This window comes from Kitasatospora sp. NPDC001540, from assembly GCF_042894345.1.
In the GTDB taxonomy this organism is placed as follows: Bacteria; Actinomycetota; Actinomycetes; order Streptomycetales; family Streptomycetaceae; genus Kitasatospora; species Kitasatospora phosalacinea_C.
The window spans coordinates 27836-72045 of sequence record NZ_JBIAVO010000039.1 but is presented as its reverse complement, the minus strand read 5'-3'; the positions used below and the strand labels follow the sequence as shown (position 1 = coordinate 72045).

General features: G+C 73.5%; 33 protein-coding genes. 9 read left to right on the top strand and 24 right to left on the bottom strand.

What is annotated here, in order from left to right; all coding sequences use genetic code 11:
* Positions 1-301: 301 nt before the first annotated feature.
* From ACFY00_RS32205 to eccD, 9 genes are all read right to left on the bottom strand, one after another.
* Positions 302-1987: a ribonuclease J gene (locus ACFY00_RS32205; RefSeq protein WP_388036149.1), complete on the bottom strand. Its 1686-nt coding sequence runs from the start codon at positions 1985-1987 to the stop codon at positions 302-304.
* A 172-nt stretch (positions 1988-2159) separates the two neighbouring features.
* Positions 2160-3059: a 4-hydroxy-tetrahydrodipicolinate synthase gene (dapA, locus tag ACFY00_RS32200; RefSeq protein WP_388036146.1), complete on the bottom strand. Its 900-nt coding sequence runs from the start codon at positions 3057-3059 to the stop codon at positions 2160-2162.
* Between the two features lie 309 nt (positions 3060-3368).
* The gene (gene thyX, locus ACFY00_RS32195) at positions 3369-4154 is read right to left on the bottom strand and encodes an FAD-dependent thymidylate synthase (protein ID WP_388036143.1); all 786 of its coding nucleotides are present in this window, start codon (positions 4152-4154) and stop codon (positions 3369-3371) included.
* Between the two features lie 38 nt (positions 4155-4192).
* The gene (locus ACFY00_RS32190) at positions 4193-4651 is read right to left on the bottom strand and encodes a hypothetical protein (protein WP_388036140.1); all 459 of its coding nucleotides are present in this window, start codon (positions 4649-4651) and stop codon (positions 4193-4195) included.
* Between the two features lies 1 nt (position 4652).
* Entirely contained in the window at positions 4653-5399 is a 747-nt protein-coding gene (gene dapB, locus ACFY00_RS32185; RefSeq protein ID WP_388036137.1) for a 4-hydroxy-tetrahydrodipicolinate reductase, read from the bottom strand.
* Positions 5400-5425: 26 nt separating this feature from the next.
* Positions 5426-6778 carry a M16 family metallopeptidase gene (locus tag ACFY00_RS32180; protein ID WP_388036134.1) on the bottom strand — a complete coding sequence of 451 codons (1353 nt, stop codon included), beginning with the start codon at positions 6776-6778 and terminating at the stop codon, positions 5426-5428.
* A 102-nt stretch (positions 6779-6880) separates the two neighbouring features.
* Entirely contained in the window at positions 6881-9091 is a 2211-nt protein-coding gene (locus ACFY00_RS32175; RefSeq protein ID WP_388036131.1) for a polyribonucleotide nucleotidyltransferase, read from the bottom strand.
* Positions 9092-9472: 381 nt separating this feature from the next.
* The gene (rpsO, locus tag ACFY00_RS32170) at positions 9473-9763 is read right to left on the bottom strand and encodes a 30S ribosomal protein S15 (protein ID WP_030462697.1); all 291 of its coding nucleotides are present in this window, start codon (positions 9761-9763) and stop codon (positions 9473-9475) included.
* A 90-nt stretch (positions 9764-9853) separates the two neighbouring features.
* On the bottom strand, positions 9854-11317 hold the full coding sequence (eccD, locus tag ACFY00_RS32165; protein WP_388036128.1) for a type VII secretion integral membrane protein EccD: 1464 nt from the start codon (positions 11315-11317) through the stop codon (positions 9854-9856).
* 475 nt (positions 11318-11792) lie between these two features.
* On the opposite strand from eccD, the gene eccCa reads away from it, so the two are divergent.
* The gene (gene eccCa / locus ACFY00_RS32160; protein WP_388036125.1) at positions 11793-15746 is read left to right on the top strand and encodes a type VII secretion protein EccCa; all 3954 of its coding nucleotides are present in this window, start codon (positions 11793-11795) and stop codon (positions 15744-15746) included.
* A 481-nt stretch (positions 15747-16227) separates the two neighbouring features.
* Positions 16228-17634, top strand: coding sequence for an APC family permease (locus ACFY00_RS32155; protein WP_388036122.1), 1407 nt, complete (start codon positions 16228-16230; stop codon positions 17632-17634).
* A 181-nt stretch (positions 17635-17815) separates the two neighbouring features.
* Here the strand turns inward: ACFY00_RS32155 and mycP are convergent, their stop codons facing one another.
* The 4 genes from mycP to eccB all read right to left on the bottom strand — a co-directional run bounded on the left by mycP (position 17816) and on the right by eccB (position 21767).
* Positions 17816-19180 carry a type VII secretion-associated serine protease mycosin gene (gene mycP / locus ACFY00_RS32150; protein WP_388036119.1) on the bottom strand — a complete coding sequence of 455 codons (1365 nt, stop codon included), beginning with the start codon at positions 19178-19180 and terminating at the stop codon, positions 17816-17818.
* 151 nt (positions 19181-19331) lie between these two features.
* Entirely contained in the window at positions 19332-19619 is a 288-nt protein-coding gene (locus ACFY00_RS32145; RefSeq protein WP_388036117.1) for a WXG100 family type VII secretion target, read from the bottom strand.
* Positions 19620-19694: 75 nt separating this feature from the next.
* Positions 19695-19994 (bottom strand): WXG100 family type VII secretion target, encoded by a 300-nt coding sequence (locus tag ACFY00_RS32140; protein WP_380472962.1) that lies wholly within the window; start codon positions 19992-19994, stop codon positions 19695-19697.
* 180 nt (positions 19995-20174) lie between these two features.
* Positions 20175-21767 carry a type VII secretion protein EccB gene (eccB, locus tag ACFY00_RS32135; protein ID WP_388036114.1) on the bottom strand — a complete coding sequence of 531 codons (1593 nt, stop codon included), beginning with the start codon at positions 21765-21767 and terminating at the stop codon, positions 20175-20177.
* Between the two features lie 261 nt (positions 21768-22028).
* Here eccB and eccE point away from each other — a divergent pair, with 261 nt between their 5' ends.
* The 3 genes from eccE to ACFY00_RS32120 all read left to right on the top strand — a co-directional run bounded on the left by eccE (position 22029) and on the right by ACFY00_RS32120 (position 26367).
* Positions 22029-23411: a type VII secretion protein EccE gene (eccE, locus tag ACFY00_RS32130; protein WP_388036112.1), complete on the top strand. Its 1383-nt coding sequence runs from the start codon at positions 22029-22031 to the stop codon at positions 23409-23411.
* Positions 23411-24169 carry a hypothetical protein gene (locus ACFY00_RS32125; RefSeq protein ID WP_388036110.1) on the top strand — a complete coding sequence of 253 codons (759 nt, stop codon included), beginning with the start codon at positions 23411-23413 and terminating at the stop codon, positions 24167-24169. The genes eccE and ACFY00_RS32125 overlap by 1 nt, the downstream gene beginning before the upstream one ends.
* Before the next feature lie 188 nt (positions 24170-24357).
* A complete protein-coding gene (locus ACFY00_RS32120; RefSeq protein ID WP_388036107.1) occupies positions 24358-26367 on the top strand; it encodes a MinD/ParA family protein in 2010 nt (669 codons plus the stop codon).
* 56 nt (positions 26368-26423) lie between these two features.
* Here the strand turns inward: ACFY00_RS32120 and ACFY00_RS32115 are convergent, their stop codons facing one another.
* Both ACFY00_RS32115 and ACFY00_RS32110 read right to left on the bottom strand, forming a co-directional pair.
* Positions 26424-27368, bottom strand: coding sequence for a bifunctional riboflavin kinase/FAD synthetase (locus ACFY00_RS32115; protein WP_388036104.1), 945 nt, complete (start codon positions 27366-27368; stop codon positions 26424-26426).
* Between the two features lie 63 nt (positions 27369-27431).
* Positions 27432-30980 (bottom strand): serine protease, encoded by a 3549-nt coding sequence (locus ACFY00_RS32110; RefSeq protein ID WP_388036101.1) that lies wholly within the window; start codon positions 30978-30980, stop codon positions 27432-27434.
* Between the two features lie 288 nt (positions 30981-31268).
* On the opposite strand from ACFY00_RS32110, the gene ACFY00_RS32105 reads away from it, so the two are divergent.
* Complete coding sequence (locus ACFY00_RS32105; protein ID WP_388036098.1) at positions 31269-31778, top strand: GNAT family N-acetyltransferase; 510 nt, start codon at positions 31269-31271, stop codon at positions 31776-31778.
* A 24-nt stretch (positions 31779-31802) separates the two neighbouring features.
* On the opposite strand, the gene truB is transcribed toward ACFY00_RS32105, so the two are convergent.
* The 8 genes from truB to rimP form a co-directional block, all read right to left on the bottom strand.
* On the bottom strand, positions 31803-32708 hold the full coding sequence (gene truB / locus ACFY00_RS32100; protein ID WP_388036095.1) for a tRNA pseudouridine(55) synthase TruB: 906 nt from the start codon (positions 32706-32708) through the stop codon (positions 31803-31805).
* 78 nt (positions 32709-32786) lie between these two features.
* Positions 32787-33959, bottom strand: a complete 1173-nt coding sequence (locus ACFY00_RS32095) for a bifunctional oligoribonuclease/PAP phosphatase NrnA (RefSeq protein ID WP_388036092.1) — start codon at positions 33957-33959, stop codon at positions 32787-32789.
* 2 nt (positions 33960-33961) lie between these two features.
* Positions 33962-34399 carry a 30S ribosome-binding factor RbfA gene (gene rbfA, locus ACFY00_RS32090; protein WP_388036089.1) on the bottom strand — a complete coding sequence of 146 codons (438 nt, stop codon included), beginning with the start codon at positions 34397-34399 and terminating at the stop codon, positions 33962-33964.
* A gap of 139 nt (positions 34400-34538) precedes the next feature.
* Entirely contained in the window at positions 34539-34835 is a 297-nt protein-coding gene (locus ACFY00_RS32085; protein ID WP_388036086.1) for a DUF503 domain-containing protein, read from the bottom strand.
* A 127-nt stretch (positions 34836-34962) separates the two neighbouring features.
* Positions 34963-38058: a translation initiation factor IF-2 gene (gene infB / locus ACFY00_RS32080; RefSeq protein ID WP_388036083.1), complete on the bottom strand. Its 3096-nt coding sequence runs from the start codon at positions 38056-38058 to the stop codon at positions 34963-34965.
* A 190-nt stretch (positions 38059-38248) separates the two neighbouring features.
* A complete protein-coding gene (locus ACFY00_RS32075) occupies positions 38249-38551 on the bottom strand; it encodes a YlxR family protein (RefSeq protein WP_388036160.1) in 303 nt (100 codons plus the stop codon).
* A gap of 70 nt (positions 38552-38621) precedes the next feature.
* Positions 38622-39623 (bottom strand): transcription termination factor NusA, encoded by a 1002-nt coding sequence (nusA, locus tag ACFY00_RS32070; RefSeq protein ID WP_388036080.1) that lies wholly within the window; start codon positions 39621-39623, stop codon positions 38622-38624.
* A gap of 2 nt (positions 39624-39625) precedes the next feature.
* The gene (gene rimP, locus ACFY00_RS32065; RefSeq protein WP_388036077.1) at positions 39626-40168 is read right to left on the bottom strand and encodes a ribosome maturation factor RimP; all 543 of its coding nucleotides are present in this window, start codon (positions 40166-40168) and stop codon (positions 39626-39628) included.
* A gap of 228 nt (positions 40169-40396) precedes the next feature.
* Between rimP and ACFY00_RS32060 the strand changes: the two genes are divergently transcribed.
* The 3 genes from ACFY00_RS32060 to ACFY00_RS32050 all read left to right on the top strand — a co-directional run bounded on the left by ACFY00_RS32060 (position 40397) and on the right by ACFY00_RS32050 (position 43161).
* Positions 40397-41356 (top strand): ferritin-like domain-containing protein, encoded by a 960-nt coding sequence (locus tag ACFY00_RS32060; RefSeq protein ID WP_388036074.1) that lies wholly within the window; start codon positions 40397-40399, stop codon positions 41354-41356.
* Between the two features lie 299 nt (positions 41357-41655).
* On the top strand, positions 41656-42561 hold the full coding sequence (locus tag ACFY00_RS32055) for an aminoglycoside phosphotransferase family protein (protein WP_388036071.1): 906 nt from the start codon (positions 41656-41658) through the stop codon (positions 42559-42561).
* Between the two features lie 48 nt (positions 42562-42609).
* Positions 42610-43161, top strand: coding sequence for a GNAT family N-acetyltransferase (locus ACFY00_RS32050; RefSeq protein WP_388036070.1), 552 nt, complete (start codon positions 42610-42612; stop codon positions 43159-43161).
* A 7-nt stretch (positions 43162-43168) separates the two neighbouring features.
* On the opposite strand, the gene ACFY00_RS32045 is transcribed toward ACFY00_RS32050, so the two are convergent.
* Positions 43169-44044 (bottom strand): GNAT family N-acetyltransferase, encoded by an 876-nt coding sequence (locus ACFY00_RS32045; RefSeq protein WP_388036157.1) that lies wholly within the window; start codon positions 44042-44044, stop codon positions 43169-43171.
* Positions 44045-44210 lie beyond the last annotated feature (166 nt).

Here is a 44210-nt window from a genome sequence, read left to right as displayed (position 1 = left end):
CGCTGTTGAGTTCTCAAGGAACGGACGCTTCCTTCGAGCCGCATCCCTGCGGACCCTCCGGGCGCTTCGTTCTTTCGTGTTCCCAGCTTATCAGACGTTTTCCGCTCCGTTTTCCGGAGTTTCATTCGATCCGATTCGCTTTCGCCTTTCGGCGCTCCCGAACTCTACCAGAGTTTCTCGGCCTGTTTTCCCCGCCCCATTCGATTCGAACGAATTCGAATCCGGAGCGAAGCCGCACGACCGTGGGGCAACCCGGAGAACATTACGCACCGGGCTGCCCCAGGTCAAATCAGGTCGTGCCTCAGACCTCGACGACGACCGGGAGGATCATCGGGCGGCGGCGGTAGTTGTCCGCGACCCACTTGCCGATGGTCCGGCGGACCAGCTGCTGGACCTGGCGGACCTCCAGGACGCCCTCGTTCGCGGAGCGGGTCAGGGCCTCCTCCAGCTTGCCGGCGATCGGGGTGAACGCACTGTCCTCGATGCCGGAACCGCGGGCCTGGATGGTGGGGCTGCCGACGATCTTGCCGTTGGTGGAGTCGACCACCACGAAGACCGAGATGAAGCCTTCTTCACCAAGGATCCGGCGGTCCTTGAGCGAGGCCTCGGTGATGTCGCCGACGGAGGAGCCGTCGACGTAGACGTAGCCCGCCCGGACCTTGCCGACGACCCGGGCGACGCCCTTCTCCAGGTCCACGCAGACGCCGTCCTCGGCGATGACGACGCGGTTGCGCGGGATGCCGGTGGCGATGCCGAGGTCGGCGGCGGCGCGCAGGTGGCGCCATTCGCCGTGGACCGGCATCAGGTTCTTGGGCTTGCAGATGTTGAAGAAGTACAGGAGCTCGCCGGCCGAGGCGTGGCCGGAGACGTGCACCTTGGCGTTGCCCTTGTGGACGACCTTGGCGCCCCAGCGGGTGAGGCCGTTGATGACGCGGTAGACGGCGTTCTCGTTGCCGGGGATCAGCGAGGAGGCGAGGACGACGGTGTCGCCCTCGACGATGCGGATCTGGTGGTCGCGGTTGGCCATCCGGGAGAGGGCCGCCATCGGCTCGCCCTGGGAGCCGGTGCAGATGAGCACCACCTCCTTGTCGGGCAGGTCGTCGAGGGTCTTGACGTCGACGAGCAGGTTGCCGGGCACCTTCAGGTAGCCGAGCTCGCGGGCGATGCCCATGTTGCGGACCATGGAGCGGCCGACGAAGGCGACCTTGCGCTTGTACTCGTGCGCGGCGTCCAGGACCTGCTGGATGCGGTGCACGTGGCTGGCGAAGGAGGCGACGATGATGCGCTTGTCCGCGTTGGCGAAGACGTTGCGCAGGGCCGCGGAGATGTCGCGCTCGTGCGGGATGAAGCCGGGGACCTCGGCGTTGGTGGAGTCCACCAGGAGGAGGTCCATGCCCTCCTCCGCCAGCTTGGCGAAGGTCGGGAGGTCGGTGAGGCGGCCGTCCAGCGGGAGCTGGTCCATCTTGAAGTCACCGGTGGCGACGACCATGCCCGCGGGGGTGCGGACGGCGACGGCGAGGGCGTCCGGGATGGAGTGGTTGACCGCGATGAACTCGCAGTCGAAGGGACCGATCCGCTCGCGGTCGCCCTCCACGACCTCCAGGACGTAGGGGTGGATACGGTGCTCGGCGAGCTTGGCCTCGATCAGGGCGAGGGTGAGCTTCGAGCCGATCAGCGGGATGTCCGGGTTCTCCCGGAGCAGGTAGGGCACGGCACCGATGTGGTCCTCGTGGCCGTGGGTCAGGACGATGCCGTCGATCTTGTCGAGGCGGTCCCGGATGTAGCTGAAGTCGGGGAGGATCAGGTCGACGCCGGGCTGCTCGTCCTCGGGGAAGAGCACGCCGCAGTCGATGATCAGGATCCGGTCGCCGTACTCGAGGACCGTCATGTTGCGGCCGATCTCGCCGAGGCCGCCGAGCGGGGTGATGCGGAGGGCGCCTTCCTTGAGTGCGGGGGGCGCGCCGAGTTCGGGGTGCGGGTGGCTCAAAAGACTCTCCTCACGACGCACGCCATATGCCCGGGGGGTTCCTCCCCCGGCGACATATGGCGTGCGTCCATCGTGGTTACCTGACTGCCGATGTGCCGCGCGCCTTCGGTCCCGGTCCAGCGGCGGACCCGGGTGGGTCCGGCGAGCCGGGGACGCGCACGTCTGTTGTTGGTTACAGGTGTACCCCGCCGGCGGCGAGATCCTCCTTCAGCCGGGCGGTCTCCGCGTCCGTGGCGGAGACCAGCGGCAGTCGGAGCGGTCCGGCCGGGTGTCCCTGCAGGTTCAACGCCGCCTTGGAGAGGATCACTCCCTGGGTGCGGAACATTCCGGTGTAGACCGGCAGCAGGGTCTGGTGCACGGCGAGCGCCTTGGCGGTGTCGCCGGCCGCGAAGGCCTCGATCATGGTGCGGATCTCGCGGGCGACGACGTGGCCGACCACGCTGACCACGCCGACGGCTCCGACCGAGAGCAGCGGCAGGGTCAGGACGTCGTCGCCGGAGTACCAGGCGAGGTCGGTGCGGGCGATGACCTGGGCGGCCGCGGCGACGTCGCCCTTGGCGTCCTTGTTGGCGACGATCCGGGGGTGCTCGGCGAGGCGGACCAGGGTCTCGGTCTCCAGGGCGACGCCGGAGCGGCCGGGGATGTCGTACAGCATGACCGGCAGCTCGGTGGCGTCGGCCACGGCGACGGTGTGCCGGTACAGGCCCTCCTGCGGGGGCTTGCTGTAGTACGGGGTGACGACGAGCAGGCCGTGCGCACCGGCGGCCTCGGCCTGGCGGGCGAGTTCGGCGCTGTGGCGGGTGTCGTTGGTGCCGACGCCGCTGATCACGTGGGCGCGGTCCCCGACCGCCTCGACCACGGCCCGTACCAGTCGGGCCTTCTCCGCGTCGGTGGTGGTGGGCGACTCGCCGGTGGTGCCGTTGAGCACCAGGCCGTCGTTGCCGGAGTCCACCAGGTGGGCGGCGAGGCGCTGGGCGCCGTCGAGGTCGAGTTCGCCCTCGGGGGTGAACGGGGTGACCATCGCGGTCAGGACCCGGCCGAAGGGCGTCTGCGGGGTGGAGGTCGGAGCCATGGGTCCAAAGCTACTCGTAGGGCGGTGGTCGGTAGCCACGCAGGTCCAGGGTTTGGACAGTGCGGGGCGGTGGGGAGGGCGCCGGAACCCGGGCCGGACATGGGATTCCGGTGCTGCGCGCTCGGGGGTTCACGCAGCACCGGAATCCGTGTCCTGAGCGTATGGAGCGGCCGAGAAAGCCGCAATCCAGACATGCCGGACAGTCCGCCCGTCTGCCCGTCGCCGCAGGTCAGCGGCCGGGCGGCGGCCCGGGGCGGCGGGCCGCACGGGTGAGCGCCCCCGGCCCGGCCCGGACGCCCCGTCAGGCCGTCAGACCTTGCGCCAGCCCGGCACCCAGGCGCCGTCCTCGACGGTGTAGTCGCCGAACAGCGACGGGGCCTCCTTGACCATCAGCTCGCCGATCTTGCCGAACAGCAGCCGGATCTCCTCCTCGGCGCCCGGCGCGGTGCGGTTCTCGATGACGTGCCGCAGGGTGCGGACGTTGGCCGTCCAGACCAGGCCGGTGGCCAGGCCCTCGGGGGCGAAGCGGCGCATGAAGGAGGTCTTCTCCTTCTTCTCGTGGAAGGGCACGCCCTCCTCGTCCAGCCCGAAGTGGTCGGCCATCCAGTGCTGGAACTCCTCGATCTCCTTCATTAGGCCGGTGGCCCGGGTCATCAGCTCCTCGTCCCGCTGGGCCCACTCGGGGAACCAGAACGGGATGTCGTCGAGGCGGACGAAGCGCAGCGACTCCTGGGAGACCGCGACGCCGGCCCGGTGCCGGACCAGCTCGTGGGTGACCACCCGGCTGACGTTGTGCAGGACGAAGGTGAAGGAGACGTGCTCCAGCACCGAGCCGTGCGCGCTGGCCAGGATGTTCCTGAGGTAGGCGTCCTGGTCGGTGCGGACCTTGGTGACGTTCGGGTTGAGGCCCGGCTTCCAGGAGCGGTAGCAGATCCGGCCCGCGAACTCGGCCAGGTTCTGGGCGTCGTCCAGGTCACCGCGGTCGACCCGCTCCAGCCAGCTCTCGCCGCCGACGTCCTGGAGGTAGGCGGCGACCTCGTCGTAGTCGAGTTCGGGGCGGGCGATGAGGTGGACCTGGGGCTCTACTGCGCGCATGGGAGAACGTCCTGAGGGGGTCTGGAGGAGAGTACGGGTCAGTCTACGGCGGTGGGCGAGCCCGTTCCGTGCAGCTTGATGGCGTGCTGCATGGCCTTGCGCGCCCGCGGCACGTCGCCCGCGTCCGCGTACGCCACCGCCAGGCGGAAGAAGTTCCGCCAGTCGGTGGGGTCGGCCTCGGCCTCGGCCTTGCGGCGGGTGAACACCGCGTCGGCCGAGGCGCGGTCGATCCGGCCGCCGGCGGTGCGCTTCAGCTCGTCGACGGGCAGGCCGCCCTCGGCCTCCAGCTCGCGGGCCAGCCGCTCGCTGGCCCGGCCGAAGCGGACGGTCTGGGCGAGGAACCAGACGCCGATCACCGGGATGACGAAGGCGCACAGGCCGATGCCGATGCCCAACGGCTTTCCGGTGGCGACCAGTTGGACGCCCTCGCCGACGCAGACCAGGCTGACCAGCAGCAGCAGGCCGGAGAGGACGAAGAAGCCGGTGCGGGAGGTCATGTCACAGGTCCAGGAAGTGTTCCAGGCCGAAGGTGAGGCCCGGGTGGTCGGCGATCTTCCGCGCGCCGAGCAGGATGCCGGGCATGAAGCTGCTGTGGTGCATGGAGTCGTGCCGGATCGTGAGGGTCTCGCCGGTGTCGCCGAACATCACCTGCTGGTGGGCCAGCAGGCCGCGCAGCCGCACCGCGTGCACCGGGACGCCGTCCACGTCGGCGCCGCGGGCGCCGGGCAGGCCGTGGGTGGTCGGGTCGTGCTGCGGGGGCAGCCCGGCCTCGGCGCGGGCGGCGGCGATCAGCTGGGCGGTGCGGGTGGCGGTGCCGGAGGGGGCGTCGGCCTTGTTGTCGTGGTGGAGTTCGATCACCTCGACGGACTCGAAGTACCGGGCGGCGAGCTGGGAGAACTTCATCCCGAGGATCGCGCCGATGGAGAAGTTGGGGGCGATCAGCAGGCCCAACTCGGGCGCCTTGGCCAGCAGTTCGCGGACGGTGGCGAGGCGTTCCTCGGTCCAGCCGGTGGTGCCGGTGACCACGTGGATGCCGTTGCTCAGGCAGTAGTCGAGGTTGCCCATCACCGAGTCGGGGTGGGTGAGTTCGACGGCGACGTCGACCCGGGCCTCGGTGAGTTCGGTCAGGTCGGAGCCGCGGCCCAGGGCGGCCACCAGCTCCATGTCCTCGGCGGCCTCGACGGCCTTGACGGCCTCCGAGCCGATCCGGCCCCTGGCGCCGATCACGGCGACGCGCAGCGTCATGTCAGTCATCCTCTCAGGCCGGCCGGTCAGACCAGCAGGTCGGCGAGCTTGGCGGCCCGCCGGTCGTTGATCGGGCCGATCAGGGCGAGCGAGGGGCGGTGCGCCCCCAGCACATCACGGGCGACGGCGTGCACGTCGTCCAGGGTCACCGCGGCGATCCTGCCGAGCATCTCGTCCACCGACAGGTGGTGGCCGTAGGAGAGCTCGGCCTTGCCGATCCGGTTCATCAGCGAGCCGGTGTCCTCCATGCCGAGCACGGTGGAGCCGGAGATCTGGCCGATGGCGCGGCGCAGCTCCTCCTCGGTGATGCCCTCCTCGACGACCCGGGCGAGCTCGGCGCGGCAGATCTTCAGCACCTCCTCGACCCGCTTGGGCTGGCAGCCCGCGTAGATGCCGAACAGGCCGGTGTCGGCGTACGAGGAGGAGTACGAGTAGACGGAGTACGCCAGGCCGCGCTTCTCCCGGACCTCCTGGAACAGCCGGGAGCTCATCCCGCCGCCGAGGGCCGCGTTGAGCACGCCGAGCGCCCAGCGGCGCTCGTCGTGGCGCGGCACGCCGGGGACGCCGAGGACCAGGTGGGCCTGCTCGGTGGGGCGGTTGAGGACGGCGGCCTTCCCGGCGGTGCGGACCGCCTTGACGCCGCGGCGGACCTCGGCGGGGTGGCCCTTGGACTTGGCCAGGACGGGCGCGAAGGCCTGCTCGACCAGCTTGACCACCTTGGCGTGGTCGAGGTTCCCGGCGGCGGCGACCACCAGGTTCTCCGGCTTGTAGCGGCGCTGGTAGAAGCCCGCGATCTGGTCGCGGGTGAGCCCGGTGACGGTCTCCTGGGTGCCCAGGATGGGGCGGCCGAGCGGGCCGTCGCCGAAGATCACCTTGGCGAACAGGTCGTGCACCACGTCGCCCGGGTCGTCCTCGGCCATCGCCATCTCCTCGAGGATGACGCCGCGTTCGGACTCCACGTCCTCGGGGCGGATCAGCGAGCCGGTCAGCATGTCGCAGACCACGTCGATGGCGAGCGGCAGGTCGGTGTCCAGGACCCGCGCGTAGTAGCAGGTGTTCTCCTTGGCGGTGAAGGCGTTCATCTCGCCGCCGACCGCGTCCAGCGCGGCGGAGATCTCCAGGGCGTCGCGCCGGGCGGTGCCCTTGAAGAGCAGGTGCTCCAGGTAGTGGGTGGCGCCGTTGAGGACGGGCGTCTCGTCGCGGGAGCCGACGCCGACCCAGATGCCGAAGGTGGCGCTGCGCACCGTCGGGAGGGTCTCGGTGACGACCCGCAGGCCGCCGGGGAGCACCGTGCGGCGGACGGTGCCCGCGCCGTCGGTGCCCTTGAGCAGGGTCCGGGTGGTTCCGGGGCGCTGCTTCGCCGCCGAGGCCTGGGCCACGGGTGTTCCTTCCAACTGCTGCTTCACGAACAGGGTTTCTGCGAACAGGGTGCGGCCCGCACGCGCCGGGTGGGCGTGCGGGCCGCGGGTGCTACCGGGAGGTCACTCGGAGGCGGCGGCCTCGCCGCCCTCCTCGCCCTCGACGACCGGGATCAGCGACAGCTTGCCGCGCGGGTCGATCTCGGCGATCTCGACCTGCACCTTGGCGCCGACGCCGAGCACGTCCTCGACGTTCTCGACGCGCTTGCCGCCGGCCAGCTTGCGGATCTGCGAGATGTGCAGCAGACCGTCCTTGCCCGGCATGAGCGAGACGAAGGCGCCGAAGGTGGTGGTCTTCACCACGGTGCCCAGGTAGCGCTCGCCGACCTCCGGCATGGTCGGGTTGGCGATCTGGTTGATCGTCGAGCGGGCGGCCTCCGCCGAGGGGCCGTCGACCGCACCGATGTAGATGGTGCCGTCGTCCTCGATGGTGATGTCCGCGCCGGTGTCCTCCTGGATCTGGTTGATCATCTTGCCCTTGGGGCCGATGACCTCGCCGATCTTGTCCACCGGGATCTTGATGGTGATGATCCGCGGCGCGTTCGGGGACATCTCGTCGGGCGCGTCGATGGCCTCGTTCATGACGTCGAGGATGTGCAGGCGGGCGTCCTTGGCCTGCTTCAGCGCGGCGGCCAGCACGGAGGCCGGGATGCCGTCGAGCTTGGTGTCGAGCTGCAGGGCGGTGATGAAGTTGCGGGTGCCGGCGACCTTGAAGTCCATGTCGCCGTACGCGTCCTCGGCGCCGAGGATGTCGGTGAGGGTCACGTAGTGGGTCTCGCCGTTGATCTCCTGGGAGATCAGGCCCATCGCGATGCCCGCGACCGGGGCCTTCAGCGGCACACCGGCGTTCAGCAGCGACATGGTGGACGCGCAGACCGAGCCCATCGAGGTCGAGCCGTTGGAGCCGAGCGCCTCGGAGACCTGGCGGATCGCGTAGGGGAACTCCTCGCGGGACGGCAGGACCGGGAGGATCGCCCGCTCGGCGAGGGCGCCGTGGCCGATCTCGCGGCGCTTGGGCGAGCCCACGCGGCCGGTCTCGCCGACCGAGTACGGCGGGAAGTTGTAGTTGTGCATGTAGCGGCGACGGGTCTCCGGGGAGAGCGTGTCGAGCTGCTGCTCCATGCGCAGCATGTTCAGCGTGGTGACGCCCAGGATCTGGGTCTCGCCGCGCTCGAACAGGGCCGAGCCGTGCACCCGCGGGATGGCCTCGACCTCGGCGGCCAGGGTGCGGATGTCGGTGACGCCGCGGCCGTCGATGCGGACCTTGTCCTTGATGACGCGCTCGCGGACGATCTTCTTGGTCAGCGCGTTGTAGGCGGCGCTGATCTCCTTCTCGCGGCCCTCGAACTCCGGGAGCAGCTTGTCGGCGGCGACGCCCTTGATGCGGTCCAGCTCGTTCTGGCGCTCCTGCTTGCCGGCGATGGTGAGCGCCTTGGCGAGCTCGTCCTTGACGGCGGCGGTCAGCGCGGCCAGCACGTCGTCCTGGTACTCCAGGAAGACCGGGAACTCGCCGGTCGGCTTGGCGGCCTGCTTGGCGAGCTGGGACTGCGCGGCGCACAGCACCTTGATGAAGGGCTTCGCGGCCTCCAGACCGGCGGCGACGACCTCCTCGGTGGGCGCCTCGGCGCCGCCCTCGACCAGCTTGATGGTCTTGTCGGTGGCCTCGGCCTCGACCATCATGATCGCGACGTCGCCGTCCGGCAGGACGCGACCGGCGACGACCATGTCGAAGACGGCCGACTCCAGCTCGGAGTGGGTCGGGAAGGCCACCCACTGGCCGTTGATCAGCGCGACGCGGACGCCGCCGATCGGGCCGGAGAACGGCAGGCCGGCCAGCTGGGTGGAGGCGGAGGCCGCGTTGATGGCCACCACGTCGTACAGGTGGTCGGGGTTGAGCGCCATGACGGTCACGACGACCTGGATCTCGTTGCGCAGGCCCTTGACGAAGGACGGGCGCAGCGGGCGGTCGATCAGGCGACAGGTCAGGATCGCGTCCTCGGAGGGGCGGCCCTCGCGACGGAAGAACGAGCCGGGGATGCGGCCCGCGGCGTACATCCGCTCCTCGACGTCCACCGTGAGCGGGAAGAAGTCGAAGTGCTCCTTGGGCTGCTTCGAGGCGCTGGTGGCCGACAGCACCATGGTGTCGTCGTCCAGGTAGGCCACGGCGGAGCCGGCGGCCTGACGGGCCAGGCGGCCGGTCTCGAAGCGGATGGTGCGGGTGCCGAAGCTGCCGTTGTCGATGACGGCCTCGGCGTAGAAAACGTTCTCTTCCACCTGGAAGATCTCCTCTTTCGTACGTCTCCCCAGGAGCGCCCCTGCGCTTGCCTGCCGTGGCCCGGGCAGCTGGGCCGGTCTTCGATCGAAGCCACCGGGTCGGTCCCTCTCGTGGGGGTTCCCGGCGGCCACTACCGAGGACCGGCGCCTTTCGGCGCGCGGCGGCGGTGGCGTGTGGACGCTCCTGCGGGGTGCGGGCGGCCTCCGATGGAGGCCTTGATTCGTCCCGCAAGGGCGGGCATGCCCTTTACCTTACAAATTCACACCCTACCGAGCGCGGCTTTACGCGGACGGCTTCGTCGCGGGGCGTGGTCGCGGGGTGGCGCGGAATGCGCCGAAGGGCGGCTCCCCCGGTGAGGGGAGCCGCCCCTGCGAGCGGTGTCAGCGGGCGCCGCCGGCGGCACCGCGGCGGATGCCGAGGCGGTCCACCAGGGTACGGAAGCGCTCGATGTCCTTCTTGGCCAGGTACTGCAGCAGGCGGCGGCGCTGGCCGACCAGGATCAGCAGGCCACGACGCGAGTGGTGGTCGTGCTTGTGGAACTTCAGGTGCTCGGTCAGGTCCGAGATGCGGCGGGAGAGCATGGCGACCTGGACCTCGGGGGAGCCGGTGTCGCCCTCCTTCTGGCCGAACTCGGCGATGATCTGCTTCTTGACGTCAGCGGCGAGGGCCACGGGCATCTCCTTCGGTTGGTTGGCCGAGCGGTCCTGGTAGGAAGCACAGGACCTGACAAGACTCGGACGGATCAACGATACCAGCGCGGCTCAGCCGGTCGCGCCGCGCACCACGTTGTAGATGTTGAGCACCGCGAGCGCGAGCGGGACGAGCGCGATCAGCATCAGGCTGTCGACCATGTCCAGGATGCGGCCCCAGAACGGGGAGACCCCGGAACGGGGGACGATCAGCGCGATCGCGGTCATCACCGCGGCACCGGCCGCGATGGACGCGGCCAGCCACACGGTGCGCAGGTCGCCGCCGCCCTCGTTGGTGAGCTTGGCCATCAGCAGGTGCAGCGGGGTGTGCAGGGCCAGGCCGAGGATCAGCAGGGACAGCGCGGTCAGGCCGGAGATGGTCAGCGCGAAGACCTGCGCGGTGTAGCGGAACAGCCGGGCCCGCAGCATGGTCGAGACGCCGATGGCCAGGGCCAGCAGTTCAGCCCAGGAGCGGTCGCTGAAGCCGAGCACGGCGCAGGCGCCGACGATGGTGGCGGAGGCGCCGCCGACCAGGCCGACCAGCACCTCGTGGCCGCGGCGGGCCTGGGCGGCGATCCGCTCGTACTGGACGGTCTCGGCGGTGTTGGCCTCCTCGCCGTAGGCGCTGCCGCGGGTGCGGGTCTGGCCGGGGGCGCTGAAGCCGACGGGCAGGCGGGCGAAGCGGGCGGAGAGGGCGGGCAGGAAGCCGACCGCGGCGACGCCGGCCACGCCGGTGACCGCGGCGATGTCGGTGATCGCGGTGCCGGACATCAGGACGGCGGCGAAGGTGGCCAGGGTGCCGGCGGCGGCCAGGAAGGAGGCGGCGACGAACGCCGAGTCCTTCTCCGGCAGCAGGCCGACCAGCAGGACGGAGACCACCAGCACGGTGACGCAGCCGACCAGGAACTGGAGCCGGCCGGGGCCGCTGCCCTCGTTCGCGACGTCGATGATGCCGGAGCCCGCCAGCATGGCGTGCGGCAGCGCGCCGAGGCCGAGGGCCAGCGCGGCGGTGTGGTCGGCGTACACCCGGGCGCGGACACCGGCGAAGGTGACCAGGACGACCGTGGTGACGCCGGACAGGATGCCGGGCAGGCCGAACATGTTGTGCCGCAGGTCGGAGAACCAGAGCGCGAAGGCCAGCAGCGTGAGCAGGACGGTGCCCGCGATCAGGCCGAAGGCCCGCATCAGGTCGGGGCTCCAGAACCGGCGGTCGGCCTCGACCGCGGAGGCGATGGCGTCCGCGACGTCGTCGTAGACCGCGGGCGGCAGCGATTCGGCGAACGGCCGCAGGCTCAGCAGGTCGCCGTCGCGGACCTGCTGGGCGGCCAGCGGCAGCCCGCTGTCCAGCACGGTGCCGTCCCGTCGGACCAGGTGGAAGCCGGTGGGCGTCCCGTCCACCTGGGTCTGCCCGGAGAGCCTCAGTACCTCCGGGTAGATGTCCGCGAGCGGGACGTCCTCCGGAAGTGCGACGTCGATCCGGCTGTCCGGTGCCACCACGGTGACCCGGCAAAAACCGGTCGTTGCGTTGTTGCTCACCGGCCCTCTCCCCCTCGTTGGCTGTGTCGGCAAGTCTGCTGACCACTCGTCGCAGCGGCTCCGGAACTGTCACGGTCCGAACGAGAGTTGGCGCGGCGACACCTTACCCTCCGCGGGAAGGGCCGTGTACGCGGGGTCCGGGCGCCGGGGCCGGACGGCCCGCTGACGGCGGATCAGTCCCGGCCGGGGCCCGATCCGACCCCGTGGACGAACCGCTTGGCGTGCACAGTAGGATCGGCCCCTGCGCACGGCGTACGGGGGCGGCGATCGAAGACGCGACAGCCCCGCGCGCCTGCGGTTCGGCGGAGCGGGGGCGGCGTCATCACACGGGGCGCCCTCACCGTACGTATCCAGATGCGTGAGGGCGGATTGTGAGCGAGCGATGGGGGCGCCCCCTGTCAAGTGCCCTGGGAGGGCGCGTCGTTGAGAACGGGGAGTCGCGCGCTGCGGCTGCCGCCCGGGACGGGGTGATGGCATGAGTACGGTGACGGTGAAGCGCCCGCCGCGGGCGTTCCCGCCCGCGGTGTCGGAGGAGCCGGTCGAGCTGGTTCCGCCGCCCGAGCTGCCGCGCGGTGGCGGCGAGGACTGGTTGATGACGCTGATGCCGATGCTCGGCATGGGCGGCAGCGCGGCCTTCCTGTTCCAGGGCGGCCAGGGCCCGATGAAGATGATGGGCGTGCTGATGATCGCGTCCACCGCCGCGATGGCGGTGGCGCAGATCGTCCGGGCCCGCAAGGGCGGCAGCGCGGCGACCTCGGACGAGCGCCGCGACTACCTGAAGTACCTGCAGCAGAAGCGGCGCGAGGTGCGCCGCACGGCCGAGCGGCAGCGCGGGGCGCTGCTGTTCACCCACCCGGAGCCGGACCAGCTGTGGTCGGTGGTGGCCGAGGGCCGCCGCCTGTGGGAGCGCCGGCCGACGGACCCGGACTTCGCGCAGATCCGGGTCGGCCTCGGGCCGCTGCAGCTGTCGACGCCGCTGGTGGCGCCGCAGACCGCGCCGATGGACGAGCTGGAGCCGCTCGCCGCGGAGGCGATGGGCACCTTCATCAAGACCCACGGCACCCTGCAGGACCTGCCGCTGGCGGTCTCGCTGCGGGCCTTCTACCACATCACGGTGTGCGGCGACCCGGACTCGGTGTACGGCAACGTGCGGGCGATGGTGGCCCAGTTGGCGACCCTGCACTCCCCCGAGGACCTGATGATCGGGGTGGCCGCCGCGCCCGGCGCGGTGGAGGAGTGGGAGTGGGCGAAGTGGCTGCCGCACACCCAGCACCGCAAGGAGAGCGACGGGGCCGGCTCGCGGCGCCTGATCGCCTCCGGGCTGGGCGAGTTGGAGGAGCTGCTGGCCAACGAGCTGGCCGGCCGCAAGGGCTTCTCCCGGGACAGCACGCCGACCCCGGACCAGCCGCACCTGGTGATCATCATGGACGGCGCCTCGGTGCCGGTCGACTCGGTGATCGCCGGTCCGGAGGGCGTCCAGGGCGTCACCGTGATCGAGGTCGTCCCGGGTGACCTGGACGAGCCCAACGGCCACCTGGTGATCACCGTCGGCAAGGACGACCTGCTGCTGGAGGCCGCCTCCGGGGCGAGCTACCCGGGCAAGCCGGACGCGCTCTCCAGCTGGCAGTCCGAGGCGCTGGCGCGGCAGTTGGCGCCGTTCCGGGCGTCCGCGGGCGGCGACGACAGCGACCCGTCGCTGGTGTCGATGGACTTCACCGAGATGATGCACACCGGCGACCCGGGCTCCTTCGACCCGGCCCGGCACTGGCGTCCCAAGCCGATCCGCGAGAAGCTGCGCGTCCCGCTGGGCGTCGGCAGCAACGGCGAGTACGTCTGGCTGGACATCAAGGAAGCCTCGCTGGAGGGCATGGGCCCGCACGGCATGTGCGTCGGCGCCACCGGTTCCGGCAAGTCCGAGGTGCTGCGCACCATCGTGCTGGCGCTGGCGGTCACCCACTCCTCCGAGGTGCTGAACCTGGTCCTCGCGGACTTCAAGGGTGGTGCGACCTTCGCCGGCATGTCGGAGATGCCGCACACCGCGGCCGTGATCACCAACCTCGAGGGCGAAGCGACCCTGATCGACCGCATGCGCGACGCGATCGAGGGCGAGATGAACCGCCGCCAGGAGCTGCTGCGCGCGGCGGGCAACTACGCGAACATCAACGAGTACGAGCGGGCCCGCGCGGCCGGCGCGCCGCTCGACCCGCTGCCCTCGCTGCTGATGATCATCGACGAGTTCTCCGAACTCCTCACCGCGAAGCCGGACTTCATCGAGCTGTTCATCCAGATCGGCCGCATCGGCCGTTCGCTGGGCATGCACATGCTGCTGGCCTCGCAGCGACTGGAGGAGGGCAAGCTCCGCGGTCTGGACACCTTCCTCTCCTACCGCCTGGGTCTGCGCACCTTCTCGGCCGCCGAGTCGCGGGCCGCGATCGGCGTGCCGGACGCCTACCACCTGCCGCCGATCCCCGGCGTGGGCTACCTCAAGTTCGGCTCCGACGTGATGGAGCGCTTCCGCGCCGCCTACGTCTCCGGCAAGTACCGGGCGCCGGGCACCCAGCGCGCGGTCGGCGGCCGGGTGGTCACCGCCCAGCCGGTGCTGTTCACCGCCGCCGAGGTCGAGGTCGTCGAGCCCGAGGTGGAGATCCTCCCGCAACTGCCCGAGGAGGAGGAGAAGGACGAGGCGCTGCTGGACACCATGCTCGACGTGTTCGTGCAGCGGATGATCGGCCAGGGCCCGCCCGCCCACCAGGTGTGGCTGCCCCCGCTGGACGACTCGCCGTCCGTGGACAGCCTGCTGGAGCCGCTGCAGATCAGCCCGGACCGCGGCCTGACCCCGGCGGCCGTCCGCCAGGGCAACCTGGTCGTGCCGGTCGGCATCGTCGACAAGCCGCGCGACCAGCGCCGCGACGTGATGTACCTGGACTACTCGGGCGCCGCCGGCCACGGCATGATCGTGGGCGGTCCGCGCTCCGGCAAGTCCACCATGGTGCGCACCATCGTGGCCGGCTTCTCGGTCACCCACACGCCGGTGGAGACGCAGTTCTACCTGCTCGACTTCGGCGGCGGCGGCTTCGGCTCGCTGGCCGACCTGCCGCACGTCGGCGGCGTCGCGGGCCGTCTGGACGTCGAGAAGGTCCGCCGCATGATCAGCGAGGTGCACGGCGTGCTCAACCGCCGTGAGGAGCTGTTCCGGGCGACCGGCATCGACACCATCGCCACCTACCGGGCCCGCCGGGCCGCCGGGCAGCTGCCCGACGAGCAGTTCGGCGACGTGTTCCTGTTCATCGACGGCTGGCTGACCTTCAAGCAGGAGTTCGAGGTCCTGGAGCCGGTCATCGCCGACATCGTCCAGCGCGGTCTCGGCTACGGCGTGCACGTGGTGATCACCGCGGCCCGCTACGCCGAGGTCCGCCCGGCGCTGAAGGACCAGCTGCAGAACCGGGTCGAGCTCAAGCTCGGTGACTCGATGGAGTCCGAGATCGGCCGCAAGGTCGCCGCGAACGTCCCGCCGATCCCGGGCCGCGGCCTGACCGCCGACCAGCTGCACTTCCTGTCCGGCCTGCCCCGGATCGACGGCTCCAGCAGCACCGAGGACCTGGTGGACGGCGTGGCCGACCTGGTCGCCCAGGTCAACGCGGCCTGGGGCGGCCCGCGGGCCCCGCAGGTGCGCATGCTGCCGCCGGTGCTGGACGGCCACTCGCTGCCCAAGGGCTTCGAGCACCCGGAGCTGGGCGTCGCGTTCGGCGTCGACGAGGTCGAGCTGGCGCCGGTGTTCGTCAACTTCGAGACCGACCCGCTGTTCGTCGTCTTCGGCGAGAGCGAGTCCGGCAAGTCGGCGCTCCTGCGCATGCTGATCAAGCAGATCACCGAGCGGTACACCCCGGACCAGGCGGGCATCGTGGTCGGCGACTTCCGCCGCTCGCTGCTCGGCGTGGTGCCGCCGGAGTACCTGGTGGAGTACGCGGCCGCCGCGCCCGCCATGTCGGCGATCGTGGAGATGCTGCGCGGGGCCTGCGGGCGCCGCCTGCCCGGCCCGGACGTCACGCCGGAGCAGCTGCGCAACCGCAGCTGGTACACCGGCAAGGACATGTTCGTGATCGTGGACGACTACGAGCTGGTCGCCACCCAGTCGGGCAACCCGATGGCGCCGCTGGCGGAGTTCCTGCCGTTCGCGCGCGACATCGGCCTGCGCCTGATCATCGCCCGCAACGCGGGTGGCGCCGGCCGCTCGCTGTTCGAGCCGGTGATGCAGCGCATGCGCGAGCTGGGCGGCCAGGGCGTGCTGCTCTCCGGCGACAAGGGCGAGGGCGCGCTGCTCGGCACGGTCAAGCCGCAGCCGCTGCCGCCGGGCCGCGGCGTGTTCGTCTCCCGCCGGATCCAGGCGGGCCAGACGGTGCAGACGGGCTGGCTGCCGACGCAGATCTAGCGCGGCCGCCGTGCACGCACGGTGACCGATGAGCGGTCGAGAGGGCCGGATCCCGCCAGGGGTCCGGCCCTCTCGGCACTCCGGGAGCAGAACGGTGTCATAACGTTATCTTCCGTTTTTCTCGGTTCTGCTTCGGTTCCCGTAGCTTTCGGGGCCTTCGACGACGCTTTTCGGCCCAGCGCCGCACTACGGCAGAGCGCCTTGGAATCACACGTTAGCCAGCTCACTTCACCTTCGATTCAAGCGCAGTTAACCCGAGTTGACACGATGGAAACATGCGTCCCGAGCGCTCTGGAGCTGCATTCCGCAGGCAGAAGCGCCTTATGACAACGGAATCCGCAGCCCACCGCGCGTTGACTGGGCCTAGCCGCCCAGGCAACCTGGCCACCCGGGAGCGAAGCAGACCCAGACCGCGAGACCGTGCTTCGGAGGCGATACCGCTCCCGACCCCCACACCACCGCTCAGTGGATCGGATGCCCCATGACCGACACGCTCCCCCCGCAGGTAGCCTCCCCCGCCGCCGGGGACTCCACGGGCAGCCCCAAGCAGCTCGCCCGATCGCTCGGTGTCGTCGGCGGCACCCTGCTCACGCTCTCCTGCGTGACCCCGGCCTCCTCACTCTTCGTGATCGTCCCGGAGCTCTTCAACTCGCTCGGCACCTTCACCCTGATGTCGATCCTGATCGGCACGGTCATCTGCGTCGCGGTGGCGTTCTGCTACTCCGAGCTCGGCACCCTGGTGCCCTCGGCGGGCGGCGAGTACGCCATGGTCGGCACCCTGGCGGGCAAGTTCACCGGCTGGCTGGTGTTCATCCAGTCGCTGATCGTGGTGATGATCGTGCCCTCACTGATCGCCATGGGCACCGCCCAGTACCTGGAACCGATCATCCACCTGGACCCGAAGTGGGCCGGCGCCGCGGTGATGGTCGCGGCCACCGTGGCCGGTCTGCTGGACCTGCGGGCCAACGCCTGGATCACCGGCATCTTCCTGGTGCTGGAGGTCATCGCCTGCGCCGTGGTCGCCTTCCTCGGCTTCGGCCACTCCGAGCGCGGCGTGAGCAGCATGCTGCACGGCTCGGTCGTCGACGCCACCACCGGCGCGACCAGCGGGGTCGGCTTCGCCGCGATCCTGGCCGCGATGGGCACCGCGCTCTTCGTCACCCAGGGCTTCTCCACCGCGATCTACCTCTCCGAGGAGCTGGAGAACCCGCGCAAGAACGTCGCCCGCACCGTGCTGTGGACGCTGGGCCTGTCCACCGCCGTCATCCTGATCCCGGTCGCCGCGATCACCATGGGCGCCCCGGACCTGAAGGCGCTCAGCGAGGGCGACATCTCCTCGCTGGTGATCGGCTGGAGCAACAGCGGCGTCGGCACCTTCATCAGCCTGTGCATCGCGCTGGCGATCATCAACGCCGGCATCGTGATGGTCATCCAGAACTCCCGGGTGCTGTTCGCCTCCGGCCGCGACAAGGCCTGGCCGGAGCCGGTCAACAAGGCCTTCGGCACTCTCAACAAGTTCAGCGCCCCGTGGATCTCCACCCTGGCGGTCGGCATCCCCGGCGCCGCACTCTGCTTCGTCGGCCAGGACCTGCTGACCAACATCACCGGTGTCGCGGTCGCCGCGCTCTACCTGCTGGTCGCCGTCGGCGCGCTGTTCTCCCGCCGCGGCCACCACAAGGGCGCCGCGGCCTGGCGCCAGCCGCTGTGGCCCGCGCTGCCGATCCTGGTGATCGTCGCCCTGGCCTACGTGCTGACCAAGCTCGACCCCACCGCGCTGTGGTGGACGCTCGGCATCACCGCCGCGGCCAGCCTCTACTGGGCGCTCTACCTGCGCCCCCGCCCGGCGACCCGCTGGATCATCACCCTCCCCGAGGACGAGCGCGTCTGACCCCCGCGGAGCGCTCCCCGTCGGCCCCCGCCCGGTCCCCGAGACCGGCGCGGGGGCCGACCCCTTTCCGGGCCCGCCGGCAGCTCGGACGGGCGGCACGGGGCAGCGCGGGCACCGGGACGGCCCGAGGGGCCGGCCCCGTTCCCCGGGACCGGCCCCTCGGCCGGAGCGCTGCCGCCGGTCAGTGGCGGCGCCGGTTCATGTCGCGGGCGACGACCGCGCCGCCGGCCAGGCCCGCCACCACCAGGCCGCCGATGCCCAGCACGAAGGTGCCGGTGCGGCGGTCCCGGTCGGCCTGGGTCTCCTCCAGCCCGAGCGGCTGCGCGACCAGCGGGTAGGCGTCCAGCTTGGTCGACGCGTCCGGGTGCGGGGACTCGGACGGGCCGGGCACCGTGGTGTACTCGACGGCCTTCACCGGGTCGACCACGCCCCAGCCGATGTACTTGTTCGGGCCGTGCTCGGTGCGCTGCGCGGTCTGCTCGATCACCGTGCGGATCTGCTGGGCCTTCCAGGTCGGGTGCATGCCCTTGAGGATCGCCGCCACGCCCGCCACGTACGGGGCGGAGAAGCTGGTGCCGTTGTCGGTGCACTGGCCGTGGCCGGGGACGGTGGAGAGCATGTCGACGCCGGGCGCGGCCACGTCGACGAAGTCGCCGTACTGGGAGAACGCGGCCCGCTCGTTGTTTCGGTCGGAGGCGCCCACGGCGAGCACCGAGTCGAAGGCGGCCGGGTAGGTGGGGCCCTCGCCGCCGTCGTTGCCCGAGGAGGCGACCACCACCACGTCGCGCTCCTCGGCCAGGTTCAGCGCGGCCTCCAGGGCGTCCGCGTCCTTGAAGCCCGGGTGCTGCGGGTCCGCGGCCGGGGTCGCGCCCGGGCCGTTGTCGACCCGGACGTCCTGCGAGATGTTGATGACCTTGGCGCCCTTGCCGACCGCCTCGGTGATCGCGTCGGCCAGGGTCTTGACGCTGCCGTGGCCCTCCGCGTCGTTCTGCCGGATGGACAGGATCCTCGCGTCCTTGGCCAGGCCGACGAAGCCGATGCCGGGCTTCTCGGCGGCCGCGATGATGCCCGCCACCTTGGTGCCGTGGCCGACCTTGTCGGTCAGGCTGTTGCCGTCGGGGCGCTGCTGGCCCTCCCCGGGGTTCTCGCCCAGGAAGTCCCGGCCGGCCTGCACCTTGCCCGCCCCCGCCAGCTGCGGGTTGCTGGCGTCCACGCCGGTGTCGATGACGGCGACCAGCACGTCCTTGCCGGTCTGGTTCGGCGGGCCCTGCGGCTTGCCGCCGTTCTGGGACGGGTCGGCCTTGGCGACCGCCTTGTCCTGGCCCCACAGCTCGCTGAGGAAGACCCGCTGCAGCGCCCACGGCTTGGACACCACGTCCTGCTCGATCGGGAAGTTGCAGTCACCCGCCGCGGCGAGCACCGGCCCGACCCGGGGGGTGTCGCCGCCCGCGGCCGCTTCGGCCCAGGCCGGGCCCGCGGCGGCCGAACCGATCACCCCGAGCACCAGCAGCACCGCACCGGTCCGGCGCAACGATCCTGACGACACCTCTGCTCCACCCCTCACTGCTGTTCCACCCGTGTGTCCCTGCACGCGCCGCCCCCTGCGACGCGCAGCGGGCGGGCGCCCCTGAGGGGCGCCCGCCCGTGTCAAGCACTGCTGTGCCGGTTCCCCCGTGCCGTTGCCGGCCCGCCGGCGATCAGCCCCAGATGGCCTGGTTCGAGTTCTCGGTCTGCTGGTAGCTCTGCGCGGCGTTGTCCAGCGCGGTGGCGATCCGGCCGAGGACCTCCTGCAGGTCCGCCGCCTTGGCGTCCCACTGGGCCTGCCGGGCCTGGTAGCCCTGCTGAGCCGCACCCTCCCAGCTGGAGGCGATGCGCTGCACGCCCGCCTTCAGGTCGTCCAGCTGGCTCTGGATGCGCGCCGCGGTCTGGCGGACCTCGGAGCTCGCGTTCTGGATGGTCTGGAAATTGACGAGAATGCCGGACATTGATCTCTCCCCTTCGATGGATTCACGGCGCGCCCTTGCGAGGCGCAGTGTGGTTGGTGGTTGCGATTACCGGCGTCAGCCGATGCCACCGACCGCAGCGCGCTGCTCCTCTTCGGTCATCGAGTAGGCCTTGGTCGTCGCCTCGATCGCCTGACGGATCTCGTCCAGGATCTTGTTGAGCGCGTTGGCGTCCTCGTTGAACTGCGACTGCATCTGCTGGTAGGCGGACGCGGCCGCGCCCTTCCAGCCCGAGGCGATCTCGGAGACCAGGTTGTTGAGGCGACCGATCTCACCCTGGACCTGCTGGTTGACCTCACCGATGCGGTTCGCGAAGGCGGTCATTTCCTCCGCGGTCGTCGTGAACTGACCTGCCATGATCCACCGTCCCCCATGAGACAGACTACGTCCGGACGTCCCTGTGGCGAACGTCCGTACGGGCACCACCGGTGTGGTGCTCTGAAGCACTGTAACGGCCAACTGCCGCGCACCCAACACCGGGTAGCGGGTAGTTACCAGACCATGACACTGAACTCCCGCAGCGTCACTGACGGTTCGTCAGGCGTTCTGGGCCTGGAGCGCGGAGTTGGTGTTGAGCACCGGTCCGGCCGGGACCAGCTTGGACCAGGCCAGCGGCACCCTGGGCGGGACGACGTCCTTGTAGCCGAGCCGGGCCTGCGCCTCGTTGGTGCTGTTCGCCTTGCCGCCCTCGGGCGCGGGGCTCGCGGAGGCGGCGGGGGCGCCGTCGCTGTTGGCGGGCAGCGAGTAGCGCAGGCCGGAGTCGGTGATCAGGAAGTCGCTGCCGGAGGCGGCCTGGCCGTCGGTGCCGAGCGTCTCGCCCTCCACCGCGCGGTACAGCAGCCCGTGGCCGGGCGTCACGTGCGCGCTGACCGAGCCGGAGGTGACCTGCGCCGGGTACTCGGTGTGGGCCCAGACCGAGCGCTTGATGACGCCCTTCTCGTCGGCGCCGTTGAAGGTCGAGCAGATCACCGTGCGGGTGCCCTTGTCGCCGACGTTGACGGCCTGCTGCTTGTGGGTCGGGAGGTCCTTGGACTCGGTCATCATCTGCCGGTTGACCCTCCCGCCGAGCTTGCTGATGTCGCCCGCGCCGACGTCCTCGATGACCGGCCGGCCGTCCTTGGGGTAGGCGCTCTGCAGCATCGGGTCGGTGCGCATCAGCTCGGCCTGGAACTCGGTGATCTGGTAGAGCTGCTGGGCGCCGACCGCGTAGTAGGCGTCCTGGAACTTCAGCAGCCGGCCGACCTGGTTCTGCTCCGGGTTGGAGAGGCCGAGCTGGGAGGGGGCGGACTTCTTGGTGGTCTTGAAGCTGTCGATCCGCGGGAAGTCCACCGGGTCGCCGCTGGCCAGCGTGGCCAGCCACTCCCTGGTGACCTGCTGCGGCTTGGCGTCCGGGCTGCTGAGGGCGGACATCAGGTCGTGGCGGTCCTTGGCGCTCATGTCGCGCTTGCCGAGCGCGTGCTTGACGCCCTTGGAGTCCACCAGGTAGATCGAGCCCTCGGCGTCGCCCCCGTCCAGCGGCGGCTCCTGGACCAGCAGCATCTGGTTCTCGTTGAGCATCTTGTCCGGGGCGGCCAGCTTCTTCTCCTCGTCCCCGGCGGCGATGAACACCGACTGGCCGACGGTGGACTGCAGGTTGTCCTTGCCCTGCTTGTCGCAGACCGACCAGGTCTTCGCGACGCGGGCGTCACCGGAGGAGGGCAGCTTGTCCGGCGCGTACGGGATGCCGATGGTGGCGCCGCGCCGCGGGTACTTGTCCAGCACGTCGTCGGCGACGGTCTGCACGGTGGCGCTCTCGGAGAGCACCAGCCGGGCCGAGGACATGTTCAGCACCTGGTGCAGGGTGGGCTCCTTGTTGGGCCCGTCCATCAGGATCACGTAGCGGGTGGTCGAGGACTTGCCCTGGATGATGAACTTCCCGCTGTCCCAGTTCGGCGGCGCGGCCGGCTTCAGCACGCCCCACATCCCGAAGCCCGCGACGACCACCGCGGCGACCACGAAACTCGGCAGCACCGCGCGGAGCGGACGCGGCGCGTCCTCGTCGTTGCCGCCGCCGCCCGGCTGCAGGAAGGCCCCCACCATCCGCTTCCGGGCGAAGGTGTAGGCGTTCAGCTCGTCCCGGCGTGATGCCATGCTCGTCCCCGTCTCCCCTGTTGTTCCCCTGTGTGTCCCGCCCGGCGGGTCTGTCAACGCGCTTGCGCCGGGCGTGAGTCTGCCACCCGGCGGGCGGACCTCGCGGCCACCCCTCTACGATGCCGCAGCAGACGGTGAGTACGGTAACGGGTAGGCTCCGACGGTCCGCCATCCGGGCCGCCGACCCGGCCCCCGCCCGGACTCTCCGGGCCCGCAGGGGGATCTGACGGGACATCTGAAGCAGAGAGGGCAATTCGGGGGATGCCAAGCCAGTCCGCTCCAGCACGACGACGCTCCACCTCGCACGGCCGGGGGCCGGACGCGGGCGGACGCCGGGCCCGCACCGCACCGCCCGCCCCGGCCGCGCTCGGCCCGGTGGGCCTGCGGCTGCTGCCCCGGCCCGGGCTGCTGTCCCGCCGCCTGGAGCTCAAGCAGATCGTCCAGCTCGAGGTCGCCGCCGCCCTGATCGCGGTCGGCTGGTCGATCAACACGATGATGGCGGCCGTCTTCGCGGTGCCCGCCCTGGTCCTGGTCGTGGTCGCGCTGCTGCGGCTCGGCGGTCGCACCACCGGCGAGGCGGTGAGCGTCCGCTCGGCGTACAACTCCCGCCGCCGGGACGCGAAGTACAACGTCCCGCCGCCCGGCACCGACCCGGCGATCGCGCCGGTGATGGAGCTCGACCCGGCGCTCAAGACCTGCACCCACGCGATCGAGACCGACCTCGGCGACGGCCGTCCGCTGCGCCGCGAGACCGGCATGGTCGGCGACGGCACCTTCTTCACCTCGGTGCTGCTGGTGCAGTCCAAGGACCAGCCGCTGCGTCCGGGCCGGGCCGCCTCCTCGGTGCCGCTGGACCTGATCTGCTCGGTCCTGCAGGTCGACGACATCGCCCTGGAGTCGGTGCAGCTGGTCCAGCACACCCAGCCCGCCCCGGCCCCGCACCTGCCCGAGCACTCGCTGGCCGCCCGCGCCTACCAGCAGACCCCGGGCGGCGTGAGCACCCCGGCGCTGCGGCTGACCTGGGTCGCGCTCAAGCTCGACCCGGAGCGCGCGTCCACCGCCGTGCTGGCCCGCGGCGGCGGCGAGGAGGGCGCCCGCAAGACCCTGCAGCGCGTCACCGACCAGCTGGCCGGACGGCTGAACAGCGCCGGGTTCACCGCCACCGTCCTGGACGAGCGCGAGCTGATCGCCGCCCTCGCCATCTCGGTGTGCGCCAACCCGGTGGCGGTGGCGGGCCGGCAGGGCTCCGGCGGCGGCGGGGTCGGCGTGCGCCGGGCCCAGGAGTCGGCGAAGTACTGCCGGATCGACGACCGCTGGCACGCCACGTACTGGATCTCCAAGTGGCCGGTGCTGTCCCGCCCGGGCATGGGCGGCGGCCGGGTCACCGCCCCCGACCTGGTCAACCAGCTGACCGGCACGCCCGCGTTCGCCTCGACCTTCTCGGTCACCGCGACCCGCGCGATGGGCGGTTCGGTGGCGCTCAGCGGCCACCTGCGGCTGACCGAGCACAACGAGGCCCGGCTCGACCAGATGGGCCGCCAGGTGGAGTCCCGGGCGCAGCACAGCGGTGCCTCGCTGACCCGCCTCGACCTGGAGCACGCCCCCGGCCTGCTCGCCACGCTGCCCCTGGGAGGGACGTCCTGATGGCCTACCAGACCTACCCCGGCCAGGCCCCGCAGCCGGTCGAGCAGCGCCCGGTGCGGGTGCGCCCCGGGTTCGGCCTGCGCGGTCCGCGCCGGGAGAAGCACGTGCTGCCGGTCGAGGACCTGTCGGCGCTGGCCTTCCCGGTCGGCGACGACGGCGTGGTGATCGGCCTGGACCACCAGCAGCAGCCCGCCGTGATCGGCCTGTTCCGCCCGTCCGCGTTCGAGCTGGTGCTGGTCGGCGGCATGTGGACGGCGCAGCTGATCGCGCTGCGCGCGGCCGCGACCGGGGCCCGGGTCGCGGTGGAGACCGGCCGTCCGCAGGCGTGGGCGCCGATGGCGCAGGCCGCGGGCGGCGGCCAGCCGTGCGTGACGATCCACCAGGTGGGACGGCTGGGCGCGCAGGGCGCGTCGGTGGCGTCCCCCGTCCTGGTGGTCCGCGACCTGGGCGCCCGGCCCAACCGCAGCCGCCTGTCGGCGGCGCCCTGGCAGACCACGCTGACGGTGCTGCCGTACCTGGGCCCGAACGCGAGCCGGGTGATCAACTCGGCCGACCTGGTCGCCCTGCAGCGGGTCTCGCCGCAGGAGGCCGAACTGCTGGGCCGGCTGCTGTCGCTGGCTCCCGGCGACGTCAGCGCGCTGCCGACGCTGCCGGACAACGTCACGCTGTGGGCGACCCGGATGCGCCGGCAGTACGTGATGACGAATCAGGGCGAGGCCGAGACCCAGGTGCTGGGCGGCCCGCGCCGCATGGACTGACCGGTCCCGGCCGGCCGGCCCGCCCCACGGGGGGTCCTCGCGACCCGGGCGGGCCGGCCGGGGTGATCAGGGTCGGCCGGATCTGCCGTCAGGTCGGACACCGCCTTCATCGCGGGCACCTGCACGGCCTAGTCTTGTTGCCCGACGGCAACCGCCGAAGCAGCTTCGGCGAGAACGAGGGAGCCCCAGTGAGCAGCGATCGGGACGGCGTCTACGTCGGCGACAACGCGGCCGAGGACGACGATGACTGGTCCGACGCCCCGGACTACAGCGCCCCGTCCTGGTACACCCAGAGCGCCGCACCAGGTGCTCCGGTAGCGGCGCCGCAGCCACAGCCGCCCGTCCAGCCGCAGGCGCAGCCGCCACAGGTGCAGCCGCCACCGGTGCAGCAGCAGGCCCCGCCGCAGGTGCAGCCGCCCGTCCAGCCGCAGGCCCCGGCGCAGCCGCAGCCGCCCGTCCAGCCGCAGCCGCCCGTCCAGCAGCAGGCCCCGGCGCAGCCGCAGCCGCCGGTGGAGCAGCAGGCGCCCGTCCAGCCCCAGCCGCAGGCCCCGGCGCAGCCTCAGCCGCAGCCGCCGGTGGAGCAGCAGCCCGCGCCGCCGGTGCAGCAGGAGGCCCCGCAGCCGCCGGTCGACCCGAGCGCGCCGGTGCCGAACGCGGCGCCGCCCGTGCAGCCGCAGGCTCCGGTGCAGCCGCAGCCGCAGGCCCCGCAGCCCCCGGTGCAGCAGCAGGCCCCGCAGCCGCCGTGGCCGAACCAGCCGTACCCGCCGCAGGCGCCGCAGCCCGGCCCGCCGCCGTTCCCCCAGCAGGGACAGCAGCCGCAGCCGCCGCAGCAACAGCAGCCGTGGCCGAACCCGCAGCAGCCGCCGGTCGACCCGCGGGCGGGCGGTTGGCCGCAGCCGGGGCAGACCATGGGCGGGCAGCCGCCGTACGCGCCGCCCGGCCCGGCCCCGCAGCACGGCGTGGGCGCCGCCCCGCCGGCTCCGGCGCAGTTCCAGCAGGCGGCGGGCCAGCCCGCCGCGCACGGGGCGGCGCTCGGTTACACGGCGGCGGTGGAGCTGTCCTCGGACCGGCTGCTGCGCGGCCAGCCGAAGGCGCAGAAGCAGTCCCGGTTCCAGTTCGGCGGCAAGTCGGCGAAGGCCGACCGGCAGCAGAAGCTGGAGCTGATCCGGCACCCGGTGATGACCTGCTACCGGATCGCGGTGATCAGCCTCAAGGGCGGTGTCGGCAAGACCACGACCACCACCTCGCTGGGCGCGACGCTGGCCAGCGAGCGGCAGGACAAGGTCATCGCGATCGACGCCAACCCGGACGCGGGCACCCTGGGCCGCCGCATCAAGCGGCAGACCGGGGCGACCATCCGCGACCTGGTGACGGCGATCCCGAACATCCGCAACTACATGGACATCCGCCAGTACACCTCGCAGGACCCGAACTCGGGCCTGGAGATCGTCGCCAACGACGTGGACCCGGCGGTCTCCACCACCTTCGACGACTCGGACTACCGCCAGGTCATCCAGGTGCTCGGGCAGCACTACCCGATCATCCTGACCGACTCCGGCACCGGTCTGCTGTACTCGGCGATGCGCGGCGTGCTGGACCTGGCGGACCAGCTGATCGTGGTGGCCACGCCCAGCGTGGACGGCGCCTCCAGTGCGTCGACCACCCTGGACTGGCTGGCCGCGCACGGCTACGCGGACCTGGTGCAGCGGTCGATCACGGTGGTCTCCGGGGTGCGCGAGACCAGCAAGATGATCAAGGTCGAGGACATCGTGGCGCACTTCCAGACCCGCTGCCGCGGCGTCGTGGTGGTGCCGTTCGACGAGAGCCTGGCGGCCGGTGCCGAGGTCAACCTGCAGATGATGCGGCCGAAGGTCCGCGACGCCTACTTCGAGCTGGCGACGCTGGTCGGCGAGGACATCGCCCGGTCGCAGCAGCAGGCGGGCTGGCAGGCCCAGCAGCAGTACCCGCCGCAGGGCGGCTACCCGCAGCAGGGCCAGCCCTACCCGCCTCAGCAGCAGTACCCGCAGCAGGGCGGCTACCCGCAGCAGGGCCAGCCGTGGCAGCAGACCCCGCCGCCGGGCTACCCGCAGCAGGGCCAGCCGTACCCGCCGCAGGCCCCGCAGCCCGGCTACGGCTACCCGCCGCCGCACGAGGCGCCGCCCCCGGGCTACGGCTACCCGCCGCCCCACCAGGGCTGACACCAGGTCGGGGCCCCGCGGAACGCGCGTTCCGCGGGGCCCCGTCGCGTCGCGGGTCAGGGGCGCTCGGTGAGGTCCCGGGCGCGCTTGACGTCCTCGGCCATCCGCTCCAGCAGGGCGTCGATCGAGTCGAACTTCTCCATGCCGCGCAGCCAGGCCAGGAAGTCGACGGCGACGTGCTGCCCGTACAGGTCGAGGCCGACCCGGTCGATGGCGTACGCCTCGACGGTGCGGGCGGTGCCGTCGAAGGTCGGGTTGGTGCCGACCGAGATCGCGGCGGGCATGGTCTCGCCGTCGGCGGTCAGCCAGCCCGCGTACACGCCGTCGGCGGGGATCGCCGAGTGCGCGACGGTGTCCACGTTGGCGGTGGGGTAGCCGAGTTCGCGGCCGCGCTGGGCGCCGCGGACCACCTCGCCCTCGACCCGGTGCGGGCGGCCGAGGATCTCGGCGACGCCGGTCATGTCCCCGGCCGCGACCAGGCGGCGGCACAGGCTGGAGGAGAACGGCTCGCCGTCGCCCGCGGTGCCGCGCACCTGCAGGTCGACCACCTCGACGGTGAAGTCGTCGGCCCGGCCGAGCTCGGCCAGCAGCTCGACGTCCCCCGCCGCGCGGTGCCCGAAGCGGAAGTTGGGGCCCTCGACGACCGCCTTGGCGTGCAGCGCGTCGACCAGCACCGACCGCACGAAGTACTCCGGGGACTCCTGGGAGAACTCGGCGGTGAACGGCAGCACCAGGACGGCGTCCACGCCCAGTTGCTCGACCAGCTCGGCCCGGCGCGGCTGCGGGGCCAGCAGCGGCGGGTGGGTGCCGGGCCGGACCACCTCGCTGGGGTGCGGGTCGAAGGTCACCACCACCGACTTCGCCCCCAGCTCGCCGGCCAGCTCCACCACCCGGTTGATGATCAACTGGTGTCCGCGGTGGACCCCGTCGAACGATCCGATGGTGACGACGCTGCGCCCCCAGTCCCCGGGGATCTCCTCCAGGCCGTGCCAGCGCTGCACCTGACCGCTCCTTGTTCCTACGGTGTGCACAACCCGTGCACTCGAAAGACCGAAACCGAACCCCTATAGCGTGCCATGCGACCGACCCTGCCCAGGCACCGGAAGGCCCTTGGTGTGACCCGTCAGACGGCCGCCGGGACGGTCGACCCGCCGTTCCGCCTCGGCCGCGGCGTACTGCGGATCCCGCCCGGACGCGGCGAGGGCCCGCAGCAGGGCCAGCCGGGGCCCCTGCGGCGGCGGCGGGGCGTCCTCGGGCCAGGACGCCAGCAGCCGGGCGAAACCCGCCCAGCGGCCCGCACAGCGCACCAGGGCGGCGTCCGCGCCCGCCCACCGCTCGGCGACCAGTCGCAGCAGCTCGCGCACCCGCCGCTCCGGGTGCCCGGCGTGCCGGGCCGCCAGCGCCTCCACCACCGCCGCCAGCACCCGCTCGTCCCGCTCGGCGGCCAGCAGCGCGTCCAGCAGCTCCTCCCGGCCGCCGCCGGGCGCCGCCAGCACCGGCACGAAGACGGCCCGCACCGGTGGTTCGGCGGCCAGCACCGCGTCCAGCAGCGGACGGCCGTCGCGCCCGTCCTCCAGCAGCCGGTCCAGGTGCCGGGCGACCTCCGCGGCGGGCTCCGGGCCGCCCCGCAGCAGTTCGGCGGCGAGCGGCGGCCCGGGGCGGGCCACCGCCGGGTCCGCGGCCCCGCCCCGCGCCCGCGGGTCCCCCGGCTCCTCGGCCGACCGGGCGCCCGGCGCCCGCGGCCGCTCGCGCACCGCCGGCACCTGGGCGGGGGGCTCCGCCGCCGGCCCCGCCAGCTCGGCCAGCACCCCGGCGGTCAGGAACGGGTCCCCGGCCCGGTACGCGGCCAGGGCCGCCGCCAGGTGCTCGGCCCGGCCCTGCGGATCGCGCACCAGCAGCGCCAACGCCGCGCCGTGCAGGGCCGGTTCGTCCTCCCGGGCGAGCAGCGTCCGGGCCGCCAGGCGCAGCAGCTGCGCGCCCGAACCGCCCGCGTGCGGGGCGGTGCGCAGCGCGTGCACGGCCGCCGCGACGTGCCGCTCGGGGCGCGGGTCGTGGCTCCACCGGTCGACGGCCCGGCACAGCGCGGACGGCTCGTGCTCGGCCAGCCGGCCCAGCAGCGCGTCCGCCCGCGGGTGGGCGGCGGCGACCAGCGCCTCCGTCAACTCGTCCAGCGCCAGGGCCCGGTGCTCGTACAGCAGCTCGTCGGCGAGGTCGGCGGCCGCCGGGCCCTCCCCGTACCAGGCGCACAGCAGCGGCAGCACCCCGCGCGGGTCCGCGGCCAGCAGTTCGGCCGCGGCCGCCCGCACCACCTCCGCCCGGCCCGGGCCGCGGGCCAACCCGCCCAGCAGCGCGACCCGTTCGGCCACCGGCAGCGGCAGGCCGACCCAGAACGCCGCCCCGAACCGCTCGTCCCGCCCGGCCCGGTCGGCCAGCAGTTCCAGCAGCTCCCGGTGCGCGGACGGCTCCGGGCTGTCCGCGATCCCCGCCGCCAGCAGCCGCCCGGCCCACCAGTCCGCCTCCCCGCCGCGCTCCGAGCGCTCCAGCGCCGCCAGGGCGCGCCGCAGCCACCCGTCCAGCACCGCCGCCCCGCGCAGCTCGCCCGCCCGCCGCAACGCCCCCACCACCACCCCGATCCGGCACCGCCCGACCCCGGCACCGGCACCGGTACCGGCCCCGCCGAGGGGCCCGTCAGGGCTCCGCGGTACGGCGGGCCCGGGGCCGTCGCCCGCCCTCCCCGGCCCACCGCCCGGAGCCCCCGCGCCCCCGTCCTCCCGCCGGACCTCGCCGAGAGCCCCGTCGGGCGCCGGGGAGACGCCCGGCTCCGCGTCGCCACCGGCCTCCCCCGGCTCACTGCCCGGACCCTCCTCCAGCACCAGCCGCAGCGCCGCGTCCAGGTCCAGGTGCAGGCTCTGCAGCCACTCCCCCCACTCCTCGTGCCCCGCCCGGTGGCCCGCCCCCGCGGGCACCAGCAGCCGTTCCTCCCGGACGGCCCGCGCCCACCCGCCCTGTTCGGGGAAGAGCCGCGCGAACTCCTCGGCGGACAGCGCCCCGTCGCCCGCGCCCAGCATCAGCCGGGCCGCCTCGTGCAGCCGTCCGGCCGCGACGGCCGCGAGCCGCCGCACCTGCCGGGCGTCCTCGCCGGGCGCGGGCGGTCCGCCGCGGCGGTGGCGGCGCGGACCGCCGGGGGTGAGGGCGACCCGGCGGGCGACGGTGAGGCAGGCCAGGTCGAGCCAGCCGTCGAAGAGTTCGGCCCGGCTGCCGACCGGGCCGCGCACGCCCGCGCCGCGCAGGTCGCCGGCCAGCCGCAGGGCCAACGGGTGGCCGCGGTCGGCCGGGCCGAGGAACGCCGCGGGCAGGCCGTAGCGGCGCCCGGCGCGGGCCGCGGCGTCGGCGGTGAGCGGGCCCAGCCACAGCGCCCGGGCGGCGGCCCGCCAGGGGCCGAGCTGCTCCCAGCCGTCGGGGCGGCAGGCGACCAGGGCCCGGGCGCGGTGGGTGCGCAGCCAGTCGAGCCCGGCGGCCAGCCAGCGGGCGGAGAGGGCGAGCGGCGCCTCCTCGGGCCCGTCGAGGATCACCAGCAGCGGCCGCCCGGCGGCGGCGCACAGCGCGGCGAGTTCGCCCGGCTCGACCTCCGGTACGCCCAACTGCCGTGCCGCCGCGGCGAGTCGGCGGCGCAGCGGGTCGCCGGGGGTGCGGTCGCCGGGGGCGAGGTCGGCGCCGCGCAGCCACAGGGTCGGCAGCGGCTGGGCCGCGCTCTCCCGGCGGACGGCGAGGGCCGCGAGTTCGGTGCTGCGGCCGCTGCCGCTCCCGCCCAGCAGCACGGTGAGGACGTCCTGCGGCTCCTCGCCGCTGAGGCCGTCGGGGCGGTCGACCCGGTCGGCGGCGAGTTCGGCGATCCGGCCGGGCCCGGCGGCGGCGCCCTCCAGTTGGGCCTCGGTCAGGCGCAGCGCCCCGCCCAGGTTGAGCGCCCGGCCGTACGCGGGGGCGTCGGCGGCGTTGCGGGCCAGCAGCCGGTCGAGCGGGGTGTCGGCGGGCGGCGCGGTGTCGGCGGCCAGCGGGACGGCCGCCACGCCGGGGCCGGGGACGGCGCGCACCCGGGGGGAGACCACGGCGAGCACCGTGCCGCTCGCCGGGTCGAGGACGGGCGCCCCGGCGAGCGGGGTCACCGGCAGGTCGAGCAGCAGGACGCCGGGGACGGCGCGCACCCGCGCGCCGTCCCCGCAGCGCCCGCTCTCCCGGCCGAGCGGGCCGCCGCGGGCCAGGGCGGGCGTCCCGTCCTCCCAGCGCTGGTGCAAGGCCGCGACCGGGCCGGTGACCGGGCCGCGCCCGATCGGCAGCGCCGGGCCGGGGACGCCGCCGACCGCGGCGGTGCGCAGCAGGGCCAGGCCGCGGTCGGGCAGCAGGTCGACGCTCTCGGGGCCGAGCACCCGGGTCTGCCCGCCGGGGGTGTGCAGCACCAGCCGGGGCAGTCCGGCCACCGCCTCGTGCGCGGTGACCACGGTGCCGCTCCGGTCGGCGACGAAGCCGAGGCCGCACAGCCGGCCCTGCTGGTCCCTGATCCGCAGCAGCGCCTGTGCCGGATCCCCCGCGAAGCCGGCGCCCGCACCCTCGCCCATCCCGCCAAGTCCTCCCGCCGGGCCGCGCCCGGCCCCGTACGGGACGGGGTACGGCCGCCGTACACGCCGCGGTCAGCCTGCCCCCCACCAGCCCCACAGCACCCCGCACGCCCCTCTCACCACACCCCTTCACTCCGCGCGCCCCCTCCGCCCCCACCGGGCGCGCACCCGCCCGCGAACCACCCGCCCCGCCCCCGCCCGCCCCAACTCGCCTCCCGCGCCGCGCACTTGGCCGCCGCGCGGAAAACCGCTGGCGTCCCGCCCCGCCCCCGGGCCACCCTGCCGGTCATGGACGTCCGCCTGGAACCCTGGTCCGACTCCCGCCTCGGCCTGCTGCGGCGCATCAACACCCCGCTGATGCGCCGCCACGTCGGCGGCCCGGAGACCCCCGAGCAACTGCTGCTGCGCCACCGCCGCTACCTCGAACTCCCGTCCCGGGGCGGCGTGATGTACGCGGTGCTGGTCGACGGCGAGGAGGCCGGGTCGATCGCCCACCACCGGCGCGAGTGGCGGGGCGCCGAGATCCACGAGACCGGCTGGAACGTGCTGCCGGAGTTCCAGGGCCGCGGCGTCGCGCTCGCGGCGGGCCGGGCGATGCTCACCGCCCTGCGCGCCCTGGTGGCCGCGGACGCGACCGCGCCCGGCGTGCTGCACGCCTTCCCGGCGGTCGACAACGCCCCGTCCAACGCGCTCTGCGCCCGGCTGGGCTTCACCGACGACGGCCCGTGCGCCTTCGAGTACCCGCAGCGCTCGGGACGCTTCCTGCACAGCAACGACTGGCACCTGGCGCTGCGCTGAGACGGCCGGCCCTGGGCCGCCCCCTCAGCCGACGAACACCGCCACCGGCTTCGCCTTGCCGCCGCTCTCCTCGATCAGCGCCAGGAACCGCCCGTCCGGGTCGAACACCGCCACCGGCCCGTCGGCGCCCAGCCCGGGCGCGTCCAGCCGCATGCCGTTGGAGAGCAGCCGGGCCTGTTCGGCGTCGACGTCCCAGCGCGGGAAGGCGGCGGCCGCGGCCTCGGCGATCGGCAGCACCTCCAGCTTCTCCTCCAACTGCTCCAGGGTGCGCGCCGACTCGACCCCGTACGGCCCGACCCTGGTGCGCCGCAGCGCGGTCAGGTGGCCGCCGACGCCGAGCCCGGCGCCCAGGTCGCGGGCCAGCGCCCGGATGTACGTGCCGGAGGAGCACTCGACGGTGACGTCCAGGTCGAGCACCGGCGTGCCGTCCTCGGCGACGGCGGGCCGCACCGCGTGCAGGGTGAAGGAGTGCACCGTGGTGGGCCGGGCCGCGATCTCGAAGTCCTCGCCCTCGCGCACCCGGGCGTACGAGCGCTTCCCGTCGATCTTGATCGCGCTGACCTTGGACGGCACCTGCATGATCTCGCCGGTCAGTTCGGCGATCCCGGCGTCGATCGCCGCGCGCGCCACCCCGTCGGCCGGGACGGAGGCGGTGACCTCGCCCTCCCGGTCGTCGGTGACCGTGGTCTGCCCGAGCCGGATCGTCGCCTCGTAGGTCTTGGCGGTGAGCATCAGGTGCCCGAGCAGCCGGGTGGCCCGCTCGACGCCGATCACCAGCACGCCGGTGGCCATCGGGTCGAGGGTGCCCGCGTGCCCGACCTTCCGCGTCCCGGCCAGCCAGCGGAGCTTGGCGACCACGCCGTGCGAGGTGATGCCCTCCGGCTTGTCGACGACGACCAGCCCGTCGGGGCCCGTCCCTTTACGCTTCATCGCTTCATCATCATTTCGAAATCCCGGGCGCATCCCTGCGCGGCCGCTCCCGCGGCCCGACCACCGAACCGCACGAGCCTAGCGCGCGTCCGGCTCCCCGGAGTCCGCCTCCGCCGCCGCGGCGACCTCGGCCAGCGCCGTCCGGAACCGCCGCACGGTCTCCGCCACGCCCTCCCGGGTGCTGAACCCGGCCGCGTACACGTGCCCGCCGCCGCCGAGCCGGGCGCACGCCGCCGCGACGTCGACCGCGCCGCGGGAGCGGCAGGAGCCGCGCAGCGTGCCGTCCGGGTCCTGCTTGAGCACCAGCGCGACGTCCGCCTCGGCGGGCTTGCGCAGCACGTCGATCAGGCCCTCGATCTCCTCGACGGTGACGCCGAACAGCGCCAGGTCCTGGTACGGCACCCAGGTCCACACCAGCCCGTGCCCGCCGGCCTCCTCGGGCTCGAACGCGGCCCGCTCCAGCGCCCCGGCGAGCACCTTGAGGTACCCGAAGGAGGTGGTGTCCCACAGCTGCCGGGAGATCAGGTCCTGCCGGATGCCGGTGGCCAGCATCCGCCCGGCCATCTCGTGGGTGGCGGGCGTGGTGGCCCGGTACTTGAACGAGCCGGTGTCGGTGGCGATGCCGGTGTACAGGCAGGTCGCGATGGACTGGTCGAGCGGCACCCGCAGCCGCCGCAGCAGCTCGTCCACCAGGACGGCGGTGGCGGGCGCGGACGGGTCGATCAGCCGGACGGTGCCGAAGCCGGGGTTGGAGGCGTGGTGATCGAACACCACCAGCGCGCCCGCCGCGAGGGCCTTGTCCCGCAGCAGGCCGAGCCGCTCCTCGGAGGCGGCGTCGAAGGCCAGCACCAGCGCGGGCGCCGCGGGCACCGTCGCGGCGGGGACGATCAGCTCCTGGCCGGGCAGGAAGGACAGCGACTCGGGAATGACCTGCGGGTCGTCGCCGAACGACACCCGCACCCGCTTGCCCAGGCCGCGCAGCGCCAGCGCGGCGGCCAGCGCCGAGCCGAGCGCGTCGCCGTCCGGGCAGATGTGGCAGATCAGGTCGATCTCGTCGCTGCCCGCGACCAGTTCGAGGGCGCGCCGCCACTCCTCCTCGAAGCGCCCCGCCCCGCCCGCCGCCTCCGCCGCCTCCGCCCCGGAGGCGGACGACGACCCGCTGCGAGGGCCCGGAAGCACCGCGAGGGCGGTCTCCACCTCAACGGTGGAGACCGCCCTCGCGGCACCGGACTCGGCCGGCTCCCCGGCCACGGTCACTCGTCCTCGTCGTCGTCGCGGGACGACTTGTACGGGTCGGCCTCGCCGGCGTACGCGGCCCCGGCGGCGACGGTGCGGACGGCGGCGTCGGAGAGCCGGGCCTTGTCCAGCAGGTCGTCGATGTTCCGGGCGTTGTCCGGCAGGGCGTCGGCGACGAAGGTCAGGGTCGGCGTGAACCGGACCCCGGTCTGCTTGCCGACCTCGGAGCGCAGGATGCCCTTGGCGCTCTCCAGCGCGGCCGCGCTGGACTCGCGCTCGGCCTCGTCACCGTAGACGGTGTAGAAGACGGTGGCCTCGCGCAGGTCCCCGGTGACCCGGGCGTCGGTGATGGTGACGTACCCCAGGCGCGGGTCCTTGATCCGGCGCTGCAGGGTCTCCGCCACGACCACCTGGATGCGGTCGGCGAGCTTGCGCGCCCTAGCGGTGTCGGTCACGTTGCCTCCTCGTGCAGTAGGCGCGTACCCCGGGTCATGACCTCACCCGGTGGGGCCCTCTTCCCAACGTACCCGCCCGCGCCCAGCCTTGTGGGCGCTCTCGGTCCTGTGCGGGTGTGACGGTGGTGACTCCCGCAGGTCATTCGTCGTCGTCGTGGTGGTACCGCCTCCTCGCGGAGAGCAGCATCACCTCGGGGCGGCCGGCGACGAGCCGCTCACAGCTGTCCAGGATCTCGCTGACGTACCCGGCGTCGCCGGACACCACCGCGCAGCCGATCTCGGCCCTGCGGTGCAGCTCCTGGTTGCCTACCTCTGCGGCGCACACGCTGTACTTGCGCTGCAGTTCGGCCACGATGGGCCGCACGATCGACCGCTTCTCCTTGAGCGAGTGCACGTCGCCGAGGAGCAGGTCGAAGGTGAGTGTTCCTACGAACATGTGGGACAGGCCTGGGCCGGCCTGGGAGCCTCGAAGGGTTTTCCGACTGGCCCCGACCCTAACAAGCGCGGCCGGGGCCGGTCGACGGGATAAAGCGCCCCGCCGACCGGCCCCGGTTCAGCACCCGTTACGAGCGCGGCTTCTCGCGCATCTCGTAGGTCTCGATGACATCCTCGATCTTGATGTCGTTGAACGAGCCCAGGGTGACACCGGCCTCGAAGCCCTCGCGGACCTCGGTGGCGTCGTCCTTGAAGCGGCGCAGGCCCTCGATGTTGAGGTTCTCCGCCACGACCTTGCCGTCGCGCAGCAGGCGCGCCTTGGTGTTGCGGCGGATGATGCCCTCGCGGACGAGCACACCGGCGATGTTGCCGAACTTGGAGGAGCGGAACACCTCGCGGATCTCCGCGGAGCCGAGGCGCACCTCCTCGTACTCGGGCTTGAGCAGGCCCTTGAGCGCGGCCTCGATCTCCTCGATCGCCTGGTAGATGACCGAGTAGTACCGGATGTCGACGCCCTCGCGCTCGGCCGCGGTACGGGCACGCCCCTCGGCGCGCACGTTGAAGCCGATGATGATGGCGTCCGAGCCCATCGCCAGGTCCACGTCGGACTCGGTGATGGCACCCACACCGCGGTGCAGCACCCGCAGCTCGACCTCTTCGCCCACGTCCAGCTTGACGAGGGCGTCCTCGAGGGCTTCGACGGAACCGGAGACGTCACCCTTGATGATGAGGTTGAGCTTCTCGATGTTGCCGGCGGCCAGCGCGGCCTCGAAGCCCTCCAGCGAGACGCGGACGCGGCGCTGGGCCATCGAGGCGTTGCGGTCGCGGGCGGCGCGCTTCTCGGCGATCTGGCGGGCGGTGCGGTCCTCGTCGACGACGATGAAGCTGTCGCCGGCGCGGGGCACCGAGGTCAGACCGAGCAGCAGCACCGGACGGGACGGGCCGGCCTCGGAGAGGTTGTTGCCGTTCTCGTCCAGCATCGCGCGGACGCGGCCGTAGGAGTCGCCGACCACGATCGAGTCGCCGACCCGCAGGGTGCCGCGCTGGACGAGCAGCGTCGCCATGGCGCCGCGGCCCTTGTCCAGGTGGGCCTCGATCGCGATGCCCTGGGCGTCCTGCTCCGGGTTGGCGCGCAGGTCGAGGGAGGCGTCCGCGGTCAGGACCACGGCCTCCAGCAGCTCCTCGATGTTGAGGCCCTGGCGGGCGGAGATGTCGACGAACATGGTGTCGCCGCCGTACTCCTCGGCCACCAGGCCGAACTCGGTGAGCTGGCCGCGGACCTTGGTCGGGTCCGCGCCCTCGACGTCGATCTTGTTGACCGCGACCACGATCGGCACGCCGGCGGCCTTGGCGTGGTTCAACGCCTCGACCGTCTGCGGCATGACGCCGTCGTTGGCCGCGACCACCAGGATCGCGATGTCGGTGGACTTGGCGCCACGGGCACGCATGGCGGAGAACGCCTCGTGACCCGGGGTGTCGAGGAAGGTGATCGGACGGAGTTCGCCGTTCACCTCGGTGGCCACCTGGTAGGCACCGATGTGCTGGGTGATGCCGCCGGCCTCGCCCGCGACCACGTTGGTCTTGCGGATCGCGTCGAGCAGGCGGGTCTTGCCGTGGTCGACGTGACCCATGACGGTGACCACCGGCGGACGCGGGGCCAGCTGCTCCTCGTCGCCCTCGTCGACACCGAAGTCGATGTCGAACGACTCCAGCAGCTCGCGGTCCTCGTCGTCCCGGCTGACGATCTCCAGCACGAAGCCCATCTCGTCGGCCAGCAGCTGCAGCGTGGCGTCGGAGACCGACTGGGTGGCGGTGACCATCTCACCGAGGTTGAACATGACGGAGACGAGCGCCGCCGGGTTGGCGTTGATCTTCTCCGCGAAGTCCGTCAGCGACGCACCGCGCGAGAGGCGAACGGTCGACCCGTTGCCGCGCGGCAGCATCACACCGCCGACGGACGGGGCCTGCATGGCCTCGTACTCCTGGCGCTTCGCGCGCTTCGACTTCCGGCCGCGCGCCGGACGGCCACCGGGGCCGCGACCGAACGCGCCCTGCGTGCCACCACGGGCACCCGGGCCGCCGGGACGACCGCCGAAGCCGCCGGGACGGGCACCGCCGCCACCGAAGCCGCCGCCACCACCGGCGCCGCCACCCGGACGGGGGCCGCCGAAGCCGCCACCGGCCGGACGCGAGCCCGGACCGGCCGGACGGCCCTGGAAACCGGGACGGGCACCGCCCGGAGCACCCGGACGCGCACCGGGGCCACCCGGACGCGCACCGGCACCCGGACCCGGGCGCGGGCCCGGACGCTGCGGCATCATGCCGGGGTTCGGACGGGGCATCCCGGACGGGCTGGGCGCGCCGCCCGGACGCGGAGCGGCCGGACGCGGCATGCCGTCGGGACGGGGGGCACCGGCACCCGGGCCACCGGGACGCGGGGCGCCACCGGGACGGGGACCGCGCTCACCGGCCGGGGCACCGCCCGGACGCGGGGCACCGGCACCCGGAGCACCGGGACGCGGGGCGCCACCGGGACGGGGACCGCGCTCGCCACCCGGCGCACCGGCCGGACGGGGACCGCGCTCGCCACCGGGGCGCGGGCCGCGCTCGCCGGACGGGGCACCGCCCGGACGCGGGGCGGACGGACGGGCCATGCCCGACGCGCCGCCCGAGGTGAAGGGGTTGTTGCCCGGACGCGGACCGGCCGGACGCGGGCCCGGACGGGCCGCGGGGTTGGCCGGGGCCGGCCGCGGGGCGGCCGGACGCGCCGGGGCCTCACCGGCCGGGGCCGGGGAGGAGAACTCCGCCGCGGGCGCCGGAGCGGCCGGGGCGGGCGCCGCCGGACGCGGACCCGGGGTCGGGGCGCCGGCGGGCTTCGGGGCGGCCTGGCCCGCGGCGGGCGCGGGGGTGGCCGGAGTCGGACGGGGGGCCGGCGCCGCGGTGGGACGCGGGCCGGGGGTGGGGGCACCCGGCTTGGGTGCGGCCGAACCGGCACCGCCGGACGGCTGGGGCGCCGCGGGCTTCCGCGGGCCCGGCTTCGCGGAGGACGCGCCGCCGGACGGCGGGGTCGCTCCCAAAGCGTCAGTCAGTTTGCGCACGACCGGCGCCTCGATCGTCGAGGACGCTGAACGCACGAACTCGCCCAGCTCGGTGAGCTTGGCCATGACGGCCTTGCTCTCCAAGCCAAGCTCCTTGGCGAGTTCGTATACCCGGACCTTAGCCACTTCGCTCCTGTCTATGCGTCCGGGGTATTCGTCCGCCGGACTGCCGTTACTTCATGGGCGTACTCATCGCGTACTCATCGAGTGCTCATCGCAATCTCGACCTACTTCCATCTCGCGAGGTACCTGACTGGGGCGCACGGCGAAGTTCGACGTGCCGTGCGCTGGTGCGTGTTGCCGGGCGCGATGCCCGTCAGTGGGCCGACTGCCGATCGGCCGGACCTGCTCCCGCCCCGAGGTGATCCCGCAGGGCGCCGGGGTCGAGCGCGCCCTGGGCCCTGAGGGCCCGGGGGAACGCCCGGCGGCGGACCGCGAGGTCGAGGCAGTTCGGGTCGGGGTGCAGATACGCGCCCCGGCCCGGCAGAGTGCCGCGGGGATCGGGGACGCATTCGCCCTCGCCCGCCACGACACGCAGCAGCTCGTGCTTGGCCGCGCGCTTGCGGCAGCCCACGCAGGTGCGTTCAGGGCATGCCCGGACATGCGTCCGGCCAGACACGTTCAAGTCTACCCCTCCGAAGGGACTCACCGCCGCCGAGTAGATTCCCCGGAGGCACATGACAACGTTGCTACCGGTCCGAGGATTCCACTGCGGGGGCCTCGGTGTCCGGGCGGATGTCGATCCGCCAGCCGGTGAGGCGCGCGGCCAGGCGGGCGTTCTGCCCCTCCTTGCCGATCGCCAGCGACAGCTGGTAGTCCGGCACGATCACCCGGGCGGAGCGCTGGGCCAGGTCGACGATCTCCACCTTCGTCACCCGGGCGGGCGACAGCGCGGCGGCGACCATCTCGGCCGGGTCCTCCGACCAGTCGACGATGTCGATCTTCTCGCCGTGCAGCTCGGCCATCACGCCGCGCACCCGCATGCCGTTCGGACCGATGCAGGCGCCCTTGGCGTTCAGGCCCTGGCGGCGCGACCAGACCGCGATCTTGGTGCGGTGGCCGGCCTCGCGGGCGATCGCGGCGATCTCCACCGAGCCGTCCGCGATCTCCGGGACCTCCAGCGCGAACAGCCGCTTCACCAGGTTCGGGTGGGTGCGCGAGAGCGTCACCGACGGACCGCGGACACCGCGCCGCACGCCCACCACGTAGCACTTCAGCCGGGTGCCGTGCCGGTAGTCCTCGCCCGGGACCTGCTCCTGCGGCGGCAGGATGGCCTCCAGCTTGCCGATGTCGACCAGCACGCTCTTCGGGTCGTTGCCCTGCTGGACGACACCGGTGACGATGTCGCCCTCCTTGCCCGCGTACTCGCCGAAGGTCTGGTCGTCCGCGGCGTCCCGCAGCCGCTGCAGGATGACCTGCTTGGCGGTGGACGCGGCGATCCGGCCGAAGCCCGACGGGGTGTCGTCGAACTCCTTCGGCTCGACGCCCTCGTCCAGCTCGGACGGGTCCTCCAGCGCCCAGACCGTCACGTGGCCGGTCTTGCGGTTCAGCTCCACCCGCGCCCGGCGGCGCGAGCCCTCGGTGCGGTGGTACGCGATGAGGAGGGCCGACTCGATCGACTCGACCAGCAGGTCGAACGGCACGCCCTTCTCGGTGACCAGCCCGCGCAGGGCACTCATGTCGATGTCCACGACTACGCCTCCTCTTCCTCTTCGTCCACGTCCGCGATGTCGGCGGCGGCGTCGAGCAGTTCCTCGTCCTTGCGGTTGAACTCGACCTGCACCCGGGCCCGCGCGATCTCCGCGAACTCCAGTCGGCGCTCCTTGGGGCGGCCGCGCCCCTTGACCGGCTGCACCTCGACCAGCGCGCCGTCCTCGTCGCTCTCCAGCACCCGCGCGGTCAGCTCCGCGCCGTCCACCAGCTTCACCGCGGCCAGCCGACCGGTCGCCCGGCGCCAGTGCCGCGGCTCGCTCAGCGGACGCTCGGCGCCCGGGGAGCCGACCTCCAGCAGGTACGGGGCCTCGCCCATCAGGTCGGAGTCGTCCAGCGCCTGGCCGACCCGGCGGGAGAACTCGGCGATCGCGTCGAGGTCGACGCCGCCGTCGGCGTCCACGTCGACCTGCACCTGGCGGCGGCTGCCGGCCTGGGTCACCTTGACCTCTTCCAGGTCGAGCCCGGCCTCGGCGGCCAGCGGCTCCAACAAAGCGCGCAGCCGGTCAGTGGGGGTGGTGCTCATCCGGGTGACTCCTCGGCCGCGTCTGCTGTTGTCGAAGGTGCTAACTCATCGCGAAGCCTATCGGGTCAACCCCCGAACCGCCGATTCCGACCCGGACCGCCCGCACCCCCTGCGAGGAACCTCACAACGGTCGGATACCGTCCATGCTCCGTACGGGGCGTGTGCCGCTCCGGTAGAGATTCTCCCGACGGGGGACACCAGACCCCCACCGACCCCGCTGGAGCACCGATGCCCGCGCCGACACGGCGGACCTTCCTGGCCCTCGGGGCGCTCGCCGGCCTCCAGTCGCTCTGCGGTTGCACCGACGACCACTCCGCGAAGCCCCCGCGGCCGCAGGCCGAGGACCCCGACCGCCCGCTGCGACTGCGCCAACTCGCCGCCACCGACGCCCTGCTGGCCCAGTACGACGCCGCCCTCACCGCTCCGGGCGCCGACCCCGGCAAGCTCGGCGACCTGCGCGCGGACGTCGCCCAGCACCGCGAGGCGCTCGCCCGGACGCTGCCCTCCGCCGCCCCTTCTTCCTCCACCTCGTCCGCGTCCTCGCCCTCGTCGTCCTCCCCGACGGCCGCCGACCTGGCCGCGGCCGAGCAGCGCACCGCCGCCCTGCGGCTGGCCGACCTCGCGGCGGCCTCCCCCGACCTGGCCCGCACCCTCGCCTCGGTCGCCGCCTCCGGCGCGGCCCACGCGGCGGCCCTCGGCGGCGCCACCGCCGCGGCGGCCCCCTCCCCGTCCCCGTCCGCCGCCTTCCCGTCCGCCTCCGCCCCCGCGGTGCCCGCCACCGACACCGCGGCCCTGCAGGCGGCCCTCGCCGCCGAGCACGCCGCCGTCTACGGCTACGGCGTCGTCGGCGCCTTCCTGCCCGCCGGTCCCCAGCGCGAGGACGCCCGCGCCACGTACGCCGCGCACCAGGCCCGGCGCGACGCCTGGCAGCGCGTCCTGGCCGCCGGGGGCGCCTCGCCCACCGCCGCGGCCCCCGGCTACCGGCTGCCCTTCCCGGTCAAGGACGCCGCGACCGCCACCCAACTGGCCGCCCACCTGGAGACCCAGCTCACCGCCTCCTACGCCGACCTCGCCGCCGCCCCCACCTACCGCGACCAGGCCGCCGCCGCCCTCCGCGACTGCACCCTCCGCGCCGCCCACTGGGGCGCCGACCTCCCCGCCCTCCCCGGCCTCTCCGCGGAGCAGTAGCCCCTGTCACAAGGGCCCCGTCAGGGGCCCGGGGAACGGCGGGCACGAGTCTGCTCCCGGTGCACTGCCAGTGCGCGCATCGGCTTCGGGTTCGTTCAGGCGGCCCGAAGCAGCACGGACACTCCGATGGGCTCCGGCCACCAGCAGCACGGACTCGCCGTTCCCCGAGCCCCTGATTGTGCATGCTCGTCTGCCGAAGGGTTCTCCGAGCTCCTGCTCTGTCCCCCTTCGTCCGCCGCAGAGTTCCCCGGGCCCTCGAATGTCCGCCGCTCCGCCACCGGAACCGGATAATCGCTGCCATGGCACAGCCCCCGCAGTTCAGCGTCCCCGAACGTCTCGCCGAATCGCTCCGCTCGGAGGGCACCCCCGCCGCCGCGGCCTGGCTGGCCGGGCTGCCGGAGGCGGTCGCGCAGCGGCTCGCGCGGTGGCACCTGGTGCCGGAGCGGACGGTCGAGCCGGGCGGTCGGCGCAGCGTGGTGGTGTACGCGCACCGCGCGGACGACCTGGCGCCCGTCGTACTGAAGGTCGCCCGGCCGTCCGCCGAGGCGGCGGCGCTGCGGGTGTGGGCCGGGCGGGGCGCGGTCCTGCTGCTGGACGAGGCGGACGGGGCGCTGCTGCTGGAGCGCCTGCACGGCGAGATCCCGCTGCGTTCGCTGGCCGAGGCGAAGGCGATGCTGGAGGCGACCAGCCTGCTGCGCCGGCTGTGGGTGCAGGCCCCGCCGGGGCACCCGTTCGAGCCGCTGGCGGACCGTGCCGCCCGGGCCGCCGCCCGGCTCGCCGAGCGGCGCGCGCTGCCCGCGGCGCTCGACGCCGGGCCGCTGGTGGACGAGGCGCTGGAGGCGGTGGCGCTGGCCGCGGACGGCAGCGGCGGCGACTGGCTGCTGCACGGCGACTTCCAGCACGGCCGGGTGCTGGCCGCGGACCGCTCCCCGTGGCTGGCGGTGGCGCCGCGCCCGGTGGTCGGCGACCGGGCGTACGACCTGGCCCGGCTGGTGCTGGACCGGATCGACACGCTGGCCGCCTCGCCGGGCCCGCGCGGTGCGGCGCGGCGGCGGCTGGCACAGCTCGCGGAGGCGGTGGAGCTGCCCGCCGACCGGGTCCGGGCATGGACGCTGCTGCGGGCGGTGGACACCGCGCTGGGGGCGTTCGCGGCGGGCGACGCGGCGGCCGCCGAGCTCCATCTGGAGTTCGCCGCCTGGCTGTGAGCCGGGGTGGTCGGCCGCCCGCGGCGGCAGGTAGTAACGTCCCGCTTCATGGAGCAGCTCACCGGGGTGACGATCGAGGCCATCGACCTGGCGGCGTGGGCGCCCGCCGTGCTGGAGGTCCAGGCGGTCGCGTTCGGGCTGGGGCCGCACGAGGTCGCGGTGCGGCTGCCGATCGTGGGGCGGCACGCGCTGCAGCCGGGGGTGGTGGCGCTGGGGGCGATGGCGCGGGGGCGGCTGGTCGGGTTCGGGTACGGGATGCCGAACCAGCGGACGCACTGGTGGTCGACGGTGATCGAGCCGTACCTGGCGGCGCGCGGCCACGAGGGCTGGCTGGACGGCGTGTTCGCGGTGACGGAGCTGCACGTGCTGCCGGAGTTCCAGGGCCTGGGCGTGGGCACCCGGCTGATCCGTTCGCTGTGCGAGCGCTCCGGCCTGGACCGGTCGATCCTGTCGGCGATCGACGCGGAGACCCCGGCCCGGCGGCTGTACCGCTCGCTCGGCTACCGGGACCTGGCCCTGGCGGTGCACTTCCCGAACACGGCCCGCCCGTACGCGGTGATGGGCGCCCACCTGCCGCTGCGCGACCCGTCCCGGCCCTGACGGAGGGTCAGAACAGCACGCTCATGAACGCGCCGACCTCGCGGAAGCCGACCCGGCGGTAGGCGGCCCGGGCCCGGACGTTGAAGTCGTTGACGTACAGCGAGACGACGGGCGCGACCTCGGCGAGGGCGGTGTTGACCACGGCGGCCATGCCCGTCTCGGAGAGCCGCTTGCCGCGGTGCTCGGGGGCGACCCAGACGCCCTGGATCTGGCAGGCCCCGGCGGTGACGGCGCCGATCTCGGCCTTGAAGACGACCTTGCCGTCCTCGTCGAAGCGGGCGAACGAGCGTCCGGTGGAGACCAGTTCGGCGACCCGGGCCTGGTAGAGCAGCCCACCGTCCCCGGCCAGCGGGGAGATGCCGACCTCCTCGGTGAACATGGCCACGCAGGCGGGCATCAGCGCCTCGATCTCGGCGCGGCCGACCCGGCGCACCAGCGGGTCGGGTTCGACCTCGGTGACGGGCGTGGAGGTGGCCATCAGCGGCTGGTGGGCGCGGACGTCGCGGGCCGGGCCCCAGGAGCGCTCCAGCAGCGCCCAGAGGGTGGCGGTGGCCTCGGCGGGGCCGACGATGGAGGAGCAGCGGCGACCCTGCCGCCGGGCGCGTTCGGCGAAGGCGCGGACGGCCTCCGGTCCGGCGCCGACCGGGACGAGGTTGGCCCCGGCGTAGCAGAGCGCGTCGAGCCGGCCGTCGGCGTCGTACCAGCCCCACATCTCGCCGCCGAGCCGCCAGGGGTCGAGGCCGACGGCCTCCACCCGGGTGGCGACGAAGGCGTTGGCGACGGGGTCGCGGTGCAGGATCTCCAGTGCGTCGTCGAGGTCGGGGGCCTCCAGCACGCGGGTGGCGGCGAGCGCCCGGGCGGCCTGGAAGGGGCCGGGCAGCATCACACCTCGGTCGAGCACGGGGGCACCTCTCGGACGGGCGGGGGCGCCCCCCGGGGGGGCCCCCCCCGGGGGGGCAGGGCCGCGTGGGGCGGCCCCCCCCACCGGGGGGGCGGCGTCGTCGCCCCCCCCCGTCCACATGTCGGCCCCCGTGATGGGCGCCACGCAG

Bases quoted from the DNA above. Each gene is read 5' to 3' on its own strand.
- ACFY00_RS32105 (WP_388036098.1), top strand. From the start codon at position 31,269: ATGGACGTCCGCCTGGAACCCTGGTCCGACTCCCGCCTCGGCCTGCTG.
- dapB (WP_388036137.1), bottom strand. From the start codon at position 5,399: ATGACGCTGCGCGTCGCCGTGATCGGCGCCAGGGGCCGGATCGGCTCG.
- eccB (WP_388036114.1), bottom strand. From the start codon at position 21,767: ATGGCATCACGCCGGGACGAGCTGAACGCCTACACCTTCGCCCGGAAG.
- ACFY00_RS32045 (WP_388036157.1), bottom strand. From the start codon at position 44,044: ATGCTGCCCGGCCCCTTCCAGGCCGCCCGGGCGCTCGCCGCCACCCGC.
- ACFY00_RS32125 (WP_388036110.1), top strand. From the start codon at position 23,411: ATGGCCTACCAGACCTACCCCGGCCAGGCCCCGCAGCCGGTCGAGCAG.
- ACFY00_RS32140 (WP_380472962.1), bottom strand. From the start codon at position 19,994: ATGGCAGGTCAGTTCACGACGACCGCGGAGGAAATGACCGCCTTCGCG.
- eccCa (WP_388036125.1), top strand. From the start codon at position 11,793: ATGAGTACGGTGACGGTGAAGCGCCCGCCGCGGGCGTTCCCGCCCGCG.
- ACFY00_RS32155 (WP_388036122.1), top strand. From the start codon at position 16,228: ATGACCGACACGCTCCCCCCGCAGGTAGCCTCCCCCGCCGCCGGGGAC.
- ACFY00_RS32055 (WP_388036071.1), top strand. From the start codon at position 41,656: ATGGCACAGCCCCCGCAGTTCAGCGTCCCCGAACGTCTCGCCGAATCG.
- truB (WP_388036095.1), bottom strand. From the start codon at position 32,708: ATGAAGCGTAAAGGGACGGGCCCCGACGGGCTGGTCGTCGTCGACAAG.
- thyX (WP_388036143.1), bottom strand. From the start codon at position 4,154: ATGCGCGCAGTAGAGCCCCAGGTCCACCTCATCGCCCGCCCCGAACTC.
- ACFY00_RS32085 (WP_388036086.1), bottom strand. From the start codon at position 34,835: ATGTTCGTAGGAACACTCACCTTCGACCTGCTCCTCGGCGACGTGCAC.
- ACFY00_RS32145 (WP_388036117.1), bottom strand. From the start codon at position 19,619: ATGTCCGGCATTCTCGTCAATTTCCAGACCATCCAGAACGCGAGCTCC.
- ACFY00_RS32110 (WP_388036101.1), bottom strand. From the start codon at position 30,980: ATGGGCGAGGGTGCGGGCGCCGGCTTCGCGGGGGATCCGGCACAGGCG.
- ACFY00_RS32060 (WP_388036074.1), top strand. From the start codon at position 40,397: ATGCCCGCGCCGACACGGCGGACCTTCCTGGCCCTCGGGGCGCTCGCC.
- rimP (WP_388036077.1), bottom strand. From the start codon at position 40,168: ATGAGCACCACCCCCACTGACCGGCTGCGCGCTTTGTTGGAGCCGCTG.
- dapA (WP_388036146.1), bottom strand. From the start codon at position 3,059: ATGGCTCCGACCTCCACCCCGCAGACGCCCTTCGGCCGGGTCCTGACC.
- ACFY00_RS32190 (WP_388036140.1), bottom strand. From the start codon at position 4,651: ATGACCTCCCGCACCGGCTTCTTCGTCCTCTCCGGCCTGCTGCTGCTG.
- ACFY00_RS32050 (WP_388036070.1), top strand. From the start codon at position 42,610: ATGGAGCAGCTCACCGGGGTGACGATCGAGGCCATCGACCTGGCGGCG.
- eccE (WP_388036112.1), top strand. From the start codon at position 22,029: ATGCCAAGCCAGTCCGCTCCAGCACGACGACGCTCCACCTCGCACGGC.